Annotated in this window: 61 protein-coding genes and 2 tRNA genes (2 of these 63 cut by a window edge); 25 read left to right on the forward strand and 38 right to left on the reverse strand. The window is 37.1% G+C overall.

Annotated elements, in window-relative coordinates:
- The 3 genes in view from rimM to rplS are tightly spaced (at most 8 nt apart) and all read left to right on the forward strand, a layout consistent with a single transcriptional unit that may run on beyond the window.
- On the forward strand, nucleotides 1-399 hold the 3' portion of the coding sequence (rimM, locus tag G6W45_RS03270; protein WP_194167502.1) for a ribosome maturation factor RimM. It extends 132 nt beyond the left edge of the window; only the last 399 of its 531 coding nucleotides appear in the window; its start codon lies beyond the left edge, outside the window; it ends in the stop codon at nucleotides 397-399.
- Nucleotides 396-1,088, forward strand: a complete 693-nt coding sequence (trmD, locus tag G6W45_RS03275) for a tRNA (guanosine(37)-N1)-methyltransferase TrmD (RefSeq protein ID WP_194167503.1) — start codon at nucleotides 396-398, stop codon at nucleotides 1,086-1,088. The genes rimM and trmD overlap by 4 nt, the downstream gene beginning before the upstream one ends.
- A gap of 8 nt (nucleotides 1,089-1,096) precedes the next feature.
- Nucleotides 1,097-1,453 (forward strand): 50S ribosomal protein L19, encoded by a 357-nt coding sequence (gene rplS, locus G6W45_RS03280; RefSeq protein WP_021090978.1) that lies wholly within the window; start codon nucleotides 1,097-1,099, stop codon nucleotides 1,451-1,453.
- 162 nt (nucleotides 1,454-1,615) lie between these two features.
- Here rplS and G6W45_RS03285 read toward each other — a convergent pair whose 3' ends face one another.
- Together G6W45_RS03285 and tgt are read right to left on the reverse strand one after the other, a co-directional pair.
- On the reverse strand, nucleotides 1,616-2,314 hold the full coding sequence (locus tag G6W45_RS03285; protein WP_087578773.1) for a CorA family divalent cation transporter: 699 nt from the start codon (nucleotides 2,312-2,314) through the stop codon (nucleotides 1,616-1,618).
- Nucleotides 2,304-3,434 (reverse strand): tRNA guanosine(34) transglycosylase Tgt, encoded by a 1,131-nt coding sequence (gene tgt / locus G6W45_RS03290; RefSeq protein WP_194167504.1) that lies wholly within the window; start codon nucleotides 3,432-3,434, stop codon nucleotides 2,304-2,306. Before tgt ends, G6W45_RS03285 begins: the two co-directional genes overlap by 11 nt.
- A gap of 79 nt (nucleotides 3,435-3,513) precedes the next feature.
- Here tgt and G6W45_RS03295 point away from each other — a divergent pair, with 79 nt between their 5' ends.
- The 11 genes from G6W45_RS03295 (at nucleotide 3,514) to G6W45_RS03345 (ending at nucleotide 14,982) form a co-directional block, all read left to right on the forward strand.
- Nucleotides 3,514-4,620 (forward strand): MlaE family ABC transporter permease, encoded by a 1,107-nt coding sequence (locus G6W45_RS03295; RefSeq protein WP_194167505.1) that lies wholly within the window; start codon nucleotides 3,514-3,516, stop codon nucleotides 4,618-4,620.
- Nucleotides 4,617-5,357: an ABC transporter ATP-binding protein gene (locus G6W45_RS03300; protein WP_194167506.1), complete on the forward strand. Its 741-nt coding sequence runs from the start codon at nucleotides 4,617-4,619 to the stop codon at nucleotides 5,355-5,357. Before G6W45_RS03295 ends, G6W45_RS03300 begins: the two co-directional genes overlap by 4 nt.
- Nucleotides 5,358-6,290, forward strand: a complete 933-nt coding sequence (locus tag G6W45_RS03305) for an MlaD family protein (RefSeq protein ID WP_194167507.1) — start codon at nucleotides 5,358-5,360, stop codon at nucleotides 6,288-6,290.
- Entirely contained in the window at nucleotides 6,287-6,847 is a 561-nt protein-coding gene (locus G6W45_RS03310; RefSeq protein ID WP_021090524.1) for an ABC-type transport auxiliary lipoprotein family protein, read from the forward strand. Before G6W45_RS03305 ends, G6W45_RS03310 begins: the two co-directional genes overlap by 4 nt.
- A gap of 92 nt (nucleotides 6,848-6,939) precedes the next feature.
- The gene (locus G6W45_RS03315; RefSeq protein ID WP_194167508.1) at nucleotides 6,940-8,358 is read left to right on the forward strand and encodes a COG3400 family protein; all 1,419 of its coding nucleotides are present in this window, start codon (nucleotides 6,940-6,942) and stop codon (nucleotides 8,356-8,358) included.
- Nucleotides 8,359-8,360: 2 nt separating this feature from the next.
- Nucleotides 8,361-9,398 carry a 3-dehydroquinate synthase gene (gene aroB / locus G6W45_RS03320; RefSeq protein WP_194167509.1) on the forward strand — a complete coding sequence of 346 codons (1,038 nt, stop codon included), beginning with the start codon at nucleotides 8,361-8,363 and terminating at the stop codon, nucleotides 9,396-9,398.
- A complete protein-coding gene (locus G6W45_RS03325; protein ID WP_194167510.1) occupies nucleotides 9,395-10,984 on the forward strand; it encodes a mechanosensitive ion channel domain-containing protein in 1,590 nt (529 codons plus the stop codon). Before aroB ends, G6W45_RS03325 begins: the two co-directional genes overlap by 4 nt.
- The gene (mtaB, locus tag G6W45_RS03330) at nucleotides 10,981-12,222 is read left to right on the forward strand and encodes a tRNA (N(6)-L-threonylcarbamoyladenosine(37)-C(2))-methylthiotransferase MtaB (protein WP_242039031.1); all 1,242 of its coding nucleotides are present in this window, start codon (nucleotides 10,981-10,983) and stop codon (nucleotides 12,220-12,222) included. Before G6W45_RS03325 ends, mtaB begins: the two co-directional genes overlap by 4 nt.
- Complete coding sequence (locus G6W45_RS03335; RefSeq protein WP_194167649.1) at nucleotides 12,209-13,861, forward strand: ATP-dependent metallopeptidase FtsH/Yme1/Tma family protein; 1,653 nt, start codon at nucleotides 12,209-12,211, stop codon at nucleotides 13,859-13,861. Before mtaB ends, G6W45_RS03335 begins: the two co-directional genes overlap by 14 nt.
- An 11-nt stretch (nucleotides 13,862-13,872) precedes the next feature.
- The gene (gene mog, locus G6W45_RS03340) at nucleotides 13,873-14,412 is read left to right on the forward strand and encodes a molybdopterin adenylyltransferase (protein WP_107695190.1); all 540 of its coding nucleotides are present in this window, start codon (nucleotides 13,873-13,875) and stop codon (nucleotides 14,410-14,412) included.
- Nucleotides 14,413-14,982, forward strand: coding sequence for a hypothetical protein (locus tag G6W45_RS03345; protein ID WP_194167512.1), 570 nt, complete (start codon nucleotides 14,413-14,415; stop codon nucleotides 14,980-14,982).
- Between the two features lie 36 nt (nucleotides 14,983-15,018).
- Here the strand turns inward: G6W45_RS03345 and G6W45_RS03350 are convergent, their stop codons facing one another.
- From G6W45_RS03350 to murA, 15 genes are all read right to left on the reverse strand, one after another.
- A complete protein-coding gene (locus G6W45_RS03350; protein WP_242039032.1) occupies nucleotides 15,019-15,633 on the reverse strand; it encodes a thiamine phosphate synthase in 615 nt (204 codons plus the stop codon).
- Nucleotides 15,620-16,774: a 2-iminoacetate synthase ThiH gene (gene thiH, locus G6W45_RS03355; RefSeq protein WP_194167513.1), complete on the reverse strand. Its 1,155-nt coding sequence runs from the start codon at nucleotides 16,772-16,774 to the stop codon at nucleotides 15,620-15,622. Before thiH ends, G6W45_RS03350 begins: the two co-directional genes overlap by 14 nt.
- On the reverse strand, nucleotides 16,774-17,538 hold the full coding sequence (locus G6W45_RS03360; RefSeq protein WP_194167514.1) for a thiazole synthase: 765 nt from the start codon (nucleotides 17,536-17,538) through the stop codon (nucleotides 16,774-16,776). Before G6W45_RS03360 ends, thiH begins: the two co-directional genes overlap by 1 nt.
- The gene (thiF, locus tag G6W45_RS03365) at nucleotides 17,539-18,390 is read right to left on the reverse strand and encodes a sulfur carrier protein ThiS adenylyltransferase ThiF (RefSeq protein ID WP_194167515.1); all 852 of its coding nucleotides are present in this window, start codon (nucleotides 18,388-18,390) and stop codon (nucleotides 17,539-17,541) included. It lies immediately after the preceding gene.
- Between the two features lie 7 nt (nucleotides 18,391-18,397).
- On the reverse strand, nucleotides 18,398-18,601 hold the full coding sequence (gene thiS, locus G6W45_RS03370; protein ID WP_021092363.1) for a sulfur carrier protein ThiS: 204 nt from the start codon (nucleotides 18,599-18,601) through the stop codon (nucleotides 18,398-18,400).
- On the reverse strand, nucleotides 18,601-19,779 hold the full coding sequence (locus G6W45_RS03375) for a pyridoxal phosphate-dependent aminotransferase (RefSeq protein ID WP_194167516.1): 1,179 nt from the start codon (nucleotides 19,777-19,779) through the stop codon (nucleotides 18,601-18,603). Before G6W45_RS03375 ends, thiS begins: the two co-directional genes overlap by 1 nt.
- A gap of 11 nt (nucleotides 19,780-19,790) precedes the next feature.
- Nucleotides 19,791-21,626, reverse strand: coding sequence for a biosynthetic arginine decarboxylase (speA, locus tag G6W45_RS03380; RefSeq protein ID WP_194167517.1), 1,836 nt, complete (start codon nucleotides 21,624-21,626; stop codon nucleotides 19,791-19,793).
- Entirely contained in the window at nucleotides 21,623-22,849 is a 1,227-nt protein-coding gene (gene hisS, locus G6W45_RS03385; RefSeq protein ID WP_194167518.1) for a histidine--tRNA ligase, read from the reverse strand. Before hisS ends, speA begins: the two co-directional genes overlap by 4 nt.
- A 29-nt stretch (nucleotides 22,850-22,878) precedes the next feature.
- Nucleotides 22,879-23,466, reverse strand: a complete 588-nt coding sequence (gene tmk / locus G6W45_RS03390; RefSeq protein WP_194167519.1) for a dTMP kinase — start codon at nucleotides 23,464-23,466, stop codon at nucleotides 22,879-22,881.
- A gap of 1 nt (nucleotide 23,467) precedes the next feature.
- A complete protein-coding gene (gene coaD, locus G6W45_RS03395; protein ID WP_012001782.1) occupies nucleotides 23,468-23,938 on the reverse strand; it encodes a pantetheine-phosphate adenylyltransferase in 471 nt (156 codons plus the stop codon).
- On the reverse strand, nucleotides 23,935-24,486 hold the full coding sequence (locus tag G6W45_RS03400) for a UbiX family flavin prenyltransferase (protein ID WP_194167520.1): 552 nt from the start codon (nucleotides 24,484-24,486) through the stop codon (nucleotides 23,935-23,937). Before G6W45_RS03400 ends, coaD begins: the two co-directional genes overlap by 4 nt.
- Nucleotides 24,483-25,289, reverse strand: coding sequence for a flagellar basal body P-ring formation chaperone FlgA (gene flgA, locus G6W45_RS03405; RefSeq protein WP_194167521.1), 807 nt, complete (start codon nucleotides 25,287-25,289; stop codon nucleotides 24,483-24,485). The genes G6W45_RS03400 and flgA overlap by 4 nt, the downstream gene beginning before the upstream one ends.
- A gap of 65 nt (nucleotides 25,290-25,354) precedes the next feature.
- Nucleotides 25,355-25,429: transfer RNA gene (locus G6W45_RS03410), tRNA-Gly, on the reverse strand.
- Nucleotides 25,430-25,480: 51 nt separating this feature from the next.
- Complete coding sequence (locus G6W45_RS03415) at nucleotides 25,481-26,641, reverse strand: molybdopterin molybdotransferase MoeA (protein WP_194167522.1); 1,161 nt, start codon at nucleotides 26,639-26,641, stop codon at nucleotides 25,481-25,483.
- A 2-nt stretch (nucleotides 26,642-26,643) separates the two neighbouring features.
- Nucleotides 26,644-27,912 carry a UDP-N-acetylglucosamine 1-carboxyvinyltransferase gene (murA, locus tag G6W45_RS03420; protein WP_194167523.1) on the reverse strand — a complete coding sequence of 423 codons (1,269 nt, stop codon included), beginning with the start codon at nucleotides 27,910-27,912 and terminating at the stop codon, nucleotides 26,644-26,646.
- A 140-nt stretch (nucleotides 27,913-28,052) separates the two neighbouring features.
- On the opposite strand from murA, the gene G6W45_RS03425 reads away from it, so the two are divergent.
- From G6W45_RS03425 to G6W45_RS03435, 3 genes are all read left to right on the forward strand, one after another.
- On the forward strand, nucleotides 28,053-28,733 hold the full coding sequence (locus G6W45_RS03425) for an NlpC/P60 family protein (protein ID WP_194167524.1): 681 nt from the start codon (nucleotides 28,053-28,055) through the stop codon (nucleotides 28,731-28,733).
- A 108-nt stretch (nucleotides 28,734-28,841) separates the two neighbouring features.
- On the forward strand, nucleotides 28,842-29,651 hold the full coding sequence (locus tag G6W45_RS03430) for a ferritin-like domain-containing protein (protein ID WP_194167525.1): 810 nt from the start codon (nucleotides 28,842-28,844) through the stop codon (nucleotides 29,649-29,651).
- A complete protein-coding gene (locus tag G6W45_RS03435) occupies nucleotides 29,651-30,145 on the forward strand; it encodes a histidine phosphatase family protein (protein WP_194167526.1) in 495 nt (164 codons plus the stop codon). Before G6W45_RS03430 ends, G6W45_RS03435 begins: the two co-directional genes overlap by 1 nt.
- Nucleotides 30,146-30,154: 9 nt before the next feature.
- Here G6W45_RS03435 and G6W45_RS03440 read toward each other — a convergent pair whose 3' ends face one another.
- Genes G6W45_RS03440 through G6W45_RS03515 form a run of 16 tightly spaced genes read right to left on the reverse strand, consistent with a single transcriptional unit; the run spans nucleotide 30,155 to nucleotide 45,721 of the window.
- Entirely contained in the window at nucleotides 30,155-31,414 is a 1,260-nt protein-coding gene (locus G6W45_RS03440; protein ID WP_194167527.1) for a methyl-accepting chemotaxis protein, read from the reverse strand.
- A gap of 2 nt (nucleotides 31,415-31,416) precedes the next feature.
- Nucleotides 31,417-31,917: a PAS domain-containing protein gene (locus G6W45_RS03445; RefSeq protein WP_087580059.1), complete on the reverse strand. Its 501-nt coding sequence runs from the start codon at nucleotides 31,915-31,917 to the stop codon at nucleotides 31,417-31,419.
- Nucleotides 31,918-31,938: 21 nt separating this feature from the next.
- Nucleotides 31,939-33,177 (reverse strand): type II secretion system F family protein, encoded by a 1,239-nt coding sequence (locus G6W45_RS03450; protein ID WP_149725268.1) that lies wholly within the window; start codon nucleotides 33,175-33,177, stop codon nucleotides 31,939-31,941.
- Nucleotides 33,174-34,925, reverse strand: a complete 1,752-nt coding sequence (locus G6W45_RS03455; RefSeq protein WP_194167528.1) for a GspE/PulE family protein — start codon at nucleotides 34,923-34,925, stop codon at nucleotides 33,174-33,176. The genes G6W45_RS03450 and G6W45_RS03455 overlap by 4 nt, the downstream gene beginning before the upstream one ends.
- 9 nt (nucleotides 34,926-34,934) lie before the next feature.
- Nucleotides 34,935-35,474, reverse strand: coding sequence for a hypothetical protein (locus tag G6W45_RS03460; protein ID WP_107788516.1), 540 nt, complete (start codon nucleotides 35,472-35,474; stop codon nucleotides 34,935-34,937).
- Nucleotides 35,471-36,349 carry a transformation system protein gene (locus tag G6W45_RS03465; RefSeq protein ID WP_107788517.1) on the reverse strand — a complete coding sequence of 293 codons (879 nt, stop codon included), beginning with the start codon at nucleotides 36,347-36,349 and terminating at the stop codon, nucleotides 35,471-35,473. The genes G6W45_RS03460 and G6W45_RS03465 overlap by 4 nt, the downstream gene beginning before the upstream one ends.
- Nucleotides 36,342-37,169, reverse strand: coding sequence for an ATP-binding protein (locus G6W45_RS03470; RefSeq protein ID WP_107788518.1), 828 nt, complete (start codon nucleotides 37,167-37,169; stop codon nucleotides 36,342-36,344). Before G6W45_RS03470 ends, G6W45_RS03465 begins: the two co-directional genes overlap by 8 nt.
- Nucleotides 37,162-38,682, reverse strand: coding sequence for a pilus (MSHA type) biogenesis protein MshL (gene mshL, locus G6W45_RS03475; RefSeq protein WP_194167529.1), 1,521 nt, complete (start codon nucleotides 38,680-38,682; stop codon nucleotides 37,162-37,164). Before mshL ends, G6W45_RS03470 begins: the two co-directional genes overlap by 8 nt.
- Nucleotides 38,660-39,073 carry a hypothetical protein gene (locus tag G6W45_RS03480; protein ID WP_194167530.1) on the reverse strand — a complete coding sequence of 138 codons (414 nt, stop codon included), beginning with the start codon at nucleotides 39,071-39,073 and terminating at the stop codon, nucleotides 38,660-38,662. Before G6W45_RS03480 ends, mshL begins: the two co-directional genes overlap by 23 nt.
- A complete protein-coding gene (locus G6W45_RS03485; RefSeq protein ID WP_194167531.1) occupies nucleotides 39,073-39,720 on the reverse strand; it encodes a hypothetical protein in 648 nt (215 codons plus the stop codon). The genes G6W45_RS03480 and G6W45_RS03485 overlap by 1 nt, the downstream gene beginning before the upstream one ends.
- Nucleotides 39,717-41,237 carry a C4-dicarboxylate ABC transporter gene (locus tag G6W45_RS03490; RefSeq protein ID WP_194167532.1) on the reverse strand — a complete coding sequence of 507 codons (1,521 nt, stop codon included), beginning with the start codon at nucleotides 41,235-41,237 and terminating at the stop codon, nucleotides 39,717-39,719. The genes G6W45_RS03485 and G6W45_RS03490 overlap by 4 nt, the downstream gene beginning before the upstream one ends.
- 59 nt (nucleotides 41,238-41,296) lie before the next feature.
- Nucleotides 41,297-42,166 (reverse strand): GTPase Era, encoded by an 870-nt coding sequence (gene era, locus G6W45_RS03495; RefSeq protein WP_194167533.1) that lies wholly within the window; start codon nucleotides 42,164-42,166, stop codon nucleotides 41,297-41,299.
- Entirely contained in the window at nucleotides 42,163-43,485 is a 1,323-nt protein-coding gene (gene hslU, locus G6W45_RS03500) for an ATP-dependent protease ATPase subunit HslU (protein ID WP_103588234.1), read from the reverse strand. Before hslU ends, era begins: the two co-directional genes overlap by 4 nt.
- Nucleotides 43,486-43,493: 8 nt before the next feature.
- Nucleotides 43,494-44,027: an ATP-dependent protease subunit HslV gene (gene hslV, locus G6W45_RS03505; RefSeq protein WP_194167534.1), complete on the reverse strand. Its 534-nt coding sequence runs from the start codon at nucleotides 44,025-44,027 to the stop codon at nucleotides 43,494-43,496.
- Nucleotides 44,028-44,474 carry a 50S ribosomal protein L9 gene (rplI, locus tag G6W45_RS03510; RefSeq protein WP_103582786.1) on the reverse strand — a complete coding sequence of 149 codons (447 nt, stop codon included), beginning with the start codon at nucleotides 44,472-44,474 and terminating at the stop codon, nucleotides 44,028-44,030.
- Between the two features lie 23 nt (nucleotides 44,475-44,497).
- Complete coding sequence (locus G6W45_RS03515; RefSeq protein ID WP_194167535.1) at nucleotides 44,498-45,721, reverse strand: argininosuccinate synthase; 1,224 nt, start codon at nucleotides 45,719-45,721, stop codon at nucleotides 44,498-44,500.
- A 196-nt stretch (nucleotides 45,722-45,917) separates the two neighbouring features.
- On the opposite strand from G6W45_RS03515, the gene G6W45_RS03520 reads away from it, so the two are divergent.
- The 6 genes from G6W45_RS03520 to G6W45_RS03545 are packed head-to-tail and all read left to right on the forward strand — an operon-like array spanning nucleotide 45,918 to nucleotide 51,499.
- Nucleotides 45,918-48,026: a TonB-dependent receptor domain-containing protein gene (locus G6W45_RS03520; RefSeq protein ID WP_194167536.1), complete on the forward strand. Its 2,109-nt coding sequence runs from the start codon at nucleotides 45,918-45,920 to the stop codon at nucleotides 48,024-48,026.
- Nucleotides 48,020-48,847 carry an alpha/beta hydrolase gene (locus tag G6W45_RS03525; protein WP_194167537.1) on the forward strand — a complete coding sequence of 276 codons (828 nt, stop codon included), beginning with the start codon at nucleotides 48,020-48,022 and terminating at the stop codon, nucleotides 48,845-48,847. The genes G6W45_RS03520 and G6W45_RS03525 overlap by 7 nt, the downstream gene beginning before the upstream one ends.
- Nucleotides 48,848-48,880: 33 nt before the next feature.
- The gene (locus G6W45_RS03530; protein ID WP_072594226.1) at nucleotides 48,881-49,126 is read left to right on the forward strand and encodes an RNA-binding S4 domain-containing protein; all 246 of its coding nucleotides are present in this window, start codon (nucleotides 48,881-48,883) and stop codon (nucleotides 49,124-49,126) included.
- A complete protein-coding gene (gene tsaE, locus G6W45_RS03535; RefSeq protein WP_194167538.1) occupies nucleotides 49,126-49,524 on the forward strand; it encodes a tRNA (adenosine(37)-N6)-threonylcarbamoyltransferase complex ATPase subunit type 1 TsaE in 399 nt (132 codons plus the stop codon). Before G6W45_RS03530 ends, tsaE begins: the two co-directional genes overlap by 1 nt.
- Nucleotides 49,517-50,245 carry an LPS export ABC transporter ATP-binding protein gene (gene lptB, locus G6W45_RS03540; RefSeq protein WP_103559271.1) on the forward strand — a complete coding sequence of 243 codons (729 nt, stop codon included), beginning with the start codon at nucleotides 49,517-49,519 and terminating at the stop codon, nucleotides 50,243-50,245. The genes tsaE and lptB overlap by 8 nt, the downstream gene beginning before the upstream one ends.
- A gap of 3 nt (nucleotides 50,246-50,248) precedes the next feature.
- Nucleotides 50,249-51,499, forward strand: a complete 1,251-nt coding sequence (locus G6W45_RS03545) for an RNA polymerase factor sigma-54 (RefSeq protein ID WP_242039057.1) — start codon at nucleotides 50,249-50,251, stop codon at nucleotides 51,497-51,499.
- Here the strand turns inward: G6W45_RS03545 and G6W45_RS03550 are convergent, their stop codons facing one another.
- Genes G6W45_RS03550 through G6W45_RS03560 form a run of 3 tightly spaced genes read right to left on the reverse strand, consistent with a single transcriptional unit; the run spans nucleotide 51,500 to nucleotide 53,347 of the window.
- Nucleotides 51,500-52,243, reverse strand: a complete 744-nt coding sequence (locus G6W45_RS03550; protein ID WP_194167540.1) for an RNA polymerase subunit sigma — start codon at nucleotides 52,241-52,243, stop codon at nucleotides 51,500-51,502. It abuts the gene before it with no gap.
- A 37-nt stretch (nucleotides 52,244-52,280) separates the two neighbouring features.
- Nucleotides 52,281-53,111 (reverse strand): adenylosuccinate lyase, encoded by an 831-nt coding sequence (locus G6W45_RS03555; protein WP_194167541.1) that lies wholly within the window; start codon nucleotides 53,109-53,111, stop codon nucleotides 52,281-52,283.
- A 50-nt stretch (nucleotides 53,112-53,161) separates the two neighbouring features.
- Nucleotides 53,162-53,347, reverse strand: coding sequence for a hypothetical protein (locus G6W45_RS03560; RefSeq protein ID WP_054196631.1), 186 nt, complete (start codon nucleotides 53,345-53,347; stop codon nucleotides 53,162-53,164).
- Nucleotides 53,348-53,457: 110 nt separating this feature from the next.
- Between G6W45_RS03560 and G6W45_RS03565 the strand changes: the two genes are divergently transcribed.
- Together G6W45_RS03565 and G6W45_RS03570 are read left to right on the forward strand one after the other, a co-directional pair.
- Nucleotides 53,458-53,534 (forward strand) — tRNA-Arg (locus G6W45_RS03565).
- A 72-nt stretch (nucleotides 53,535-53,606) separates the two neighbouring features.
- Entirely contained in the window at nucleotides 53,607-54,341 is a 735-nt protein-coding gene (locus G6W45_RS03570; protein ID WP_021091403.1) for a hypothetical protein, read from the forward strand.
- Here G6W45_RS03570 and murG read toward each other — a convergent pair.
- Both murG and G6W45_RS03580 read right to left on the reverse strand, forming a co-directional pair.
- Nucleotides 54,333-55,355, reverse strand: coding sequence for an undecaprenyldiphospho-muramoylpentapeptide beta-N-acetylglucosaminyltransferase (murG, locus tag G6W45_RS03575; protein ID WP_194167542.1), 1,023 nt, complete (start codon nucleotides 55,353-55,355; stop codon nucleotides 54,333-54,335). The genes G6W45_RS03570 and murG overlap by 9 nt on opposite strands.
- Nucleotides 55,352-55,996, reverse strand: the 3' portion of a protein-coding gene (locus tag G6W45_RS03580; RefSeq protein ID WP_103619258.1) for an FtsW/RodA/SpoVE family cell cycle protein. Its footprint extends 516 nt past the window's final position; only the last 645 of its 1,161 coding nucleotides appear in the window; the start codon falls outside the window, past its right edge; its stop codon occupies nucleotides 55,352-55,354. Before G6W45_RS03580 ends, murG begins: the two co-directional genes overlap by 4 nt.

The raw sequence follows: 55,996 nt of genomic DNA on the forward strand, positions 1-55,996 counted from the left end.
GATCAGCTGACCATAAAAGACTATAATAGACAAAAAGAGCTGGTTTTATTTGAAAATTTTGATGACTTAGATCTTGCTAAAACGCTTGTAAATAGAACTATATATACCACAAAAGAGCTCACTAGAAAAAACTGCAAATTAAAAAAAAATGAATTTTTTCAGTTTGATATTATTGGCTTAAAAATTATAGAAAATGGTGAAATTTTGGGTATTGTAGAAGATATCCAAGATAATTTTGCAAATTCACTTTTATACATAAAAACTGATGAAGAGCTTACCTTAGGTGGTAAACCAAAGAATTTTTACATTCCATATTTAGAGCATTTTATTATAAGTGTAAATTTAGATAATGAAGAGATTTTGGTAAAGGGTGCTAGAGACATTTTAGAAAATTCATGAAATTTACATTTATTACACTTTTTGAAAATTTAGTTAAACCTTATTTTTGTGATTCTATTTTAAAACGTGCAATTGGTAATAAATTTATTGAAATTGATTTTATAAATCCAAGAAATTTTACTAAAGATAAGTATAATAAAGTTGATGATTATATGATCGGAGGCGGAGCAGGGCTTTTAATGTTCCCACAGCCTTTGGATGAGTCAATCAAATTTCTAAAAGCAAAAGATAAAAATACTCACGTGATATTTTTGACACCAGTTGGTAAAAAATTTAATCAAAATGATGCAAAGAGGCTTTCTAAAAAAGATCACATTTGTTTTGTTTGCAGTAGATATGAAGGCCTTGATGAACGAGTTGTTGAGCTTTGGGCAGATGAAGTTTTTTGCATAGGCGATTTTGTTTTAACTGGCGGAGAGCTTCCTGCGCTTTGTATGAGTGATGCAATATCAAGAAATATACCTGGAGTTTTAGGAAACGATATGAGTCTTGAAGTTGAGAGTTTTGAGGATAATTTGCTTGAAGCCCCATCTTTTACAAAGCCTGATAATTTTAGATCAATCTTTGTGGTTTCAGAGTTTTTAAAGGGTAACCATGCTAAAATCCACAATTTAAAAAATAAGATGGCTCACTGCAAAACAAGGTTCTTTCGCCCTGATTTATATCAAAAGCTTAAGCCACATAAATAAGGAAAAACATGAGAAATAAATACATTGAAGCATTTGAAAATGCTCAAATTGCTAGTAAAAATATTCCTGACTTCCGTGCAGGAGATACATTGCGTGTTGCTACTCGTATTCACGAAGGCGATAAAACTAGAATTCAAAATTTTGAAGGTATTTGTATAGCTAGACGTGGTAGTGGCACAGGCGAAACATTTATCATTAGAAAAATTGGCGCTAATAGTGTTGGCGTTGAGAGAATTTTCCCAATTTTTAGTGACTCAATAGAAGAGATAAAAGTTCTTAGAAAAGGTCGTGTTAGAAGAGCTAAATTATTCTATCTACGTGACCTTCGTGGTAAAGCTGCTAAAATCCGCGAACTTAGAAAATAATTCTACTATCTGTCCTGAAGTCTATTCAGGACTTTTAATCTTCTTTTTAAATTTAATTTTTTAAATATTTTTTTGTTTTTTAATATTAAAAATTTATTTATTTTTATTGTTTTTACCGCTTGGCTATAAAAATTTAAAATATATACTAAATTTATTTATTTTCTACTTCTTCTTATTTGTATACCAAAATAAAAAAATAACACAACAAAGAATTACTCCAAGCATTATTGATACAACTATCATAGTAGCATTTTTAGTTTCATTAAATGGCAAGCCTTGTGTATTCATACCAAAAAACCCAGTTATCAGATTTAATGGCAGCATTACAGCTGATATCATTGTCAAAATATAAATATTTTGATTGATTTTGTCGTTTTTTATACTTTGTATAAATGTATAAATATCATCGATTCTGCATGCATATTCATTGGCCATTGTTCTAAAAACATTTGCCTCATGAGTACTATTTTTAAGCTCTTTTTTTAAATTTTGTTGCTCGCTTTGACAAATCGAAAGGGTTTCATAAAAGTGAGATATCTTGTTTTGAAATTTTCTAATCTCGTATTTTAAAAAGTGGTGTCTTTTGATAAATTGATTAAAGTTTTTTCGACTAGCATAAATTTTTTCATACTCATTTAGCTCATCTTGATGCTCTAAAATTTTATTTGCATATTCATTACATAGTTTTTTAAGGGCCGCTTCAAACTCGTTTTTATCGCATTCGTGATCAAAATCTTCTTTGTAAATTTTGCTATTTTTAAATAAAAATTTATAGCTTTGTTTTTGTGTGAAAGAAACAAGTAAAATATAGTCGTATTCATCGCCATAAAAATATCCACAAACTGAACTTTTATAGCTCATTTTTTACCCTTTTAGCATAAAAATTTTTCTTAAATTTGGTAAATTCGCTAGCCTCGATCGCCTCTCTCATCTCTTTCATCAAATTTAGATAGTAGTGCAGGTTGTGAAGGCTTGCTAGTCTAAAAAACGTTAGCTCCCTAGCCTTAAAAAGGTGGTTTAGGTAGCCTCTGGAGTAGCGTTTGCAGGTATAGCACTGACACTGTGGGTCGATTGGCGCGTGGTCGTTTATAAATTTGGCTGATTTTATATTTATCTTGCCAAAGCTAGTAAATAGCGTGCCGTTTCTTGCGTTTCTAGTTGGCATGACGCAGTCAAACATATCAACGCCTCTCTCCACGTTTTCTACAAGATCTTCTGGTGTGCCAACGCCCATTAGATAGCGAGGTCTAAGCTCATCCATAAATGGCATAACTGCCTCAACCGTGTCATACATCGCCTCATTGCTCTCGCCAACGCTTAGCCCACCTATCGCAAGGCCGTCAAATGGCATCTCGTTTAGCGCCTGCGCGCAAAATTTACGTGCCTCATAGTCGGTGCCGCCTTGGACGATGCCAAAGATATTTTGCTGCAAGCCAACGCCCTTGCTTTGCATAAATTTGTGATAATCAATCGCCTCTTTTGCCCATTTTATCGTTCGTTTTATGCTTAGATCGATTCTTTTTGGCTCAGCAGGCAAGGCGACCAGATCATCAAGTATCATCATAATGTCGCTACCTAGATCGTACTGCGTATCAAGGACGGATCTTGGCGTAAAATAGTGCGTGCTGCCGTCGATATGGCTTTTAAATTTTATCCCACCATCATCATTTTTGGTGTTTGATCTAAGCGAGAATGCTTGAAAACCACCGCTATCTGTTAAAAATGAGCGATCAAATTTAGAAAATCCATGAAGTCCACCAAACTCGCGCACGACCTTGCTACCAGGGCGTAGATACATGTGGTAGGTGTTTGCTAAGATTATCTTTGCGTCTAAAATTTCACTCATATCAAAGGCATCAAGGCTCTTTACCGCGCCAACCGTACCAACTGGCATGAAAACTGGCGTTTGTATAACGCTATGGGCGGTTGTTAGGATACCACGCCTTGCATTTCCATCTTTTTTTATAACTTCAAATTTCATCTAAATCCTTAAAATTTTTGATTTTTTATTTTAACAAAATTTATAATATAATCCAGAAATTTTAAGGCAAAGGAACTTTTTGCAAAAAAGAAATGATATCGTTTTTACCGAAGCAAACGACACTGCGACCATAAAATTTGCAGGTGAGTTTAGCTACAAAGACGCAAAAAATTTACAAAGCATTTTTAAAAAAATCCAAAAGCTTAACGGCAATGTTAAATTTGACTTTAGCGAGCTAAAGAGCATTGATTATGCTGTTTTGATCCTTTTAAAAAACACGCTAAATGGCAAGAAATTTGAGATCATCACAAATGACGAGAAGATAAAGGCGATGAGCGATCTCTTAAATGATAAAAAGATCGATTTTAATTATATGCCGCCGCACAATAGTCTAAATTTCTTCTCACGACTCGGTGAAAAAATTTGTGAAGGTTTTGTAAATTTAGCTGAGTTTGGCACGTTCTTGGGCGAATTTTTAATAAAAAGCGTAAAAAATTTATTTAATCCAGCCAGTCTTAGATTTAGGGAATTTAGCAACTACATAAAAGATGGCGGCGTAAATGCCGTTTTTATCGTTTCACTCACTGCTTTTTTGATAGGCGTTGTGCTTGCGTATCTTGGCAGTGCGATGCTTGCAAGCTTTGGAGCAAGTATATTTATAGTAGAGATCATGGGCATGCTAACGCTTAGAGAGGTAGCCCCGCTCATCGCTGCTATTGTCATCGCAGGTAGGTCGGCTTCTAGCTTTACTGCTCAAATTGGCGCTATGAAGCTAACCGAAGAGATAGACGCGATGAAGACGATGGGCTTTGAGCCATTTAACTTCTTGGTGCTACCGCGCATCATCGCGATGGTGCTTTGTGTGCCTGTCATTATCTTTATAGCTGATGCTATAAGTATCTTAGGACAGATGATCATTTGCCAAACGATACTTGATATCAGTTTTAGCGACTATCTAAATAGATTTCGCGAGATGGTTGAGCTTAGGCACTTTGCTGTTGGTATGATAAAGGCTCCATTTTTTGGCGCGGTGATAGCAATAATTGGCTGCATGAGGGGATTTGGTGTGAGTCAAAATGCCCAAAGCCTTGGAGCAATGACAACAGTTAGCGTCGTAAATGCGATATTTTGGGTTATCGCGCTTGATGCGTTTTTCGCGATAATTTTTATGTGGCTAAAGATATGAACGAGATAATAGTTGGAAAAAACATAACGACAAGTTATGGCGATAAGATAATGCACGATAATGTGAGCTGGAGCGTCAAAGAGGCTGAAATTTACGGCTTTTTAGGCGGCAGTGGCGCTGGTAAAACGACGCTTATGAAGACGATGATATATCTAAAAAAGCCAAGCGAGGGCGATATATTTTTTGATGGCGTCAATATGTGGAAAAGTAGTCAAGAGAAGCAGCAAGAGATAAAGCTAAAAAGTGGGACGATGTTTCAGTTTGGCGCACTTTATAGCTCAATGACGATCCTTGACAATGTGGGCGTTTTGCTTCATGAGTACTCTAAATTTAACAAACGTCAGATCGATGAGATAGCGATGTTTTGGATACAAAAAGTGGGGCTTAAAAAAGAGGTATCTATGCTTTATCCAAGTGAGCTAAGTGGCGGTATGAAAAAGCGTGCTGCGCTAGCAAGAGCCTTGGTGCTAAGCCCTAGAGTGCTATTTTTAGATGAGCCAAATAGCGGCCTTGATCCTGTTAGCTCACGCCAGATGGACGCGCTCATAAAAGAGCTTCGTGATAGCATCGGCGTGACCGTTGTCATGGTGACTCATGATGCGGATAGTATTTTTGATATTTTGGATAGATTTTTGATAATAGATAACAAAAAAATAGCCTTTGAGGGAGATATAAAAGAGCTTGAATATCTTAAAAACAACCCACTTGATGAGCTATTTAAAATGAGGAAAAAGTAGATGGAAAATAGAAATTCTTATACTATTGTTGGCATGTTTTTTATGGCTTGCCTTACAGCATTTGCCATATTTATCTGGTGGATGACTAGTAAAAATAATACAAAGGTTGATTTTAAAGAGTACTACATCCATACAACCGAGCTACCAAGTGGATTAAAGGTCGATTCTACAGTTAAATTTATCGGTGTGCCAGCAGGAAGTGTTAGCGATATAAATTTTGTTGATGATAAAAATGCTCTTATAAACATCACAATGAAAATTAGAGAAGACCTGCCTATCAAGGCTGATAGCGTGGCAAGTATAGAAGTTCAGGCCATCAGCGGTGTGGCTAGTATAAATATAAGCCGTGGCTCAAAAGACTTTGCATCAGGCCAAAAGCCTATCTTACAGCTTGAAGAGAGCCTCTTTTCAAAGCTTGGAAACAACGCTGAAAACATTACTTTAAAGATAAATCAAACACTTGATAAAGTCGATAACTTTTTCTCACCTGAAAATATCGCTCACGTAGAGTCAGTCCTTAAAAATATCGATAAATTTACACAAGTTTTAACAGACGAAGATGGGCTAAGTGAGGTTGATAGTATCGTTAAAAATGTAAAAAATTTTACAGATACTTTAAACAAAACCGATACAAAAGAATTGGTTAAAAATTTAAATAGACTAATTTCAAATGCGAACCAAGTTTTTGTATCGGCAAATTCGGCTATCACCGGATATAATTCGCTGCAAGAGCTCATCACAAAAAAGGCTAAAGATGGCGAATACGACCTTAGAAATACAGTTGGTCCATTATTAAGAGAAGCGAGTGATTTTTTAAATGGATTTGACAAGACACTTCGCGAATTTAGAGGCGCGCTTCAAAGGCTTGAAGATAATCCTTACGAGTTTTTCTTTACAAATCCAGTGCCAAACGACAAAGGAGATAAAAAATGAGAAATTTAATCTTTCTAACGGCTACGCTTTTATTTCTTGGCTGCTCGCTAAAGACGGATGTGCCAGTTGCAACGATGTATGAAATTCACTATTCAAATAAGGCTTGCTCAGCTGAAAACAAGCAAAAAGAGCTAAAAAATGTCTTCATCGAAAATGTAAGTGCTCTTGATATGGTCGATACTAGAAAAATTTTGATCGTAGCTGAAAATAATAAAATCAGATATCTAAGCGATGCTAAATTTGTCTCTGAGCCAAGCGAAATGGTTTATAAATCGCTTGTAAAAGGGCTTTATTCAAACTGTGCTGCAAAGCCGATATTTTCACCAAATGCAAAAGATCTTAGGCTAAAAGTTAGCATCATCTCACTTCAGATAAGAGGCGACAAGGCCGAAGTCTCGCTAGCTTACGAGCTATTTAATGCAAACACTTCGCTAAAATCTGGCATGATCACAAAAGAAATTTTCTGTCCAGATCCAAGCTCAAGTACTATTTTTGATACGATAAATAAGGCTACAAATTTAGCAATCGATACGCTAATCTCTGAAATAATCTCTTAAATTTTCTTGGCTGTAAATTTTAAATTTATAGCCAAAATAGCTTATTTTAAAGACCTTTTGTTATAATGTGAGCTTTAAAATACGGAGAATTGATGAAGAAAATTTTAATAATTGCAGATGGAACTTTCGCAAGAAATTTTTTAAACAGACTGCTTGAAACAAAATCAAATTTGCATCACTATATCGTTATTTCAAGTGAGGATTACAGTCAAAAATCAAATTATGAAAATTTTACATTTTACCAGTTTGACCCAACTAGTCTTTCAAAGCTAAAAAGCGTAAGCGATGGCTATTTTAGTCAGTTTTGTATAGTTTGCGATGATAAAAATGAGGCAGTTGCTGTTTATGAAAATTTAAGACAGATCAGCACAAAGACCGAGACTGTTTTTATGAGCTCATGGGAGCTTGATGAAAAATGCAAAGAAATATTTGCAAGCGATAAACACTTAAGCGTGGTTGATATCAGAGATATTGCAGCATCAAGGCTTATGGACTATTTACCAGATCTACCAGTTTTGGCTGATAATATCGGGCTTAGTGAGGGCGAGATCATGGAAGTTAAGGTGCCAATAGGTAGCTCTTATATGTATCGTCACATTAGCTCAGTGGCTCAAAAGAAATGGCGAATAGCTCTCATATATCGAGGCAGCGAGATCATCTTGCCAAAGCCAAATGTAATGATACAGCCAAGCGATATACTGCTAATAGTTGGTGATCCAAATGTGCTTCAAAATGTTTACCGCTCGATCAAGCGTGAAAGTGGACAGTTTCCAAGTCCATTTGGTAGCAATATCTATGTGCTGATCGACATGATCTCAATGGACAAAGAACGTGTTAGTAAGCTCATAAAGGATAGCTTGTATTTGCATTCAAAGCTAAATAATAAACGCCTTTTTTTTAGAGTGATAAATCCAACTTTAGGTGAAAATTTAGATACTTTAAAAGCAATAAAAGAGAAAAATATCATCGTTTTGATGGATTATTTTAATAGTGATAACAAATCTATAAAATATGACGTTTTAAAGCACGATATCGGTCTAATCTTAAGCGATGATAAATACTTTTTTAAATTTAAGAAGCTATTTTATGAGCTAAAACTTCCAGTGCTAAAAACGGGTAAAATTTTGCTCTCAAATATAAAAGAGGGTGTTATACTAGGCGATCAAAGTCAAGAGGTGGAGAATCAATCAGCTGTGATAACAGACTGCTGTGCACAGCTTGATTTGGAGATGAAATTTTACTATTTTGACAATAAACACAGCGATGATGAAGCGTTAAGAGAGCATTTTGAGAGTATTAGCGCGCTATTTTCTAAGCGCATAAAGATAGAAAATCACAATCTTAAAAATCCGCTTGTAAAACTAAAAAATACAAAAGATCTGCTTCATTTTGTGATGTTTACTAAAAGCGTGGCAAATGGTGGGGCATTTGCCTTTTTATCGACAAATTTAAATAGGCTTTATAAAAAACTAAGCCAAAATGCACAGCTTTTTGTGCCAGTAAGTGAGTAAAAATGCAGATAAATTTAAATCTTAAAGAAAAAGCATCAAGCTATAAAATTTATATAAATGAGCTTGAAAGACTAGAGCTAAAAGGCAAGGTTGGCATCGTTACAAACGCTAAAGTAGCGGGGCTTCATCTTGAAAAGCTACTTAGCGTTTTGAAGTGTGATGAGAAATTTATCATAAGTGTGCCTGACGGCGAAGAGTATAAAAACTTTGAAACGGTAGAGCAAATTTTGGAGCAGCTTTTTGTGAGCAAATTTGATCGCTCATCTACGTTAATCGCCTTTGGTGGTGGCGTCATAAGCGATATGACTGGCTTTGCGGCAAGCATCTATGAAAGGGGGATAAATTTCATAAATATCCCAACTACGCTTCTAGCACAAGTTGATGCTAGTGTGGGCGGAAAAACTGGAGTGAATAATAAATTTGGTAAAAATTTAATAGGCTCTTTTTATCAGCCAAAGGCAGTTTTTTGCGAGATAAATTTCTTAAAGACATTGCCAAAGAGAGAATTTGCAGCTGGCGTGGCTGAGGCTTTAAAAATGGCGATAACTTTTGATAAAGAGATGTTTGATTGGTTAAAGAGTGTAAATTTAGATGATGAAAATTTAGCCAAGCTAGTCGAAAAGTCGGTAATTTTAAAAGCAAAAGTGGTTGAACAAGATGAGAAAGAAAAAGGGCTAAGAGCTATCCTAAACTACGGCCATACCTTTGCTCATGTTATAGAAAATGAGACAAATTATAAAGAATTTTTACACGGCGAAGCGGTGGCGATAGGTATGAATATGGCAAATCGCTTAAGTGTAAAACTAGGGCTCATGAGTGAGGCGCAGGCAGAGGATATCAAACAGGTTTTGTTAAAATTTGGCCTTCCAGTAAACTACAAAATAGAAAATGAATATGCATTTTACGAGGCATTTTTTATGGATAAAAAGACAAAAGATGATAAGATAAATTTCATCATTGCAGATAAAATCGGCAGTGCGATCATCAAAAATGACGTCAAAAAAGAAGACGTTTTAAAAATTTTAAGAGAATTTAAATGAAAAAGATCCTAGCTTTAATACTTTTTTGCTTTGCCCTTTATGCTGAGGAGAACGTTACGCTCGAGCAAAATAGCTCGCAAAATTTACAAAATAACGAGCTTATAAAAGATATTTCAAATCTAGATAATTCCTTAAAAAACAATATCTGGATCACAAGGTATGCTAACTATAACACTTATCAAAGGCTTATTGATGAGCTTGAAAAAAACGAGAATGAACTAAAGAAACTGGACAAAAGCTCAAGAAGAGGCAGCGATATCATAAAGAGAATCCAAACTCTAAAAGAGCAGATAAATTTACTAAAAGAGTATGAAAAAACGCCATTTTCAAATATGCTAGCAGCTCCTGAAATGGATACTCCACCAAGGATAACAAGTCCCGTTGCACTTATATCTGGCTTTTCGTATATCAAAAAGATAAAGAGTGATAAGATCGAGTATCAAAGGCATATAAAAGAGCTTGATACGCTTTTGGAAAAGCTTGAAACAAAAGAAAATTTACTAAATAGACTAAATTTGATCGAAGAAAATGAGCAAAATAGGGAAAGCCTAAACTTAGTAAAACAAGAAATAGGCGACTTTAAAGCGGCAAAACAGATCGCTGATACTACTTATAATGTCTATGAAAAAAGGGCTGATGAGGCTATAAATTTAACAACCTCTGATATAAAAGCTCAGTTTTTAAGCATGGGCTATACAGCTATCATCATTCTTTTGACGATCGGACTAACATTTATCGCTAAATTTATCGTTAAAAGAACGATTACTGATAATGAGAGATTTTACACGGTCAATAAATTTTTAAACGTTTTAAATATCACCGTTATCATCATAATCTTACTTTTTTCATACATCGAAAATGTCACATATCTAGTAACCGTGCTAGGTTTTGCTTCAGCTGGTATCGCCATTGCGATGAAAGATATGTTTATGAGCATGCTTGGCTGGATGGTGATTATGTTTGGCGGCTCTATACATGTTGGTGATAGGATCAGAGTACTTCATGATGGTAGTGAATTTGTAGGCGATGTGATCGATATCTCTTTGCTTAGGCTGACTGTTTTTGAGGATGTTAGTTACTCGACTTATAAGACAAATCGCCGTGCAGGTAGAATTATCTTTGTGCCAAATAACTATATCTTTACCGACCTCATCGCAAACTATGCTCATTATGGTATGAAGACCGTTTGGGATGGTATAGATATCGTTATAAGCTTTGATAGCAATCATAAAAAAGCTGTGTATCTAGCAAGAAATGTTGTTAAGAAATACTCAAAAGGCTACACTGATATCGCAAAACGCCAGATGAATAAACTAAGAAGTCAATACAGCATCAAAAATCCAAACGTCGAGCCAAGAATTTATACATTTTTTGAGCCTTATGGTATAAATGTCTCATGCTGGTATATGGCAAATTCTTATGCGACTTTGGCTCTTAGAAGTACTATTAGCGCTGAGATTATAGAAGCATTTTTGGCTCAAGATGATATAAAGATCGCTTATCCAACACAAACCATGTTTATAGGCAAAAAAGAAAATCCAAGCGATCATACCGCACACGGTGAGCAAGAGAGCGAAAATATTTGATGCAAAAGATATTTTTTAAAACATTTGGGTGTCGCACAAACATCTATGATACCGAGCTTTTAAAAAGCTACATCAAAGACTACGAGATCACAAATGATGAAGATGCTGCTGATATTGTCGTGATAAACTCTTGTACAGTCACAAATTCTGCCGATAGCGGTGTCAGAAACTATATAAACGGTGTAAAAAGGCGTGGAGCGAAGGTGGTGCTAACTGGGTGTGGTGCGGTTAGCAAGGGTAAGGAGCTATTTAATAGTGGAATTTACGGAGTGCTTGGAGCTAGTAAAAAGAGTGATCTAAATGAGCTTTTAAAGCAGGAAAAACCATTTTTTGAGCTTGGAAATTTAAACTCAGTTGATAAAAATATAGTTACAAATTATGAAAATCACACAAAGGCTTTTATAAAGATTCAAGAAGGCTGCAACTTTAGCTGCAGCTACTGCATCATCCCTTCGGTTCGCGGCAAGGCTAGAAGCATGGATGAGGCTATGATATTAAAAGAGGCAAGAATTTTAGCCCAAAACGGCTATAATGAGCTTGTCTTAACCGGCACAAATATAGGCAGTTACGGCAAAGATACAAATAGCTCTCTTGGTAAGCTTTTGGCAAACTTAGGTAAAATTTCTGGCATAAGGCGCATTCGGCTTGGAAGCATTGAACCAAGCCAGATAGATGAGAGCTTTAGAGAAATTTTAAAAGAAGAGTGGCTGGAGCGCCATCTGCACATCGCACTTCAGCACACGAGTCAGGCTATGCTAAAGATCATGCGAAGACGAAATAACGCATTTAGTGATTTGGAGCTTTTTAATGAGCTTAGCTCTCTTGGCTTTGCCCTTGGCACGGACTACATCGTGGGTCATCCTGGTGAGAGTGAGGAGATATGGATAGAGGCTGTGGAAAATTTTAAAAAATTTCCTATCACGCATCTGCATGCTTTTGTCTATTCGCCAAGGCGTGATACGCACTCAGCTACGCTAAAAAGCGATGTTAGCGGTGATGTGGCAAAAAGTAGGCTAAAAATTTTACAAGGCATTGCTTCGCAAAATAATGAAAATTTTAGAAAAAAGCATAACGGAGCTTTGAAAATTTTAGTCGAGCAAAAAAATGGTGAGTTTTACGAGGGCTTTGATCAGTTTTACAACAAAGCTAAAATTTTAAGCCAAAAAGATATAACAAAAGAGTGGGTGGAGGTAAGCGAATATGAAGTTAAGCCAGATGCCAATTATGCAAAAATTTAAATTTAATAAGAAAAATATCCTAATAATCGCAGCTGTCGCATTAATCAGCGTGCTGTTATTTGCCGTTAGTAAAGAGCCACGAAATATCACATATTCGCAATATATGCAGCTAATGGATGGAAATTTTATAGACCGCGCTGTAATCGATGATAATGAAGTCGTACTTTATGCACAAAACAATCGTTTTTCAATCATAAAAGAGGGTATCGATCTAAAAGAACTTATTAAAAGAGTACCTGTTGAAAAGACTAAGCAATACATCACTCCTGGCATGATCTGGGGATTTATCATCTTTGTCTGCTTCGTGCTTTGGTATGCTTATATCTTTAGAAGTATCAGGAAAAAAGAGGAGAGCTTGCTTAGCAAAAAAGATGGCGCATTTGAGATAGAAAGCGTGCTAAATCAAAACACTATGCCAGTCATCTCAAATGTGAGATTTAGCGATGTGGCAGGCATTAGTGAGGTCAAAAGCGAGCTTAGTGAGATAGTTGATTTTCTAAAAAATCCACAAAAATATAGAAATTTTGGTATCAAAATGCCAAAAGGCGTGCTAATGATCGGCCCTCCAGGCGTTGGTAAAACGCTTGTGGCAAAGGCAGTTGCTGGTGAGGCAAATGTACCATTTTTTTATCAAAATGGTGCAAGCTTTGTTCAAATTTATGTTGGCATGGGTGCAAAAAGAGTGCGAGAGCTTTTTAGCAGGGCCAAGTCCTATGCGCCCTCAATCATCTTTATCGACGAGATAGACGCCGTTGGTAAGAGTAGGGGTGGGACCAGAAACGACGAGCGAGAAGCCACGCTAAATCAGCTACTAACTGAGATGGATGGCTTTGAAGATAACTCAGGCGTCATCGTCATAGCTGCTACAAATAGGATTGAGATGATCGATGAGGCGCTACTTAGATCAGGGCGTTTTGATAGGAGAATTTTTCTTTCTATGCCTGATTTTAACGATAGGGTAGCGATCTTAAACACATATCTAAAAGATAAAAACTGCGAAGTGGTGGCTGAGGATATCGCTAAAATGAGCGTTGGCTTTTCAGGTGCGGCACTTAGCACGCTTGTAAATGAAGCTGCGATAAATGCCCTAAGAAACGGCGAGAGCGTGCTTAAAATGAGAGACTTTGAGGCTGTTTTAAACAAGGTCTTGCTCGGCAAGAAAAAGGTGCTAAGCTATAGCGAAAACGAGAAGAAAATTCAAGCCATTTATCAAGGAGCAAAGGCGCTAAGTGCTTACTGGTTTGATGTGAAATTTGAAAAAATTTCTCTTATAGAAGATAGATTCATGGCCACAGAGCAAGAGATTGAGTCAAAGTCACAGATGATATCTCGTATCAAGGTGCTCATCGCTGGCATGTGCAAGCTTGAGATAGACGAAAATGATATTTTTTCAAACTCGAGCAATGATCTAAATTTAGCCAAAGAGATCGCATCAAAGATGGTTTATGAGTACGGCATGGGAAGCTCATTTGTCCCTAATCCAAATGATGTAGAAGAAATTTTAAAACAAGCAAAAGAAGAGATTATGTCATTTTTAAAGGGGACAAACGAGCAGATCGCAAAGATCAGCTCATATCTGCTGGCCTACGAGAGCGTGGATAAAGAGACGCTAGCAAAAATTTTAAACGAAAACTATTAAAGGAGAAAAAAGTGAAAGCAAAAATAGGTATATTAACCCTTTCTGACCGTGCAAGCGAAGGCACATATGAGGACAAATCGGGCCCAGCGATCAAAGAGGTGCTTGATAGCTGGATAGTGAGCGAGCGTGAGTACTTTTACGAGGTTATACCAGATGAGTTTGAGCTGATAAAAGAGAGGCTTGTGCACATGGTGGACGTACTTGGCTGCGACCTTGTGCTAACTACTGGCGGTACAGGACCAGCGGTGAGAGACGTTACGCCAGAGGCTACTGAGGCAGTTTGCGAGAAGATGATGCCAGGCTTTGGCGAGCTAATGAGAGCTGCGAGCTTAAAATATGTCCCAACAGCGATCCTATCACGCCAAACAGCAGGCATAAGAGGCCATGCGCTCATCATAAATTTACCAGGACAGCCAAAGGCGATAAAAGAGTGCTTAGAGCCGGTATTTCCAGCGGTGCCATACTGCATCGATCTTATAGAGGGTGCATTTATCGAGACTGATGAAAACGTGATGAAAGTTTTCCGCCCAAAACAAAAGAAAATCTCGTAAATGAGTTTGACAGATAGCCTAAATTTAAAAGCCACTGCCTTTGCAAATAGGTGGCGATTTGTTATTAAAATTTGGCTTGTTTTTTCTTTTTTATCCTATGCGCTGGCCTACTATCTTTGGTTAGAGGTTTTTGGCTTTATCTCTGCCATTTCTATCTTTGGCTGTGTTTGCCTGCTAGCCTTTAGCTCACTTCTTTGGTTTATCGCTAGCCTTGTATTTTTGCAACCTTTGGTATTTTTACTACTTGAAAAATTTGATGAAAGCATTACTGTTTATGCTTTAGCCTGCTCAATTTGGCTGCTTGGCTGGATCACTTTGTCGCTTGTGGTTGATGATAAATTTGCAAGACTGGGAAATGACATCTTGATAAAGATCTCTCGCATAGTTCTTGTTGGCGAGTTTGCCTTGCTATATTTTTTTAACTACAACAGCAGCTTTGACATAGAGACTTTAATAAAGTCAAATTTGGCAAAGTCGCTGCTTTTAGTGCTAAACTCCTATATGCTGCCATCGCTTGTGACGCTACTTATATTTGATATAAAAACATATATCGCTAGCAAAAATGAGTAAAATTTTATGTATTATTTTATGTAATTTATACTAAATTTAGCCGTTTTTACTCTCTACTATCTTTTTTATAAGCTCTATGTCGCTGTTCATTGCTAGGCTCATAAAACAAATGCCGTTTGCGCCAGCTTTTATGGCCTCTTTGTAGTTTTTATTGTCTAGTCCGCCAAGTGCGTAAATTTCTTTGTCTAAGCTTATTAGCTCGCTTATAAAATTTAGCCCTTTTGGCTCCAAACCCGCCTTGCAAGAGGTGGCAAATATATGAGAAGCAACGAGCACATCAGCGATAGTGACTGAAATTTTAGCCTGCTCTAGGTCGTGAGCTGGGGCGTAAATTTTAGCTGTTTTTCTAAATTCTTCTAAAAAAATGCCGTGATTTTTAAAAAAATCAAGCTGCGCCGAAGTGAGCCAAAAGTCGCTCTTTAGCTTGCAAGCTACGTCAAAAAATTGATTGATGATAAATTTCTTGCGGTAGTTTTCACAAATTTGAGCCACAACCCTAGCAAGATCGTAAAAATGAGCTTCGCTTAGCCCCTTTGCACGAAGCAAAATTTCATCCACGCCAGCCTTGCAAAGTAGCTGTATCCTCTTTAAAAAGTCATCGCCCTCGTAGCTTTCAAAGTCAGCCACGCAGAGAATTTTAAACATAGACATACTCGCTCATCAAGGGCTCTAGGCCGTTTGCTTTTATCATAGCCTTGATCTCATCCACACTTCTGCTATCACTTATCTCAAACTGCTCGTCGCCCTTTTTCTCTTCGCCGTGAGCACCGATGCTTACTTTTACGCCAGCGCTTATCTTATTTGCAGCTATCTTTACGGCGTTGTCGCGAAATTTCGCCTTTTCTCTAGTTGAGATAGTTATGCTGGCCGTTGGCATGAAAATTCTATAAGCGCAGATCACTTGTAAAAGCTCGCGCTCTCCCACGTCGCGTGGATTGATGCGGTCGTTGTTTATGATAGGGCGAAGCCTTGGGCATGAAAATGCGATCTCGGCGTGTGGATACTTTTTTTGAACTAAGCTTGCGTGAAGTGCCGTAGCAAAGGCGTCAAGCCTAAAGTCATCTATGCCAAGAAGTGCGGCAAAGCCAACCCCTCTCATACCCCCAAGAAGCGCTCGCTCTTGCGCATTTAAGCGGTATGGGAAAATTCTTTTATTGCCACCAAGGTGGATTTTTTCGTATTTTGTGGGATTGTAGGTCTCTTGAAAGACGGTCACGTAGTCTGCGCCACTTTTGTGAAGTAGGGCGTAGTCTTCAGAGTTTAGCGGGTAAATTTCAACCCCAACGACTTTAAAAAATTTCTTTGCCAAAGCGCAGGCATTTGCGATGTAAGCTACACTTGAGTTAGTCTCGCTCTCGCCAGTTAGTATTAAAATTTCTTCTAAGCCGCTCTTTGAAATTTCTCTTAGCTCCCTTGTGATCTCCTCGTCGCTTAGCTTTGCCCTTTTTATGTTATTTTTAGCATTAAAACCGCAATAAACGCAGAGGTTATCGCAGTAGTTTGCTATATAAAGCGGGGTAAAAAGCGTGATATTTGAGCCAAAATTTGCCCTTGTCTTTGCCTGAGCTAGCTGGGCTATTTGCTCTAAAAATGGCGCTGCAGCAGGCGAGAGCAGGGCTTTTAAATTTTCTAGCGAGCAGTGCTTTGCATTAAGAGCTGCTTTTACGTCGGCTTCTGTGTAAATTTCTGGCTTATAGTTCGCTCGCTCTTTTAAAATTTCATCCATGATCTCACTGCCAACATCCTGCATATGAGGTAGTAGCTGCATGTGGTTGGTTCTTGTAAATTTCATCAGTCTAAAAATCCAGTGAGTGGAGATGAGGCGTTTGCGCTTTTGCTCTTTGCGCCAAGGCCTGCTAGATAGGCGTTGCGACCAGCGATGATAGCCTCTTTGAAGGCTCTTGCCATGAGCGGGATATTTTTAGATGAGGCGATGGCTGTGTTTGCCATGATAGCAGCTGCTCCCATCTCCATCGCTTCGCACGCTTGTGAGGGCCTACCGATGCCAGCATCTACGATGATTTGCGTATCAAGCTCGTTTATCAAAATCTCGATGATGTCTTTAAAAACTAGCCCCTGGTTTGAGCCAATGGGCGCAGCTAGAGGCATTATGCAGCTAGCTCCTGCGCTTAGCATCGCTCTTGCGGCGTTTAGATCTGGAAACATATATGGCATTGGCACAAAGCCGTCATTTGCCAAGGCTTCGCAAGCTTTTATCGTTTCAATATTGTCTGGAAAGAGAAATTTAGAGTCAGTGATGATCTCTATTTTAACAAGCTCACCACACCCAAGCTCACGTGCAAGCTGGGCGATGCGAACGGCCTCTTTGGCGTTTCTAGCGCCACTTGTATTTGGCAAAAGCGTCACGCCTTTTGGGATAAAATCAAGTATATTACGCTCTTTGCTCTCGTTTATGCGCCTAAGAGCAAGGGTTAAGATCTGCGCTCCAGCCTCGTTTATGGCTGAGTCGATGAGCTCGTGTGAGTACTTGCCAGAGCCAAGGATAAAGCGGCTTTGAAACTCCTTGTCGCCAAGGATCAAGCTATCATTTTGCACTTACGCCTCCAAACCCATAAGTAGCCTAATGGCCAAATTTGCCTCATGATTTGCGCAGATGGTAACGCGTGGTGCCATGAGCCCTTGACCGATCTTCGCCTCGTTTGTGAGGTCGCCACAAAGATAGACATTTTTGGCAAATTTTATGGTTTTTATGAGATTTGAGCTAAAGTATCCAGCCATGCCAGAGGCACCGATGATCTTTTTATCTTTTAGGCTGGCACCAGCTTCGTTTAGTATCATCGCCTTGCCAGCGACATTGTCAAATGCTTCGCATAAAATTTCGCACTCACCAAAGACGCTAGCTACGTTTTTTTCGTCTAAAAATATATCGTGAGTTTCGACCTCGACAAAGGGATTTACGTCATTTATCAGCTCTTTAAGTGCCTGCGTCTTTTTCAAGCCGATGTGGCGGACGAAATACTGCTGGCGGTTTAAATTACTTGGCTCCACGACGTCAAAATCGGCAAGTACCAGCTTTTTTACGCCAACTCTAGCTAGGCTTAGCGCGATATTTGAGCCAAGGCCGCCAAGTCCAGCTACGCCTATCACCGCTTTACTTAGGGCTAAATTTAGCTCAGGGCTGTTTCGTGAAGCGATCATCGCGCGTAAAACTTCACGCTCAGGCATCACGCCACGCCTTATAAATACGACGTTTGAGCCATCTTTTAGCTCGCTATCTTCTTTTATAGCAAAGCCATCAACGATAAAAATATCTGGCTTTGTCGCGTTAAATTTTTCTAAAAATTTATAAATTTCACTCTCTTTATCGCCAAGTGCAAGCTCTTTTAGCTCGCTAAGGCTTTTTACTGGCACCTTAAATTTTGCGCCGTTTAATACAATCTCTATCATTTTCTCCTCATCCACCGCCAACTAAAGTGACGATCTCATAAGCTTTGCCCTCGCTCATAAAGCGCTCACGCCAAAGCTTTTTTGGCAAAATTTCTCCGTCTCGCTCAAGGGCTATAAATTTAAGCTCATAGCCATTTTGTGCTAAAAAATCATAAACATTTATATCGTTTTCAAGCTCGAAAATTTTGCCATTTACTCTAAATTTGATCATTAAATTTTGTAGCTTTTTACAAAATTTGCGATCCTCTCGATCGCTTTTTTTATGCTCTCGATGTCTGTCGCAAAAGAAATTCTAAAATATCCCTCCATACCAAAGCCCACACCTGGCACGGTTGCTACGTTCGCCTCTTCAAGCATCTTTTTGCAAAATCTAAGCGAGTCACTATCTACATCTTTGCATTTTACAAATAGATAAAACGCACCATCAGGCTTAACTACGCTTAGCCCAGGGATAGCATTTATCATCTCTACTGCCACGTCGCGTCTTCTTTCGTACTCTTTTCTCATGTTTTCGATGTCGTCGTCAGTTTCACCAAGAAGTGACGGGATAGCGCCTATTTGCACGATCGAGCTGATGTTACTTGTGCTTTGGCTTTGAAGCTTTTTGATGCCAGCAATTAGCCAGTCCATCGAGCTTGCTATATAGCCAAATCTCCAGCCAGGCATCGCACCACACTTGCTTAGTCCATTTATCGTGACTGTTCTTTTAAAAAGATCCTCGCTCACTGAGGCTACGGCGTGAAATTTCTTGCCGTAGATCACTTTTTCATAAATTTCATCGCTTGTGATGATGATGTCAGTGCCCTTTAAAACCTCGCCAAATGCCGCGATCTCCTCTTTTGTATATACAGCTCCAGTTGGATTTGTCGGGTGATTTAGCGAAAAGACCTTCGTTTTTGGTGTGATCGCTTTTTTTAGTTGCTCGGCTGTGACTTTGAAATTTGTGCTCTCGTCCGCCTCGATAAAGACAGGCACGCCGCCACAAAATTTAACGATCTCAGGGTAGCTAACCCAGTATGGAGATGGGATGATGACCTCGTCACCTGGGTTGATAAGCGCTTGAAATACATTAAAAAGTGAGTGTTTTGCGCCGATGTTTGTGACGATTTGATTTGCTTTGTAGTCAAGTCCGTTATCTCTTTTTAGCTTTGCTCTAATGGCGTCTATAACCTCAGGCAGGCCCGGCACTGGCGTGTATTTGCCGCTTTTGCTATCATTATCAAGTGCGTTTTTTACAGTTTCTCTTATCTTTTTTGGAGTCATAAAGTCAGGCTCACCAGCTGAAAGCGAGATCACGTCGATGCCAGCAGCCTTCATCTCTTTGGCTTTTGTGCTGATCGCGATGGTTATCGACTCGCTTAATGTTTGCATTCTGTTTGCTAGTTGCATTTTCGTCCTTTTTAGTTGATTGTCTTTAGGTAACTATTGTCATTTAAAAATAGATAAAGTTCGCCCAAAATTTGCTTCTTTTGTGTTTCGTTTATCAGAGTTGATTTTTCTAAGCGCTCATTTAGAGTGTCTTGTATCTCGTAGATATCGTAGTCCATGTCCTCCATGATATCAAGGATCGACTGGCTCTCTAGTAAATTTGTGATCTTGTAGCCATCACTTGTTATCTCCACGGTAGCTTCTGTCGGATGGGTAAAGAGGTTGTGCTTCATGCCGATCACCTCTTGATATGCGCCAACTAGGAAAAATCCCAAGAAATAATCCTCCTTCTCCACATCCACGTCGTGCAAAAGTAGTGGGTTTTTCTCGTCATCATAGCTGATCTCGCCGTCACTATCACAAGTGATATCCCAGATCGAAGCTGGCAGGGTAGGGCGCTCATCTAGCCTGTCAAGCGGCATGATAGGGAAATTTTGCTTTAGACCCCAAAAGTCTGGCAAGCTTTGAAAGATCGAGAAATTTAGTAGGTATCTCTCTTGAACCTCTTTTTGAATTTTAGTTAGATCGCTTGAGTTGCTTTTGTTGCCAAGCATCACGACAGCCTTTTTGCTAATGAGCCTTAAAAGAACCTCTGCGTTTGATCTATCTTGCAGATCGACATAGCCTAGATCAAAGAGCGTGAGGATGCTCTCGGTGTGGTGGATGGCGTCGTGCAGGTACTCTAGGGCGTTTGAAGGCTTGATTGATTTATAAAGATCAACTAGCTCGGTTATTAAATTTGGATTGTTTTTCTTTAAATTTAGCTTCTCTTCGGTGTATTCTTGAGAAAATAGCTCAAGCACAGGAGCAACCAAAAGTGCGTGAGAAGCGGCGATGTAGCGACCTGACTCGATGAAAATATCTGGCTCGATCTCCTTTTTTTGCTCGCTTATGGTTTTAAGCATATAAACAACGTCGTTTGCGTATTCGTTTAGCGTATAGTTTCTGCTGCTCTCTTCTTTAAACTGCGAGTACTCGATAGCAAGGCCTCCACCTAAATTTATAGCTTTTAAATTTGAGGCGCCCATTTTTCTAAGCTCAGCGTAGATGTTGCCAGCCTCGATGAGTGCTTTTTTGAGTGGGTGGATCTCGCTTATTTGAGAGCCGATGTGAAAGTGTATCATCGTGAAGTTTTCAAGTAAATTTGCCTTTTTTAGCATCTTTACAGCTTCTATTAGCTCGGTTGATGTTAGACCAAATTTAGAGTGTATGCCTCCACTTTTTGCCCAAAGTCCTGAGCCTGTCGAGTGCAGTCTTACCCTAAGTCCGATCTTTGGTTTTGGTTTAAAACGCTCTTTTGCGATGGCGATTATCGCTTCAAGCTCGTTTAAGCCCTCGATCGTTAGTGTAATGTTATGCCCCATCTCAGCAGCGATAAAGCCTATGTTTATCATCTCTTTATCTTTAAAGCCATTTACGGTTATTGGAGCTTTTTCGTTATTGTAAGCCATAGTTAAAAGTAGCTCAGCCTTACTACCAGCCTCAAGGCCGTAGTTGTAGGGCCTGCCAAGGCGAACTAGGTTTTTTACAAAGCCTGGATATTGATTGACCTTAAGCGGAAAGACGGCATTAAAGCTGCCTTTGTAGGCAAATTCTTTCTTTGCTTTTGCAAAGCTTGCGTGGATCTGCTCGATCTGTTTTTGGATAAGGTGCGGAAAGCGAAGTAGTAGCGGCCCTCTGTAGCCATCGTCTCTTATCTCTTTTACGATGTCGATGATCGCTGGCTTGCTAGCTTCGTTTATGCAGACTTTGCCATCTTCTATCACAAAATTTGAATTGCCCCAAATGCTAAGTCCAAAATCATTCATCCCAGCTCCTTTTCAAGCTCATCTAAATTTATCGTTTTTTCGTCTTTGGTCTCTAAATTTTTATACCAAATTTTATTCTCTTTCATCTCATTTTCGCCCACGCAAAGGAAAATTTTTGCATTTTTATTGTCGGCATTTTGCAGATGTTTTTGAAGTTTTTTAGCTTCATAAGAAATTTCAACCTGATATTTTTTGCGAAGTTTTGAGCCAAGATTATAGATAAAATCAACATTCGTCGCATCAAGCGCACAAAGATAAACTCCGTTTCGCTCATCCACAGCTTCGCCTAAAATTTCCATTATCCTCTCAACGCCCATCGCAAAGCCAACGCCATAACTTGCTCTACCGCCAAGATATTCAACGAGCCTATCGTATCTGCCTCCGCCAGCGACCGCGCTTTGTGAGCCGATCTCGTTGCTGATAAACTCAAACGCCGTCTTGCAGTAATAATCTAGCCCACGAACGAGCTTAGTGTCTATCTCAAATTTAACGCCATTTGCCGTTAAAATTTCTTGCAATTTTGCAAAATCGGCTTGCGCCTCATCGCTTAAGCTATCGGTGATAACTGGAGCGTTTTTATAAATTTCTTGGCAGCTCTCGACCTTGCAGTCAAGCACGCGGATAGGGTTTAAAAGCTTGCGTCTTTTGCAGTCCTCGCAAATTTTATCGTCATTTTCATCTAAAAATTTGACGAGTTTTTCTTTGTAAGACTTCATCGAGCTCTCGTCGCCAAGCGAGTTTATTTTTAGGGTTGTTTTTATATTTAGCCTATTAAAAATTTCGCTCACCATCAAGATAATGCTCGCATCCTCATAGACGCTACCCTCGCCAAAGCACTCACAGCCAAACTGGTGAAACTCTCTCAAGCGGCCTTTTTGTGGGCGCTCGTAGCGAAACATCGAGCCGTGATAAAAGCAACGTTTTGTTACATTTGCCCTGTCAAGTTTTGCCTCGATAAACGCTCTAACGACGCCAGCCGTGCCTTCAGGACGCAAGCAAACGTCGTTTCCGCCTTTGTCTTCAAACTGATACATCTCTTTGCCCACGATGTCACTGCTCTCGCCGACACTTCTTTTAAAAAGCGCCGTCTCCTCAAGGTGCGGGGTCAAAATTTGCTCATATCCGTAGTTTTTTGCGACTTCCTCGCAGGTTTTGATTATCTGTGCGTAAAGTTTTGCGCGAGCTGGAAGCATATCTTTCATGCCACGAAGTGCCGTTATCATCGCATTATCCTTTTTATTTTTTTGTGATTTTACTTAAAATTTATAAAATTTTCTATCTCTTTTGAAATTAGCTCTATGCTTTTAGATGCGTCTATAAAAAGCGTTTCATAGTCATTTTTGATGAGAATTTGCTTCATCAAACTTTGCACTTTTAAAAGATACTCTAGCCCGCGAGCCTCGATCTTATCGCTTGTGCCTCTATTTTTTAGACGCGAGCTTATAAGCTCATGGCTTGCTTCAAAAAAGATGATCTTATCTGCAAATTTATCATTTAGTGCAAATTTATTAAGCTCTAAAAGCACGTTTTCATCTAAGCTTTCATCATTTGCCAAAGCGTAGGCGACGCCCGAGATAAAGCCTCTGTCGCTTAAAATGAGCCTACTTAAATTTGGAGCGACCAGCTTTTCAAAATGCTCAGCTCTATCAGCTAAAAAGAGTAAAATTTCAGCCCTTTTGCCTATTTTTATGCTTGAGCTTAGTAAAATTTCACGTAAATTTTCACCAAGTTGCGTGCCACCAGGCTCTTTTGTGACGATGGCATCGCTAAATTTAGAAGCTAAAATTTCTATCTGCGTGCTCTTGCCAACGCCGTCAATGCCTTCAAACAAAACATACATTTTACGCCTTTAAATTTTTAAGAATTTTTGCTGGCACTAGGTTGCTCACGTCGCCGTCGTGGCGCAGGACTGAGCGGACGATCGAGCTTGAGATGAAGGCGTTATTTAAGCTTGGCATAAGATAAACCGTCTCAAATTCGTCCCAAAGTGCAGCGTTTGCGTAGCCGATTTGTAGCTCATACTCAAAGTCGCTAACCGCGCGGAGTCCCCTGATAACGGTGTTTATGCCGTGCGATTTAGCAAAATCAACAAGCAAGTTATCAAAGCCAAGAACGCTTACGTTTTTTAGCTCACAAACTGCCTCTTTTGCCATTTCTATACGCTTTTCATGTGCAAACATCGGCTGTTTGCTGTCACTTTTAGCAACTGCTACGATTACCTTGTCAAAAATTTTTGTAGCCCTTATGATGACGTCTAAATGGCCGTTTGTGATCGGATCAAAAGTCCCTGGATAGATGCAAGATTTTTTCAAATTTGCCACCTTTTGTAAAGATTATTTTCGATTTTTAAGGCATCAAGCCACTTGCCAATGATGAAATTCTCCGTATCAAGAAGGCTCTTTATGCCCGCATAGTAGCCTAAAACTGGGGGCGCGATGATGGCCCCAAGAGATGAGAGCAGCTGCATCTGAGAAAGCGCGATAGTGGAAAACGGCATCTCTCTAACCCCCAAAACTAGGGTTTGCCTCTCCTTTAGCGCGACACTTGCGGCCCTTGTGATGAGCGTGTCGCTTATGCCGTTTGCAACTTTTGCTAGCGTGTTGGTAGAGCAGGGTGCTATAATCATGGCATCCGTGCCAAACGAGCCAGAAGCTGGGCCTGCGCCAAGATCCAAATCATCATAAATTTTTACGCCAAGATCATTTAAATTTAGCTTCAAATTTTCTTCAGCCTCCAAAACCTTCATGGCATTTTTACTAACTATGACGTGCGCCTCGCAACTATCTTTGGCAGCCTTGACAAGCTTTAAAAAGAGTCCAGCCCCACTTGCTCCAGTGGCTGCAAATACTATCTTTTTCATCTTATCACTGCCTCATCTTTGCCTGAAACTGTGGCCTGTAAAATTTTATTATCTTTTGTTCTTATCTTTATCATATCACCTAAATTTCCATCCTCAAGTGCCTTTACTTCAGCTATTATCTTAACGCCATCCTCGCTCAAAACTGCATTTAACATTTGACCTTTTTTTACTAAATTTATGGCGTTAAACTGACGCTTGGTTAAAATTTCACCGCTTTTTATCTGCACTTTTGTTATAAGAGCTAAGCTGTTTGAGTTAGAAAGTGCATCTTTTGGCCATTTGCCAAACTCAATCATCGTTGGCTGATAGTCAAGTAGGCTTAAAATATGGTTTGTATTCATTGAATTTATTGCTATGAAGGCTGGCATCTTAGCGTTAAAGCTAAATTTAAAATAGATACTTTTTAGACTCAGATCAATATCCTCAAATGAAGCTCTAAATGTACCTTTTTGACTATTTTGATCACCTAAAAAGATATTTTTTAGGACGAGCTCTTTGAAATTTGCTGGAAGCTTATTTTGTGGACTGATGCTAAGATCGCTTATACTGATACCAGGATATTCATCGCTAATTGATCTTAAAAATTGCATTTGAATCTCATCCATAATAGAGCAGTTTTTCACAAAAGCAACGCTTCCACCGCTTTTATCTTTATATGTTTTAAAATTTGCTGTTAGAATTTCATATAGTCTTTTGCTATCTATCTTGGCAGCCCTTTTGCCCTCTAAGTTTAAAATTTCATTGTCTTCGCCTTCAAAGCCAAAAGTACTAAGTGAAATTTGATCATTTAGAACGCAATACATCGGATAGATGTTGACTTCATTTGCAAAAAGTTTTGTGGAAAATAAAAAAATGAGTATAAAAAAGATGGAGCGGGAAACGAGATTCGAACTCGCGACCCCAACCTTGGCAAGGTTGTGCTCTACCCCTGAGCTATTCCCGCAGTTAAAATGAAGTCCGCATTCTATCAGATTGTTTTTCATTTGTCAAGATTTTATGGAAGTTTTATAAGAGAAATTTCACTATTTTGCAAAATTTCGCTTTGATCTGGGCTAGTTAAAAACATAAAAGTGCTTTTTAAAATATGATCTATCATGCCAGAGCCGTATTTTCCACCATTTGTTGCTATAAATTTATCATTTTCAATATTTCCAAAAATGGCATTGATCCTACCTGATTTTACCTTTAAATTTTGCGCATTTGTAGCATTTTGTATCACAAAGCAATCCTCTTTTAAAAGAGGCAAAACAAGCATCATCATGCAAACATAAGCTGCTATTGGATTTCCAGGAAGGACAAAAATAAGTTTGCCATCTTTTTCATAAGCCTTGCAAGGTTTGCCAGGTCTTATATCAATATGTGAAAAAATTTCATTGTATCCAAGCTCGCTTAGAGCCATTTTCATAAAGTCAGCCTCACCAGCGCTTGCTCCGCCAGAGCAGATAACGATGTCGTAGTTTACGGCATTTAAAAACGCCTGCTTTACAGCATCTAAATTATCTTTTATGATGCCAAGATATGAGCTATCTTGCCCAATAGAACTTAAAAGTGCAGCGATGCCAAAGGCATTTGCATTGTAAATTTCATCCTCGCTCGCTCTTTGCCAAGGCTCGATGATCTCGTTTCCACTTGAATAAATTCCAATGCTAGGCTGTTTTTTTACATTTATAAAACTTATGCCCTGTGCTGCTAGCATCATTATGCCTCTAGTGTTTAAGACCTCGCCACTTTTTAGCAAAATTTCACCAATCTTTACCTCTTCACCTTTAAAGCGATACCCATCACCTTTTTTAAGATTATTTGGTACTTTTATAAAATTTCCATCAACTACACAATCTTCAATCTTTATGATTGTGTCAGCACCCTTTGGCATCTTCGCACCAGTCATTATCTTAACGCACTCATTTTTGCCAATGCTTAGCTGCTCTTTATCGCCTGCAAAGGCACTTGCAACTATTTTATATGACTTATCTTTATCTTCAAATTTCACAGCAAAGCCATCAAGCGCAGAGTTATCAAAACATGGCAAGTCTTTTACTGCCACTACATCATTTGCCAATGTTTTACCAAGAGCCATATTGATAGGCAAAATTTCACTATCTATTTTTAATTTAAATTTAGATTTAAGCGCATCTAATGCATCATTTAGCAGCATTTTTACTCCTCAAGCCTAGTAATATTTGCACCAAGGCCTTGAAATTTCTCTTCTAAATTTTCATATCCTCTATCAAGGTGATAAATTCTATGTACCAAGCTTTCGCCATTTGCTATAAGAGCAGCTAGTATCAGTGCTGAGCTAGCTCTAAGATCTGTCGCCATCACATCGGCTGCATTTAGCTTAGCTGGTGCATAAACGCTTGCGATATGCCCATTTAATTTAATGTCTGCTCCCATTCTAGCCAGCTCACTAACATGCATAAAGCGGTTTTCAAAAAGTCTCTCATCTATCGTGCTAACGCCATTTGCCGCAAGGCAAAGCGCCATAAATTGAGCTTGCATATCTGTTGGAAAGCCCGGATACTCAGTGGTTCTTATCTCTACTGGTTTTATCTCTTTTGCTGGCAATATCGTGATCTTATCACCGTCTACTTTGATACCAAAGCCCATCTCTTCAAATTTATTTAAAATAGCCGTCATATGGGATGCATTTGCCTTTGTGACTGAAATTTTGCTATTTGTTATAGCTCCAGCACAAAGGTATGTGCCAGCTTCTATCCTATCAGGGATGACCTCGATATCGCAAATTTCAAGCAATTTTTGGCCGCTTCCAGTTATCTTTAGTTCACTTGTGCCGATGCCTTCTATTTTAACGCCACTCTTAGCCAAAATTTCACAAATTTGCACCACTTCAGGCTCAAGCGCTACGTTAAAAAGCTCTGTTGTACCGTGCGCTAGAGCTGCAGCCATGATGATATTTTCGCTGCCAGTTACGGTGATCTTATCAAAAACAATCTTTGCGCCTTTTAGGCCATTTGGTGCTGTTGCGACGACGTAGCCTTGCTTTATTTCGATATTTGCTCCCATTTTTTCAAGCGCATTTAGATGCAGATCGATAGGTCTTTGTCCGATCGCACATCCTCCAGGTAGGCTCACTTCACAGTGGCCAAAACGTGCAAGAAGCGGTCCAAGAGTTAAGATTGATGCTCTCATCTTTCTAACGATATCATAATTTGCAGTCGTCGAGCTTACACCACTTGTATCTATGCTTAGTGAATTTTTATCTTTAAATTCACACTTTGCTCCTAGGTTGGTTAGCAGTTGACAAAGCGTTTTTATATCAGCGACATTTGGGATATTTGTTAAATTTACACTTTTTTTTGCAAGTAAGGTTAGGGCGATGATCGGTAGAGCAGCATTTTTGGCACCGCTTATTTTTACTTCGCCACTTAATTTGGCATTTCCTTTTATCTTTAAATAGTGCATCATTGTTTTTTTGCCTTAAGAAAATATGTTTTTTGCCGATATTATATTGCTTTTTAACTTAGAATAAAGAAAGCAAAGCACTATTTCCGGTTCATTTACGTTTAAAAGTTAAAATTGCAAACACTAAAATTTTGGATATAAATATGTCAAATTTAATAAATAAAAAAATCTTTTTTATATTTAGCATTATATTTTTTACAGGTTGTTCTTTTACCTCTAATCAACCGACAACTCCGCAAAATGAAACAAATCAAACCGTAACTTCAAGCGTTGATTTTAGCGAGCAAATGATTGGTGAAATCATAGATGAAGATAATGATAGAGAAGATAAAAAATTTGGTTCTTTTTTTAAAAAATACCTAAATACAAGAGCTGGCGGCGATTGTTCAGGATTTGTTTCTATCGTAAATGCAAAGTATCAAAATATGTATTTTGATGAAAAGACAATAAATCGCTACTACGATAATGGCGGTAGAAAGTCAAAAGCGATCTATAATTTTTATGAAAGTAAGAATTTAATTACTCATAAAAATCCAAAAATAGGTGATCTTGTATTTTTCTCAAATACTCTTGGAAAGGGTGTTCAAAAAAATAAAGATAAGAAAAATATCACTCATGTTGGCATAGTTACGGCTGTGCTTGGCGATGAGACAGTAAAATTTATACATAATTCTGGCGGAAAGATAATTCATAGCTATATGAATCTAAAACAAAAAAATGTGCATCTAAAAGGAAATCAAGAGATAAATAGCTACCTTGTAAGATGTTCAAACTCAAGTTGCTTGGCAGCAAATAGATTTGCTGGATATGGCAAAGCAAAATAAATCAGAAATTTTTACTAAAAACCTTTTAAAACAAATACTAGGCTCAAATTTTAAGCATTATTTATATAAATTTACACTTGTAAATGCAGATTTAAATAAAGAGAAAATATGAATTTTTTTGATGAAATTTGGGGAATTTTAAATGAAGGCGAGATTGGGCTTAAATTTTTAAAATTTGAGCTATTTTATGAGAAATTTAAACGAGATTTTAATATAAATTTTTGTGAAAGCTCTAAACCAAATGAGCTAATAACGCCAAGCTATGCAAAATTTTGTGAAGTAGTTAGCATGAAAGAGCTAAACAAAAGAATAAAGCCAAAGGATAAAAATTTAAATTTTATCCATTCGGTAGCTCATATTGAATTTAGTGCTATTGACATCGCGCTTGATGCTTGTTATAGATTTAGAAATTTGCCAAGAGAATTTTATGAAGACTGGCTAGAAGTGGCTGAAGATGAGATCAGGCACTTTTGCATGATAGAAAATTTACTCTTAAAACAAGGCGGTAGATACGGCGAGCTAAGTGTGCATGATGGGCTTTTTATCGCACTTCAAAAGACTTCAGATAGTCTAACTAGCCGTATGGCGCTACTGCCAAGATATATGGAGGCAAACGGCCTTGATGCAAACGCTCATATTATAAAAAGGCTTGAAGGTGAGGGCGGAAATGAAGAGCTCATTGAGTGTCTAAAAGTCATATTAAAAGAGGAAGTTTCTCACGTTTATAAGGGCGATAAGTGGTTTAAATTTGCCTGTAAAAAAGAGGGCATTGACGAAAATAGCTACTTTGGCATTATCTTAAGTTTATATCCAAATTCATTTAAAAATGTTAGAGAGATCAATGAGCAAGATCGCTTAAAAGCTGGATTTAGCAAAGAAGAGCTTTGCTTGATAAAGAATTTCTCAAAGGAGAGATAGTGAGTAAAATTTATTTCATAAGACATTCAAAAGCGGTTGATGAGAATAAGGACGGAGCTAAAGATGCCTTAAGGGAGCTTAGTCAAAAAGGCAAAGAAGACGCTAAATTTATGGCAAATAGACTAAAAATGTATGATGTGATGCCAGGAGCCATCTTTTCAAGCAGTGCTAAAAGGTGCGAGCAAACGGCAAAGATTATCACTAAAACTTTAAAATTTAAAGAAGAGACCAGTCTTATAGATGAACTTTATGATATAAGCTTTGAAGATCTTTTAAAATTTGTCAAAAATATAGATGAGAGTTTGGATGAAATTTTTATCATCACGCACAATCCAAGCATAACTGAAATTTGCGAGTATTTAAGCGATTCATCAATAGACAATATCCCAACTTCTGGAATATTTTGTGTTGAGTTTGGATGTAATTTTAGTGAGTTAAAAGAGGGTGGTGCAAAAGCGTTATTTTTTGACCACCCCAAAAAACATCAAAGATAATTTAACACTTTAGTTTTTATCTTTAAAAATTTCGTTATATGAAGTAAAAATTTGCTCGCTTAGATCTTCTATTTTCTTAGACTTATCAACAAAATAATTCAAATTTTGTTCGTTGTAGCCAGAGGCTGACTTCTCGAGCAAGAGTTTGATTTCATTATTTAGCGACGATGTAAGCTCTTTTGACTTATCAAAATTTTTATTTTGCTTGTGTTCGCTTATACTCTCGTTCTCATACCAATCTAGCAGACTTTGCGCTAAATCACGTATTTCCTCGCTGTATCCTTGTTCGTTTATAAGATCAGAGTACACTTTGGTTTTGTAAGCGATTTGCGAAATTTTTGCGATTATAGCAAAGGTTTTATTTTCGACATATTTTGATGTTTGAGCAGTATTTTGTGCGTTTGCATTAAACTCGCTCAATACCTTTTTGAAATTTTCTACATTTTGTGTTGTTAGCTTAGAAATTCCATCGATTTTTTTAGAATTTTCATCGATATCATTTACCTCTTGCTGAAGTGTTTTTATATTGACCTCTATATCGCTTGCGGCTTTTTGTGTGTTTTCAGCTAGCTTTCTTACCTCATCAGCGACTACCGCAAAACCACGTCCGTGCTCTCCTGCGCGGGCAGCTTCAATGGCGGCATTAAGGGCAAGCAGATTTGTTTGATCGGCAATATCTTTTATTAAATTTAAAACAGAGCTTATTTCAGAAGCCCTAGTGTTTAGCATACCAGTAGCATTTGAGCAGCTTTGTACTAGACCATCAAGCTCTCCCATGTTTTGACTAAGTTCGACGATGTTTGACATATTTTCTCTTGCTATTTGTGCAGTTTGTCTAGCATCTGTTGCCGTCTGGCTTAAATTTTTGATACTTTCATTTAGATCATCTCTTACATAATTTATACCATTTATGCCGTTTCCAAGTTTGTAAAGCTCGCTTGATAGAAGACCTCTAACCTTGCTTTTTTGGCCGTCTTTTATGCCTGTGACACCCTTGCTCATAGATATGGCATTTCGTTTAAATAAACCCCTAAACCCTTCTACAAATATATTTCTATATGTTTTCGAGTTTTGTGCAGCTTGGACTGAGGTTGAAATTTCACGTTGAAGCGCCTCAACTTGATCTAATAAATCATTTATGCCAAGGGCGACTTCATACATCTCGTCCTTTTCTCCAACATTTACAATGCGAGGCTCTAGTATGCCATTGCTTGCCGATTTGACAACACTTAAAATCTCATTTATTGCATTTGATTTTTTCTTAAACATATCTAGAACCTTTGCAAGTTGTTTATAAATTCATCATAGCTTGTTGATTTTTCTTCCAAAAATTTAAATAAATATTTTTTAGATGCTTCAATACCGCCATCTCGTTCTAGCTCAAGTAATTTTGCATAAAGTGGTTTTATGATCTCTATTGCTTTTGCATTTGGCTTACGTCTAACAGAATAGTATCCAACGATATTATCTTGCTGATCAAGCGAGGCTGTGATATTGCCAAATACCCAGTAAAATCCACCATTGAGAGTTTTATTTTTAATAAAGGCAAAAATTTCCTCTTTATTTTGTATGCGTTCCCAAAGTAGCTTGAAAATAACTCTTGGCATATCAGTGTGTCTTATTATATTGTGCGGTTTTCCCAAGAGATCACCTTGTTTTACTCCTACGATATTTAAAAAAGGCTCGTTGCAATAAGTGATCCTTCCTTTTGTATCCGTTTTTGAAACTAAAAATGCGTTCTCATCAACGCCATATTCTCTTTCTATAGGCATTTTACTCCTTTAAATGTTGATTTAATTTTTAACAGCTTTTGCCATATCCCACATTGGCATAAATATACCAAGGGCGAGCAAAAGCACCATAGCTGCGATAAATATTAGTAGTATCGGCTCAATATAGTTTGAAATATTATCAATAATATCATTAAATTTCACTCTATAATAATCAGTAACTTTTTGTGTCATGTCATCTAAGCTACCACTTTGTTCGCCAGCACCTATCATTTGTATAAGCATGCCCTCATAAAGTCCAGTTTGCCTAAAGGCCTCGGTTAAGCTTATGCCACGGCCAACCAGTACTTTTACAGCAGTTAGCTTATTTCTTATATCTTGATTTGAAACAGTTACAACGGCAGTATCTAGCGCATCAGCGATAGGAAGTCCCGCGCGAACAAGCTCTGTAAAGATTAGATTAAATCTACTCATATTTGCAAAAAATATTATCTTGCCCACAAGATAGACTTTTAGTAGATATTTATCGACCTTATCCCTAAAATTTTCATCATTTGAATATTGCCTTTTTAGCAAAAAAGCAAATGCAACAAGAATAACTATTATATATATGCCGTAATTGCTCATTATGTATTCAATATTTAGTAAAATTTTAGTAGGAAGTGGGAGATCGGCATTAAGCTGGCTAAAAATTTCTCGAAATTGTGGAACAACTGATGTCATAAGAACAATAAAAGCCAAAATTATAGAGCATATTACGGTTATTGGATACCTTATAGCTTTTTTAAATTTTTGTTGGTTATCCCAGACTTCTTGCAAGATAGAAGCTAGCTTTGATAATGCATCAGCCATATTACCAGTGCTCTCTCCAAGCCTTACCATAGCGACAGTGACATCGCCTAGCTCTTCTTGAAAATTTTCTATACTTTGAGTTAAACTTGCACCTTGATTTAGGTCTTCATCTAGCGTTTGAAATATTGTTTTTAGCCTTTTATCCTCAGTAGCATTTGCTGTCTCTTTTATGCCATCATGTATTGATATACCAGCATTAGTCATAACGCTAAGTTGCCTTATGGTAGCGACTAGAGCTGGAATTTTTACTTTTGAAGAAGAGAATATTTTGTTAAATTTTTCTTGCAAGTCCAAAAAATCATTGTTGATACTTGAAACCTGAGTTTCTTTGATCTTTACTATCATGCCTTGAATATTTGCGCGATTTTTAACATCATTTTTGCTATTGGCCTTTAGGCTCATCTTTTGGCGTTTGCCATCTTTTATATATTCTATTTCGTAAAATTTCATATCTTGGCAACTCTATATACTTCTTCGATTGTTGTTACACCATTTGCCGCGCGTATAACGCCATCATGGAACATATCTATAAAGCCTTCGTCATAGGCGGCCTTTTTAAGCTCTTCTTTTGAAGCGTTATTTGCTACGATACTTGCTATATGATCGCTGATAGATAATATTTCGCTTATCATTTCACGCCCTAGATATCCAGTTTGTGAGCAGTGTTGGCAACCTATGCTTTTATAAAATTGATAATCTTCAGGAAGAAATTTCTTAATCTCGTCAAGAGCTTTTTGAGATAGCGTGACTTTTTGTTTGCAATACGGACAAAGCTTTCTTACAAGCCTTTGAGCCTCGATGCAAACTAGTGCGCCACTTACTAGATATGGCTCAATACCCATATCAACCATACGAGGTAAAGCGCTAATAGCGTCGTTTGTATGAAGTGTAGAAAAAACCAAGTGACCAGTTAGTGCCGCTTGAATTGCGATCCTAAGCGTCTCTTGATCTCTGATCTCACCTATCATGATAATATCTGGATCTTGCCTTAAAATAGAGCGAAGAGCTGATATAAAAGTAAGCCCAGCCTTCTCATTTACATGTACTTGTTGGATCATATTTAGCTGATACTCGACCGGATCTTCAACGGTAATAATCTTAGTTTTTACACTTTTTATGTCATTTAATGCACCATAAAGTGTAGTCGTTTTTCCTGATCCTGTCGGACCAGTAACTAGGATGATGCCGTAAGGTGCTTTCATGCTCTTTTTAAATTTAGCAAAGTTATCTGGATGCATACCGAGGTCTTCAATGTTTATGATAACTTTTGATTTGTCCAAAATTCTTAAAACTATGCTTTCGCCGTTTAAAATAGGTAGTGTAGAGATACGGAAATCGTACTCTTTATCTAAAATTTGAGCTGAAAATCTACCATCTTGTGGGCGGCGGCGCTCCGCGATATCCATATTTGAAAGTAGCTTCATTCGGCTTACCATCGGCGGATAGATATCTTTATCAAATATAAATGTCTCACTTAGCATGCCATCTATTCTGCTTCTTACGATACAGTTTGTCTCGGTTGGCTCGATGTGAATATCGCTTGCTCTGCTTTGAATAGATGTTTTTAAAATTATCTCAATTAGCTTTAAAATTCCAGAGCTTTCTGTGCTTTGCCCTTGACTACTAGAGCTTGAAAGCTCTTTTCTGATCTCTGTAATAACGTCTTTAATGCTTTCATTAAGAGCTATTTTGTTTATGTATTTTTCTATCTGGGCTGGATCGGCGCAAGCTACTTTTAATAGCTTTCTGTTAAATAAATTTTGAACTTTATCCTGAATGATCACGTCAAAAGGATTTTTAAAAGCTACATAAACGCTTATCTCGTCTTCTTTTACTGGGATGGAATTATATGATTTTAGCTGCGAGGTGCTCAGCTTTTCACTGATACGGTAGTCGATATCTATATCATCAAGGTCAAAAAATGTGATTTTAAATTTATCACATACATATTGAATGAAGCGCTTTTGATCTATCTGAAGGCTAGTTGAAATTTCATCAATGTCAGTGTGTCCTCTTCTATAAATATCAGATAGAATTTCAAAAAAAATCTCTTCTTCTAGCATATCTTCTTCAAGCAAAATAGCCAAAAGACTTTTTTTATTTATCTTTTTTATCTCTATAATCTTTAAAATTTGCTCATCATTTAGTTTATTAAGTTGCTCTAATGTTTTTAGCGTTAAATTTTCTAAATTATTCATCTCTTCTCTTTATCTATACTCAATCTGCGAAGTAAGATCGTCATTTTTAAAAATTTTTAAAATCATTTTTGCAAAATTTGAGCCAACGATTGCACTAAGCTCATATCTTGTATCTGAATTTGGCTCTTCAAAAATGAATACACCAAGCTCCTCAATGTATTCTTTTTTGACAAATTTATCAAATATAAATGAAAGAATATAATCGCTCTTTGGAAGCCTAATATAGCTTATATCAGCCCCATCCAAGATAGCATGAAGCAATAGCTTTTTTTTAAGCAATATATCAGCAAAATATGCTGCATTCTCTCTTGAACTTTGTGTTTTTGATAGTTTGCTTGCTGGAAGAGCAAGCCTATCTATATCATTTGTTTTTAAACAAGATATGCCAAAGATATTAAGAAATTCTTCATTTTGTGAATCTTTTAAAAGATCTTGTATTTTTTGATTACAAATTTTAGAATATTCAGCTTTTTCAAAATAACTTTTAATATCAGCCGCCCCAAGCGCAAAGGCATTTAATGATAAAAATATAACAAGCAAAAATTTCACAACGTATCACTTTTTATCTTATTTATTAGCTCATTTATTTCTAGCTTATTTTTATTTTTATTATATTCTTCTAATGCACGCAATGCGTCATCTTTTTGTTTTAGCATATATTTTGCCTTAGCAAACATAACCCAAGACTCCTCAATGCTACTATCTAAATTATTTGCCGATAGTGCCCATTTTATAGTGTCACTGTATCTTTTATCTTGATAGCATTTTCTTGCTATTTTAAGGGCGATTTCTGGATTTTTATTTTTATTAAAATCTTCTTTTAGCATAGAAATTTCATTATTTTCACTTGAAATTTGAATATCAATTTTTGGCTTTGTCTTTGGTTCTAATTCTATTATCTCTTCATTTGGTAGAGGCTGCCCATTTTGTATATTTTCATTTTCAGTTGGTAAATTTAGCTTTAGCCAACCGCCACCATTTCTTTGTTTTTTATCTGATGCCTGCTCTTTATTATCTTCATTTAGCTTTATGGATTGTTCTAGCTTTTTAGCTATTTTCTCAGCGAGCTCATCTTGTTTTTTATCTGATTCAAATCTCTCTTTTGCCTGCTCACTTTTTTGTTTGCCATCTTCTAAAATATTTTTACTGACATTAGTTTCAGTAAAGGTTGTGTTCTTTTCTTTTATATCTTTTTGTATCGTCAAATTTTTCTCAACTAAAGTTGGAGTATTGGTTGTCTCTTTTTTGTTTTTAGCATTTGAGAAAAATAAAAAAGCACCAAAAATAAAAGCGATTAGCAAGATCATAATTATTAAAAGGCCTAGCTTTTTATGTGATAACAATTTTAAAAAGCTATTTTTATTCTTTTTTTCGTACTCTTCATAGAGCTTTTCTAACCTTTGAATTTCTTGTAATTCAAGCATGAATTATTCCTGTATCAAGTGCAGACATTGTTAAAATTTTAATATTTGCGTCCTCGCTACTTAATTTTGATGGCTGGTTTTGTTCGTAATATTCACAAATTTCATAAAATTTATACATAATTTTATTTAGTGTGCGTAGATTTCCGCAACAAAGCTCATAGGCTTTGTCATAGTCTTTTTTATGAAAATTTAGGTATTTATCGTAGCCTTTTTGTCCTATTTTTCTTTGCAAATAGACTATGATTTCATTCGTGTTTGCACTTCCAAGCTCTATACTCTCCCAAATTCTAGTTTGAAAATAGTCTTTTGCTAACACATCTTCATTTTCAGTTTTATGAATCGTAAATAGAAATTTAAATAATCTTGTATCGGCCATCAGCCTTATTTTTTCGATCAATTCAGTAGGATAAAGTTGCGCTTCATCCAAGATGACAACTATTTGGTTTTGTAAAATTTCATCTTTATTTTTAAATTCTTTTGAGTAGTGTGCGACAAAACTTTCAAAATTATTTATATTATCAAGTTTATTTCCGTATATATCTTCACAAAGAGCTTCTATAAATGTAGCCTCGCTAAAAAAAGGATGCGGGAAAAAAATTAATTTTTTATCCTTTTGAAGATCAGAGGCTATCTTGTTTAACAAAAAAGTCTTTCCACTGCCAGGCTTGCCATAAAAAAGTATAAGCTTTAATGGCTTTTTTAGAGCCGAGACGATCTTATTGTAACAAGTGATTGAGTTATCTAGATTAACAAAATCAGCTACTTCGTCTTCGTTGATAAAGATATCTTTTATATCTGTATAAATATTCTTATTATTCATAGATCGTTTTAGAAAAACCTAAGTCTTTTAATGATTGATTAAGTGGCTTTTTTTTGTCAAAATCAACTACATGAGGAGTGATGACAAAGATAAGCTCTGTTGTTTTTATATTGTCTCTTGTACTTTTAAAGACGCCACCTATAAGTGGGATGTCAGAAAGAAGAGGCACAGAAGTATTATTTTTACCCTTTGTCTGGCCTATTAATCCACCAAGAATAATAGTATCACCGCTATCAACTTGAACAACGGTTGAAAGCTTCTTTTGCACTGTATCTGGAGCAATCTCTCTTAACGCATTTTGTCTTGTGTCGTCTTCAGCGTATTTAAAGTTACTAAGCGATGGATTGATTCGAAGCATGATTTTATTATTATCAGAGACTTCTGGTAGTAAATTTAATAATATGCCTATAAAAACAGAGTATTGTTTGTAAGTGGTTGTCAACCTATCGCTATTGCTGTTTCCATTGTCAGTCTTTTGTTGAACACGGTAGTTTATGTTATCACCAACTGAGATTAGCGCTTGCTGATTATTAAGTGTTGTTACTTTTGGACTTGATATAACCTTTGTCTTTCCATTTGTTTCAAGAAAATTTATCATTCCATCAAGGCTAAAATTTAAATTAGCTGCGATATTTAATGTACGTCCAAATCCATCGCTTAGGCTATTGCCTTTATTTGTCCAAGTTGCACTTGAGCTCGGATTGTTTCTTGAATTACCAATGTATGTATTAAATCCAAGTTCAAATTTACTCCAATCAACGCCTTGTTTGTATTCATTATTTAACTCAACTGAGATAATAGAAACATCAATAATTACTTGTTTTTTTAGTCTTTTTTGCATTTCATCTATATATTTCTCGACACGCTTAAGTTGAGAAGGAGTGGCCGTAACAGTGATAAGTCCAGCATTTTGATTTATGATAGGATCAGGTGCTGTGATATGTTCGCTACTATTATTTAAAATAGCTTTGAGCTCAGCATCTAGTTTTTCCCAAAAGTCAAACCTTTCAGTAGTTTTTATAAGGTTGCTTGAGCCTTGGGAACTATCATCTTGGGAATTATCGCTACTACTTGAACCACTAGAAATTTCAGATGGAGTGGCATCCACCGAAGCTTGGGTGACAGCAGTTCCTTCTCTAATAGAGGTTATATAATCTAGTTTAAAAATTTGAGTTTTTAAAGATGAAATTTTTAATACATTATTTGAAAACTCGTAGCTTAAATTTTTCTCACTTAAAAGTAGGTCGAAAACTTCGCTAAGACTCATATTTCTGATATTAACACCAAAAACTTTATCTTTTAGCTCTGTTTTACTATAAGTGTCCTTTGCAACAATACTAAAGTTACACATCTCTGAAAGCTGATTTAATACATCTACTAGCGTAACATCATCTGAAATTTTCATATTAAAATTCTTGCTTAAACAACTACTTTCATTGGCACTAGCATAATTCATATTCAAGCAAATGAGTACACCCATTATTAATATTTTACTTAATCTTAATCTCAACATTTTTACTTCCATTTTTTAAAATTAGCTCTTGTTTTTCATCGCCTTTTACTAAAAAAACACTATTTCTAGTAATGTTGGCTATTTTGTAACCATCAACAATATCACCGACAGCATACCACTTGGAATCAATATTTGCTTTGTTTAATAAAATTGCTTTTAAACTAAGCCCTTTTGAAGCTTGAGTGATAATTGATAAATTTTGATCTGTTATCGTCTTGATAGGTTCTTGTTTAAAAGGATTTTTTATACTAGAAAGCTCAATATCGCTAAGACCGCTTCTTTTTTCCTTTATTTTTTCAAAAATTTTATCATAAGAGTTCATTTCCTCTTGAAGCTGATTAGCAAAAGCAATATTTAAAAATAAAAAAGCCAATAAAATTTTTATTTTCATTAGTATTTCATCCCCCAAACAGATATTGATATCTTAGCGCCAAGCTCTTTTTGGGTAGAATTTACATCCATTTTATGAAGATCAACTACTAGCTTCGATTCTTCAAGGCCATTTATATATGAAAGCATATCTTTAAAACCTCCCAAAAATGTCAAGTCAATATTTAAAATTTGCTCAATCTTTTGGAAATTTGGCTCTTTTATATCGCTTTTTAACTCTAAAATTTTTATATTATTTTGCTTTGCTAAAGATACGATGTTGTCTAAAAAATTTGCCCAATTTTGATCGTTAAATAATAAAAATGATAGTTCTTTTAGCTTTGAATCAAAAAGAGCATTAAATTTTAAAACACTAGAGTATTTGCCTTTAAGCGTTTCAAGTATTTTTGACTCTTCATTTATTTTAAAATTTTTATCCCCACTAGGTGAGCTGGTCGATCTTAAATAATCTCTTGTTCTTGAAAGGTCATTGCTAATTTTAGTATGCGAATTAAGTCTTTCATCATAAAAATCTTGCGACGGATCAAAGCAAAGCATATAAACAATATAAATAATAATTAAAGCTGAACCCAAAAAAATTATATTTGTTTCACTTTGTTTTTTTGCGTCAAAATACTTATCTATTTTACTTAAAACATCTTGTCTCATTGTCTAATCTCTATACTTATATTGCTTTCATACTCGTTGTTTTGCCTATCTTCTTTAATTTTTTTTGTATTTACTGAATATTTAGGCATCTTGCTAATATCTTTTATTAGCTGCGTAATCCTTTTTTCATTATCACTAACAACAGTTACTGTTAAATTTTTATCGTTATTTTTAATATTTGTTATAAAAACGCTATTGTTGTTTATCATATCGGTAATTTCAAAAAGATTTAAACCTTTCATTACGTAATGATCTTTTTTGTTTTCAATTTCTTGAAGCAACCATTTTCTAAAATTTAACTTCTCTTCCTCTTTGTCAGTTAATCCTTTTATATCATTTTGCTCTTTTTTTAGTCTTTCAAGAGTACTTCTTATTTGTGCTGCTTGTGCATTAAGCACATCAAGCTCATCGCTCAGCCTTTGCGAATCTGCCTCTAAAATACTACCAGCTATATAATTATAAAGAGGATAGGACATGCTTAGGCAAAAAGCAGCGGCACATGTCAGTATAAATTTACCGCTTTTTCTTCTTGTAAACGGATCAGGCCTAAGCAAATTTGAGAAGTTAAAATCAGCATTAAAGGCCTCTTTTTTATAAAAATTTGCATACAAAGCCATCATGTTATATCGTTCGCTAATGGCTAAATTTTTAGAATTTATTACAGTGCTTGTATTTAATTTCGTAGCATTTGTGCCAAGCTTTGTATTTATGAATTTCTCAAAACGCTCTATTTTATAGTCGCAGTCAATATAGATATTTTTTATATTTATGCTATAGATTCTATTAACAACATTTATCGTGTCATTTACGTAAAATATATAGTCCTCAAAAACAGTATTTAGATCGTAGCTAAAGCCTTCTTCATTGCTATCTAAAAGTCCTCTTGTCTTTAGGATGTCTAAAAAGCTTTCTAGGCTTACTCTTTCGCCGCTTTGCTCTATAAATTTATCTTTTAGATAATTTAGTGTGTATCTTAAACCTCTTGATGTAAGGTATTCCCCATTTACATAAATGCTTATAAATGCTTCATCGGCCCTAAATGTCAAAAAACAATCACTCTGAGTGCTAGGAAGTAAGCCTTTTTTATATATAGCACTATATAAAAGCGGCTCTACAACGACATAATCTATAAAAGGTACTCTTTTAGAAATATTTTTAAAAATTTTATTTATCGTTTCGTTTGTAGCAATAAAAACATTAAAAATTCTGTCTTCTTTTTCAACATTGCTTTCAAAATAAACTATTTTATAGTCAATCGCAGGATCAAGAGAGAGTTCTTCGTAAATTTTGATCGAGATATTGTTTTCAATATCCTCATCATCTATTGTTCTTGATATATTTATGGTAGCTGTTATTATATCTTTGTATTCGATATAAGATATAAAAAAGTCTCGCTTTAGAATATTCTTTGAAAGACTTAGCGTATCGACATTGCTATTAGAAAATCTAAAACCTTCATATTCATAAGGATCTAGAGTAACGATTGGATTATCGTTAATCTTTCTAAGCTTTAACATAAAAATTTACCTCATAATGCTCTAATTGGGCCGTATTTTAATATTTTTAAAATAAAAAATCAATAACCAATTATTTTATTAAGGCTCTTTTCTTCTTTACTCCAGCCTTTTTTAACGATTACATCGAGTTTCAAAAAGACCTTTGATCCGGTTAAATTTTGTATTAACTTTCTTGCAAAAATTCCTATTCGTTTTATCGTTTCACCATTTTTACCGATGATCATACTCTTATGAATATCACGCTCAGTGATGATACTTGCAAAAATTTCAGTTATGCCAGGTTTTTCTTTTACACTTTTTATGATTGCATCGCTAAGATATGGGATCTCATCGCTTAAATTTTCATATATCGCTTCTAGTATAAATTCCCTAAAAATTTCTTTTTCATTTGTTGAAGTAAGAAATTCCGGATCGTAAAAGTACTCATGCTCTGGCAAAAGCTTGCAAATCTCATCAAGAAGCGGCTTTTTATAGGTTGGCTGCTTGGTGCTAAAAGTAAGCAAAGCTGCAAATTTATCTTGAAATTTTTGATATTGGGTGATCTTTTCTAAGACTTTCGCATTTGAGCTCTCATCGACTTTTGTTAGCACTAAGATGTGTGGTTTTTCAGGATTTAGGGCTAAAAATTTCTCGTAGTCACTTGTGTCATCATGGATAGGCGCTAAAAATACGATGAGATCGCAGTCTCCCATCGATTTTATCGCTTGGCTAATTAGCAGTTGATTTATCGCTTTGTTGCTTTCATGAAGTCCTGGCGTGTCGGTGAAGATGATTTGATCTTCGCCGTTCATAACTATGCCATTTATCTTTCTGCGAGTTGCATTTTGTTTATGCGAGACGATGGCGATCTTTTCGTTCAATAAGGCATTTAAAAACGAGCTTTTGCCAGCATTTGTGCGTCCTATGATGCTAACAAAGCCTGATTTCAAAGTATATACCTCGCTAGGTCTTGATCCTCGACCACGTCTTTTAGGCGCTCTTTTACAAGCTCTTTTGTCACATTTATCTTCTCGCCGCTCTTTTCGCTAGCCTCAAAGCTAATATCTTCTATCACGCGCTCGATTACCGTATGAAGGCGTCTAGCACCGATGTCTTCCATCTTTTCATTTGCTGCGTGAGCGATCCTAGCTATCTCTTTTATCGCTTCATCGTCAAATTCTAGCTCGACATTTTCAGTTGAAAGAAGTGCGATGTATTGCTTTAAAAGCGAATTTTTTGGCTGAGTTAAAATTTGATAAAGCGCGTCTTCATCAAGGCTATCAAGCTCAACTCTTAGTGGAAAACGGCCTTGAAGCTCAGGGATGAGATCGCTTGGTTTGCTTATATGAAAGGCACCAGCAGCAATAAACAAAATGTGATCTGTCTTTAAATTTCCAAATTTAGTATTTACATTTGAGCCCTCAACGATCGGTAGTAAATCTCTTTGTACGCCTTCTTTACTAGGATCTTGCCTGTTTGAGCTACCTGAGCCAACGGCCACTTTATCGATCTCGTCTATAAAGATGATACCTTCGTTTTCAGCTCTTCTTAAAGCCTCAGTTTTTATGCTCTCAAGGTCTAAAATTTTATCATTTGCTTCGCTTTGAAGAGCTTTTTTAGCGTCTTTTACCTTCATCTCTTTTTTGATATTTTTGCCACCGATGCCAATTATCTTTATAAAGCTCTCTTGCATCTGCGCCATGTCAGGTGGCACGTTTGAGCCAGCTTCAAGCGGGTTTTGCTGTACCTCGATCTCGATACTTAGCTCGTCAAGCTCGCCGTTTCTTAGCCTATTTAGCATCTTTTCATAGCTCTTAGCGTACTCTGCTTGCTTCTCTTCGCTAGCACCTTTTGGAAGTGGTGGAAGTAGCTTTGAGACAATCTTTTCTTCGATGTAGGCGTTGATTTTGTCTTGGTTTTTCTCGCTTTGCTCGTTTTTTACGAGATTATATGATGCCATAGCAAGGTCTCTTACCATACTCTCAACATCACGGCCAACAAAGCCAACCTCAGTATATTTGCTAGCCTCAACCTTGATAAATGGCAGCCCCATCATCTTTGAAAGACGCCTTGCGATCTCAGTTTTACCAACGCCAGTTGAGCCGATCATCAAAATGTTTTTTGGCATGATGTCATCTTGCAGGCTTTTTTCAAGCTTCATGCGGCGGTAGCGGTTGCGAAGCGCGATCGCTATGATCTTTTTGGCGTCCTTTTGACCGATCACATAGTCATCTAAAAATTTAACAATTTCTCTTGGTGTTAAGTTCATTTTCTCTCTTATTCCAAAACATAAGTTTTGATGTTTGTATTTGTATAGATGCAAATTTCGCCAGCGATCTTGAGGCTCTCTTTGACTAGCTCCTCTTCGTCAATATCGGCAAATTTATCTAAGGCACGTGCCGCTGAAAGGGCGTAGTTGCCGCCGCTTCCGATAGCTGCTATCTTGCCATCTTCTGGCTCTACAACATCCCCAGTACCACTAAGTAAGAAAATTTTATCCCTATCAAGCACAAGCATCATCGCTTCAAGCTTTCTTAGATACTTGTCTTTGCGCCACTCTTTGCTAAATTCTATCACCGCTTTTAGCAAATCGCCCTTTGTATGTTCCAAATTTTTCTCAAACATATCAAATAGGTTAAACGCATCAGCAGTGCTGCCAGCAAAGCCAGCTAGGACTTTGCCGTTATGAATTCTACGAATTTTTACGGCATTGCCTTTTAAGACGGTATTACCAAAGCTCACCTGTCCGTCGCCGCCGATGACTGATTTGCTTTTGCCTTTGTAGGCTAAGATGGTTGTCGCATGAAACATCTACTCTCCTTGCACGTCAACCTTCAAGCTTGCATTTATCGAGTGTCCAAGCTTTACATGAACGTCATAAAGGCCGACTGCTTTTAGGTGAGTGTCCATGTCAATCGCTTTTTTCTCGACAACTAAATGATGCGTTTTTTCAAGCTCTGCTGCGATCTCTTCTTTTGAAACTGAGCCAAAAAGTGAGCCATTTGCACCAAGAGTTTTCTTGATGACAACTGTCACTTTTTCAAGCTCTTCTTTAAGTTTTTCTAAATTTGCGATCTCGTATTTTAGCTCTTCAGCCTTTCTTTTTTGGGCTGCTTCATATTGGCGAAGAACGTCTGGAGTAGCTGCTTTTGCAAAGCCTTTGCCAATTAAGAAGTTGTTGCCATAGCCGTCTTTTACCTCTTTTATCTCGCCAGCTTTGCCAAGTCCTTTTACATCTTTTATTAATAATACTTTCATTTTTTTCCTTTTAAATTTTATTTTTAGTCAAATTTTCGCCCATTTTTGCGTGCGATGATGAAGCGAAGCGCGTTTAGTTTGATAAATCCAGCTGCATCTTTTTGATCATAAACGCTATCTTCTTCAAATGTGCAGTATGCCTCGCTAAATAGATTATCATTTTTACTGCTTCTGCCAAGGATAGTCACATTGCCTTTATAAAGCTCAACTTTAACTGAGCCATTTACGTGCTCTTGACTCTTGTCGATGAGAGCTTGAAGCATATTTCGCTCAGGTGACCACCAGTAGCCATTATAAATTAGCTCGGCGTATTTTGGCATGATTTCATCTTTTAAGTGAGCTGCGCCGCGGTCAAGCGTGATGCTCTCGATCGCTCTATGAGCTTTTAGCATTATCGTGCCACCAGGAGTTTCGTAGCATCCGCGACTCTTCATACCAACAGAGCGGTTCTCTACGATGTCAAGTCTGCCTATACCGTGTTTTGCGCCAAGGCGGTTTAGCTCGGTTAAAATTTCAGCTGGGCTCATTTTTTTACCATTTATGCTCACTGGATCACCTTTTTCATAGCCGATCTCGATGATCTCGCTCTTATCTGGAGCATCTTTTGGGCTAACACTCCATCTCCACATATCATCTTCTGGTGCGTGGCTTGGGTCTTCAAGCACTAGACCTTCGTAGCTTATGTGAAGTAAATTTGCGTCCATTGAGTATGGGCTTTTGCCTGGTTTTTTAGTGATATCTATGCCGTTTTTCTCAGCGTATGCCAAAAGTTTTTCACGACTATTTAGATCCCACTCGCGCCATGGAGCTATAATAGTTAGGTTGTCGCCAAGCGCGTAGTATCCAAGCTCAAAGCGAACTTGGTCGTTGCCTTTGCCTGTTGCTCCGTGGCTCACACCATCAGCACCAACAAGTCTTGCGATCTCACTTTGGCGTTTTGCTATTAGTGGGCGCGCTATCGAAGTGCCAAGCAGATACTCGCCCTCGTAGACTGCATTTGCTCTAAACATTGGAAATACATAATCACGTACAAATTCTTCTCTTAAATCTTCTATAAAAATATTTTCAGGCTTTACACCAAGTGCTAAGGCTTTTTTGCGTGCAGGCTCTAGCTCCTCGCCTTGTCCGATGTCAGCTGTAAATGTGACTACTTCGCAGTTATATTCATCTTGAAGCCATTTTAAAATGATACTTGTGTCAAGTCCGCCAGAGTATGCTAAAACCACTTTTTTTACGTCTTTTTTCATAGCTCTTCCTTTTGTTAAAATGGTCGTATTTTAGCCTAAATTGATTAATTTTTAATAAACTAATTTAATAAATAATGTAAGTTTTTTCTTAGAAAATTTTATAAAAAAGATTACTATTTAAAATTATGATAATTAATATTGTTTTAAAAGATACTTTGTTAAATTTCAAACTTTTTTAAATTAAATTTTTAAAAGGATGGTCGTGAGAAAAACAAAATTTATTGCCATCTGCCTTAGCGCTTGCGTGGCAAATTCGCTCTTTGGAGCAGAGCATAAAGACAATAACGAAACAAGACTTGATGGTGTTGTAGTAAGTGCGAGTGGCTTTTCGCAGCAGATCAAAGAGGCTCCTGCGAGCATAAGTGTGATAAGTGGCGATGAGCTTACAAAAGATAGCTTTACTTCGCTTCACTCAATCGCTCAAAAGGTGCCAGGTGTAAATGTCGTTGGTGGCGAAGACGGAGCAGCTAGTGGCATCTCGATACGTGGCATGGAGAAGTCTCAAACGCTAGTTTTAATTGATGGTAAAAGAGTAAATTCAAGCAGCGCAAATCCAAAGGGCGGAGCAGGGGATATGAACTCAAATTTCATCCCGCCAGCTGAGGCGATCGAGCGTATAGAGGTCATCCGTGGTCCTATGAGCTCGCTTTATGGTAGCGACGCAGTTGGAGGTGTGATAAATATCATTACCAAAAAGGATTTTTCAAAATTTAGTGGCAATGTCGGCATCTCAACCACGATAAACACTCACAAAGGCATAGGAGATGGCAGGCAAGGCGACTTTTATCTAAATTTACCTCTTTATAAAGACCTTTTTGCGCTTCAGCTTTGGGGCTATAAAAAGCTAAGAGATGAAGATGGCTACATTGGTGGTTATCAAAAGAGCGATAAGAGAAATTTAAGTGCAAAACTTTGGATCACGCCAGATGAACATAATAAATTTTACATCCTTGGCTCAAACGAAAGGCATGATTACTCACGTACCATTGGTAAGTCAGCCGATCCAGACATAAGAAAAAAAGCTTTAAACGCCTATGACTATGAGAAAAAGAGCTATGGTGTGGGCTATCTTGGCGAATTTGATAATCTAAATGCCGATCTTAGCTACATTTATGATGAGACACAAAGAACGAGCCTTTTTGACAGCCTCATACCCGCAAAAGCTAAAAATCACAACTTCAACTCTAAATTTACAACCTTTTTTGGCGCTCACACTCTAACTTTTGGCTATGACTTTAGCAAGCAAAATGTCGGCACGACCTTCATTGTCTCAAACATCTCAAGGAATGGTCTTAGAAATCCAAAAAGCTACTCAATGAGCGAGCATGCAGGATTTATCGAGGATGAGTGGCAAATTTTAGACGAGAAGCTATTTTTGACGCTTGGTTCAAGACTCACGCACAACGAATTCTTTGGCAACCACCTATCGCCAAGAGCCTATCTAGTCTATAACGCTACAGATACGCTAAGCTTAAAAGGCGGCGTAGCAACTGGCTATAAAACGCCAAATGTCAATCAAATCTCCCCAGAAGTAGGCACTATTCAAAATGCTTGGAGAATAGTTGATTTTGGAAACAAAGATCTAAAGCCAGAAAAAAGTATAACTTACGAAGTTGGTGCATATTATGACAATCAGGCTGATTTTAGAAGCTCGGTAACGCTTTTTAGAAATGAATTTAAAGATAAGATCCTAGACACTGATGGCAGTAAAAGAGTAAATGGAATTCCAGCCTTTGGCACTTGCACAGGTGCGCCAAGTATGGGTTGCCCTGGTTGGGGAACTTACTTTAACATTGAGGGTGCGACCGTTTGGGGCGTGGAGCTAAGTGGCGATTATGACATCCTTTCTAATTTAAATTTAAGCTCAAACTACACCTATAATAAGTCAAAGATAAAAACTGGCAACCCAACGATAAACACGCCAAATGGCCCTATGAAATTTAGCCAAACTGGGCTTAACAGACTTGATGGCAAAAGCCTAACAGCAACGCCAGAGCACACACTTCACGCTACGCTTACATATAAGCCTATAAAAAGCGTTAAGACATTTTTTGGCGCAAACTACGAGAGCAAGCTAACAAGCGTAAATTTTGGTGCTGGCAATAGCGTAAGGGAGAACACAAAAGACCTACTCACCTTCGATACAGGCATAAGCTGGGACGCAAACAAGCATCTGACTCTTAGCCTAAATGCCTACAACATCTTTGATAAGGTAAGATACGATGAGGCGCTTGTTGGAGATACATACTACTTTTATCCGCAAGAGGGTAGGAGATTTTGGTTTAAGGTCGCTGCAAAATGGTAAGAGCGTTTAAATTTTTACTTTTTACGCTTGGCGTGGTACAGACTTTGCACGCAGGGCCTAGCCAAACGCCTGAGCCACTAAGTCAAAAAGCTGCTAGTAAATTTGAAATTTCAACCTTTAAAATGAGCGCAAATGATGAAATTTATAAAATTTTCACAGCCAAGCTAAAGGGACAAAGTGAGTTTAAAAATGTGCTTTTCTTGCTTGATGCAAATGCCCAGTTTAACATGCTCTTAAATGAATTTGAGGGCTCTTCCGCACCGCTAATAATAGGCATAGGATATGATAGCAACAAAAGCTATGAGGTAGAAAAACGCACAAGAGATCTCACGCCAATGGCAGAGGGTGAGGAATTTAGCAAGGGTGGTGGCGCTGATGCGTTTTACCACTTTTTAACTAAAAATTTAGTCCCGCTAATAGATGAGAAATTTAACGTGCAAGGTAGCCAAAAGAGCCTTTATGGACACTCTTTTGGCGGGCTTTTTACACTTTATGCCTTGCTTAAAAATGAGGGTGTATTTTCAAATTTCTTTATCGCTTCGCCATCTCTTTGGTGGGGCGAGTCTGAAATTTTAAAGCAAAATGTGAGTGAGGGTAAATTTAAAGAGAAACTAAAGGCTAAATTTGTCTTTCTTAGCGTTGGCGAGCTTGAAAAGAGAAAGGGCAAAACGGACAAAGCTGGCACTTTAAAGGCGAGCGATCTAGCCCAAATTTTAAAGCAAAGTGGCATAAATTCTCACTTTGAGTTTTATAAAAACGAAACCCATGGTAGCGTCATACCTCTAAATTTAAAAGAGCTTTTAAAATATCTAAAGGATTAAAAATTTAAGGCTATTTTTGTTAAAATCTGCCGCATGAGAGTAGATAAATTTTTAAACGTAGTAAATATCACAAAAAGGCGTGCCGTTAGCGAAGATATGTGCAAAAGCGGCGTTGTGAGCATCAACGGCGTGCAGGCAAAAGCGGCAAAAGATGTTAAGGTTGGCGATGTGGTTAGCATCAAATTTCTAACGCGCGAGGCGAGATACGAGGTGCTAGCGATCCCAACTACAAAAAGCATACCAAAAAGCGCTCAAAGCGAATATGTAAAAGAGCTTTGATGGTTTTTGAGTTTTTAGAAAATGAGCTTGGTGAACTTGTGCGGGTGCTGCCAAAAAGTGGCGTGGTGCTACTAAGCGGCGATCTAGCAAGTGGCAAAACGACGCTTGTAAAGGCGATCATCAAGGCTCACGGGATAGACGAGAGCGTGACGTCGCCGACATTTTCTTTGATGCAAATTTATGGTAAAGATATCTACCACTACGACATTTATCAGATCGGATTTGACGGGATGGCAAAAAACGGCCTTTTTGAAAATTTATTTGAAGAGGGGCTTCATCTAGTAGAGTGGGGCGATGAAAATTTAGAAAAAGCTCTAAAGAAAAACGGCGAGAGCTATACATTAGTAAAAATTTCTCCTAGCAAAAATGGCAGAAAATACGAGGTTATAAGTGCATAAACTAGAAGTAAAAGATCTAAAAAAGACGATTAAAAAAAGTGAGATCATAAAAGGTATATCTTTAGAGGTAAATAGTGGCGAAGTTGTGGGGCTTCTTGGGCCAAATGGTGCTGGAAAGACGACCACTTTTTATATGATTTGCGGACTCATCTCGCCAACTAGCGGAGATGTTTTTTTAAATGACGAAAAGATTACAAACGTCCCGCTTCACAAAAGAGCACACCTTGGTATTGGCTATTTGCCGCAAGAATCAAGTATATTTAAAGAACTAAGCGTAGAAGAAAATTTACTTCTTGGGGCTGAAATTTTAAATCAAAGCGAAGAAGAGATAGCAAAAAGAGTAAATGAGATGCTAAATATGCTAAATATCGAGCCTATCCGTCTAAGAAAGGGCGTTAGTCTAAGTGGTGGCGAGCGTAGACGTTGTGAGATCGCTAGAAGTCTCATCATAAAGCCAAAATTTTTACTTCTTGATGAGCCATTTGCAGGCGTCGATCCTATCGCGGTTAGCGACATCCAAAGTATCGTTAGAGACCTTAAAAAGCTAGGCATCGGCGTTTTGATAACTGACCACAACGTTCGTGAGACGCTAGCTATTTGTGACAGAGCCTACGTCATCAAAGATGGCTCGCTACTAGCAAGTGGCAGTGCGAGCGAAGTGGCAAACAATAAGCTCGTTAGAACGCACTATCTTGGCGAAGAATTTAAGCTGCTTGAGTAGATGATGCTAAGGCAAAAGCAAACTTTAGCGCCAAAGATTAAGCTAAACCAAACGCTACGAAGTTGGCTTCCTATACTTCAAAGCGGGCTTGATGAGCTAAAAGAGACGCTTGAGCCTTTTATAAAAGACAATCCATTTGCCACAATTGAGCATAAAAATTTAGAAAAAAGCGAGAAAAAGCGAAATTTTTTCGAGCAGGTTAGCAAAAACTCGGTTAGCGAGAGCATCGAGGCTTTAAGCATCTATAAAGAAAGCCTCTATGAAAAGCTCGTTAGCCAGATAAATCCGCCACTTTTCCCCACGCAAAAGTCTCAAGATATCGCATATAAGATCATCGAGTGTTTGGACGATGAGGGTTATTTTTCTTATGATGATGAAATTTTTGCTGGCTTTAATGAGGGCGAGGTGGAGCGGGTTAGGGCGAGATTTGCCTACCTTGAGCCCTGTGGCGTGGGTGCAAAAGATGTCAAAGAGAGTTTTTTATTTCAGCTTGGCGAGGCAGAAGCAAGCGATGAGATCATAGAGTGCGCAAAAAAGATCATCTTAAATTTTGAAAATATAGAAAAACTTAGAAAGCTTAAATTTTACGACGACGCGCTAAAGATCATAAAGAAATTTAAAAATCCACCGGCTATTGAGTACCTTGAGGACGAAAAAGAAGCAGTACCTGACATCTTCGTGCTAAGCACAAGTAGTGGCATAAGCGTGCAGATAAATGACGAGTACTATCCAGAAATTTTAGTCGATACCGAGGGGCTAGACGAGAAAGAGGCCTTTGTAAGCTCGCGCATAAAAGAGGCAAGCGAGCTAATTGACGCCCTTGAGATGAGAAAAGCGACGCTTTATAAAATAGGGCTCATGATAGTTGAGTATCAGTATGACTACTTCTTGGGCGGCGACATAAAGCCTATGAAGCTAAAAGACCTAGCAGACGAGCTTGGGCGTAACCCTTCAACCATCTCAAGGGCGATCGCGAATAAATATTTAAGCTGCTCAAGAGGTACGGTCGCACTTAAAAATTTCTTTTCAACTGGCTTTGACGAGGAGACCTCAAACGCTGCAATAAAAGAATTTTTACTAGAGCTCATCAAAGGCGAAGACCACAAAAAGCCACTTTCTGATCTAAAAATTCAAGAGCTAATCCAAACTAAATTTAACATCCAAATCGTTCGCCGAACTATCACAAAATACCGCAAAATTCTAAACATCGGCAGCTCAAGCCAGCGAAAAAGAGTCTATCAGATAAACGGCTAACTACCACTCATTTACAGCAAAAAGTATGGCCTTACGCATCTGCGTAAAAAGCTCATTACTAAGCTCTTCGTACTCTTTGCCACGTTTTTTATATTGCGCCATGCCCGCTGCATCGTCGTTCCAAGAGCTCATACCACCAAAGACATCAGCCAAGCTTGCCGCAGCAAAAAGGGCTAAATTTTTCTTTGGCATAAGCGGTGCATTAAATATCTTTTGATTATCATTGCTTGAAGATCTAAGTGATTTTAATGCCCTGCAAAAACACTCACCAAAATTCTCACACTCTATCTCATCTGCAAAGGCCGCTATCTTAGTAAGTATGGCCATAAAAGCCTCTGTGTTGTCGCTAAAATTTTCTAAATTTACATCTTTTTCAAGACTAAATTCTTTATATATTATGTCCCAGCCTCTTTGATCTTTGTTGTATTTCCAGTAGGGCACGAAGCAGCTCATGTGCTCTTTAAAAATGCAGATGATCGATTTTGCGGTAGAGTTTGAAAAGCTAAGCAATAAACGTTCATCTGATGAGCCAGTTAAATTTGCAGTAAGTCTTACATCGCTTAATCCAAGTTTTAATGCGTGCTCAAACCACTCATTTACGCCATTTGCTCTATGGCCTGAGAGAAAGTGAAAATTTATACTATTTTCGTAGTTAGTGCCATTATATAGGATAGGAGAATTTGACTTTATGCCCTGCTTTGCAGCAACAATAATGGCGCATATATTAAACATTTCACCATTCATTTTTGCTCCCTTAATAGCCCTTGTGGCAAGCCGTGCTCTAGCCAACCATCACAAAATTTTCTTGATTTTTAAAGTATGGTTTTAGGCTCTCATAAGCAGATTGAATATTTTTAAATTTCTTTGCGTATTCTTCTTGTATGAGAGGATTTTTGTTGGCGTGCCTATCTGGGTGATAGATATTTACGAGTGAAAGATAGCTTTGTCTGATAGTTTCAAAGTCATCATTTTTTTTGCAACCCAAAATCTCAAAATTTTTCTCAAGCAAATTTGCAAGCACAGAAAATCTGCTTACAAATTTAGATGAGCTTTTTATTTTTATGCCTTGTTTAAAGGCTTTGTAGTCTTTTTCATCATAGATAAAATTTACGCTAAATTTTGGATAGCTTCTTTTGTAGAGTAGTTTATTTAATGTGTTTATGTCGTTGTCATTTGAGATGGTGATGTTTAAAAAATCATCATTTTTGCTAAAGGCAATATTACTTTTTACTAGACTCTCGCTGATATAGCTAGCAAAATCTCTGCAAAGTGCATCTTTTAGCTCAAATTTGACTTCATTTTTTACAAAATTTACATTTAGGCTAATGACAGGGGTTAGGGTATTTTTTTGAACAAAGCCAAGCTTTATGGTTTTATAGTTTGCAAAACGAATATCGAGTTTATCATCGCTTTGCTTTTCATAAAGTTTTTTTATAAATTTTAAAAAGCACTTGCGTTGCGGGATTTCGCTCTCTTCATAAAACGAAATAACCTTATTTTTATTAGATAAAATTTTTGTAAAATTTCTGCTTATCATATCTCTAAGCTCACGAAACAAAGTGTCATTATCAGTTAAAATGCTTAGAGATTCTAATGTTTGCGTAACTTTCATTGCCTACTCCACATAAAATATTACATGTTTTAGCAATAAGCATTCCAAATTTATATTTTTCTTATATCTTGGCCTTTAATGTACTCTGCAAATTCGTTTTTTAGTTTATTTTCTTTATACGAGATCGCCTCTTCTTTTGTATGAGAAACGGCTTCTTTTTGAGTTTTTTTGATCTCACCTTGCTCTTTAGTAAGTTCTTTTTTTATCTCTTTTAAACTATCGAAAAAATCATTCATTTTTGCTCCTTTTGTTTTTATCGGATTTTACTAAAACAGTTATAAAATTAAAATGAATACAATTTTTCTTTAAGGAAAGTTTGGCTAATATCTCGACTTAACTTTCTTGTGCGCTCGTAGCTCAGCTGGATAGAGCATTTGATTGCGGTTCAAAAGGTCAGAGATTCGAATTCTCTCGGGCGCACCATCTTTTTAATTCTTAACGACAAAACTTCATGATTTTTATAGTAAAATAAGCAAAAAAATTAAAAGAGAAAAAATGGATTTTCAAAATATTCAAAAACAAATTTCGGTACTAAAAGAAAGTTTGACAGCATTAGAACAAAATAGTGAACACGAGATCGGCTTGGCAGTTGGGGTTGTTGAGTTTAATAAAAATGCTGATGAACTTAAAAAAAAGCTTACAAATTTAAAAGGTGAAAGCGATTTCTTTAAAAGTGTCTTCAATACAGAGGACTATTATGAAAACATTAGTACTTATTTGGAGCAGATAAAGAGAAGCTTAAATTATAAAATTGAGAAAAATGGCGTGAGCTTTAAGGCAAATGAAAATTTACAAGAAAGCTATGTCGCCATTTTAAATATAATAGAAATTTTAGTGGCAGAGTATCAAATACAAAACAAAAATAAAGCAAAAAATCTCTTTTCTAGGACAACAGATACTACTCAAATAAAATCACTACTTGCGGAGCTAAATACTCTACAAGAGCGTATACATAATGTTTTGCATATTCATTCTAGGATAGTTTCAAATGTTATTTTGCAAAATTTTAAGATAATTTATACGTTCTTTTATAATTGTATTAAGGCTGCGAAGCAACGCAAAGATGAGCTTTTGCTGGTGGAGATCGCGGGTATAACTGATAAGATAATAACTATGATAAAACCAGTCTTTAGTGCAAAAATTTTAAATACAAATGAGCTTATTTATCATTACTTGATCTTTGAGCTAAAAGAACTAAAAGCTTGTGCGATAGGCGAGGAGCTAGTTTAAAATTTTATCAATTATCTCTTTTGCTCCATTTGGCAAAAGGATCTCTTTTAGAGCTTTACTGCTTTTGTTTAGATCAAAATTTTCTATCATTCTTATAACTTCGTCTTTGTCTAAAATTTCTCCATTTTGCAAGCAAATTTCAGCAATGCCTTTATCTTTTAAAAATTTAGCGTTATAAAACTGATGATTACCAGCGGCATAAGGAAATGGCACAAAGATAGATGGAAGAGCGTTTGCACAAAGCTCCCAAAGCGAGCTAGCTCCTGCTCTTGATATGGCAAGGTCAGCCTTGCTCATCTTATTTTCTATCTCTTTACTAAATTCAAAAATTTCTAAATTCGTTTCATTAAAGCCAAATTCATCATATCTTTTTTTAAGTTCATCAAAGCCGTTTTTACCACATTGATGAATTATATTTATGCCTTTTTCTTTAAGATATGGAGCTAAATTTATAGCTAGCTCGTTTATCGCTTTTGCACCTTGCGAGCCTCCTAAAAACAAAATAGTCTTTAGCTCCTCTCTCATTCTTGCACTATCGAAAAATTTCTTTGCTACGGGATAAGGGTAGGGCGAAGCTTCATCATAAGAGCTAAAAAAGCCTTTTGCATAAGGCTTTAAAATTTTATTTAATTTGCCCATTATAGCATTTTGTTCGTGGATAAAAAGTGGTACTTTTGAGATAATGGCTGCAATAGCTGCTGGAGCTGCTGAATAGCCACCAACGCTAATGACTACCTTAACGTCATTTTGCTTAAAAATTTTTCTACATTTTAAAGCAAGATTTACGATATTTGTTAGTGATTTTAGTTTAGCAAAGCCTCTCTTATTTACTACGCCACTACTTGGTAAGAAAAATTTTTGTAAAAAATTCTCGTCATTTTCAAACCAAAATTTATCTTGCCCACTAGTTGAGCCGATAAATATAGGCTTAATATCTCGTCTATTTAGCTCCTCGCAAAAGCTTCTTGCAATAGCTAAATGCCCACCAGTACCTCCACCGCAAATAACAATCATAATTTTGCCCTTTTACTAACCATCAAAACCATACCGATACCGATACAAATCGCAAGCACAGAGCTACCGCCGTAACTAAGAAATGGCACAGCAATACCTTTAATAGGCGTGATCGATGTGATACCATAGCTATTCATTAAAAATGAAAACGATAAGATAAGCCCGACACCAAGCGTAAATAGATGATAGACCTTATTTTCGCTTCTAGCTGAAATTCTAAAAATTCTATAAAGTAGCGTTATAAATATAGCTACTATACACAAAATACCAAATACACCGACCTCTTCAGCGATACCAGCTAATACAAAGTCAGTATGAACCTCGCTTAAGAAGCCGAGCTTAAAGATACCAGCGCCAAGCCCTTCGCCGAAAAATTCGCCATGCTTTATAGCATTTAATGAGTGAGAAATTTGATATGGCTCTGGCGCATCAGCCACTCTTAATACATCTGCAACGCTGTCAGGCAAGAAAGAAAGCACCATATTTTGTATCGTGCCCCACCATGATTTTATACGTAAAATTCTATGCTCAGAGCTGATTATCGCTACTGTCATAACAAAAGCAGCTCCTAAGATACCGATGCTAAAAAGTCTCGCGCTTGCTCCTGCAAAAAGTGCCATCGTCACAAATGTAAGTGCTAG

It is taken from the genome of Campylobacter concisus (assembly GCF_015229955.1).
Lineage (GTDB): Bacteria > Campylobacterota > Campylobacteria > Campylobacterales > Campylobacteraceae > Campylobacter_A > Campylobacter_A concisus_AT.

What these genes read in the sequence shown, in the direction of transcription:
- G6W45_RS03570 (WP_021091403.1), top strand. Translation starts at nt 53,607, where the DNA reads ATGGATTTTCAAAATATTCAAAAACAAATTTCGGTACTAAAAGAAAGT.
- G6W45_RS03325 (WP_194167510.1), top strand. Translation starts at nt 9,395, where the DNA reads ATGAAAAAGATCCTAGCTTTAATACTTTTTTGCTTTGCCCTTTATGCT.
- tgt (WP_194167504.1), bottom strand. Translation starts at nt 3,434, where the DNA reads ATGAAATTTGAAGTTATAAAAAAAGATGGAAATGCAAGGCGTGGTATC.
- thiS (WP_021092363.1), bottom strand. Translation starts at nt 18,601, where the DNA reads ATGATCAAATTTAGAGTAAATGGCAAAATTTTCGAGCTTGAAAACGAT.
- G6W45_RS03300 (WP_194167506.1), top strand. Translation starts at nt 4,617, where the DNA reads ATGAACGAGATAATAGTTGGAAAAAACATAACGACAAGTTATGGCGAT.
- tsaE (WP_194167538.1), top strand. Translation starts at nt 49,126, where the DNA reads ATGGTTTTTGAGTTTTTAGAAAATGAGCTTGGTGAACTTGTGCGGGTG.
- aroB (WP_194167509.1), top strand. Translation starts at nt 8,361, where the DNA reads ATGCAGATAAATTTAAATCTTAAAGAAAAAGCATCAAGCTATAAAATT.
- G6W45_RS03425 (WP_194167524.1), top strand. Translation starts at nt 28,053, where the DNA reads ATGTCAAATTTAATAAATAAAAAAATCTTTTTTATATTTAGCATTATA.
- G6W45_RS03470 (WP_107788518.1), bottom strand. Translation starts at nt 37,169, where the DNA reads ATGAATAATAAGAATATTTATACAGATATAAAAGATATCTTTATCAAC.
- G6W45_RS03450 (WP_149725268.1), bottom strand. Translation starts at nt 33,177, where the DNA reads ATGAAATTTTACGAAATAGAATATATAAAAGATGGCAAACGCCAAAAG.
- G6W45_RS03315 (WP_194167508.1), top strand. Translation starts at nt 6,940, where the DNA reads ATGAAGAAAATTTTAATAATTGCAGATGGAACTTTCGCAAGAAATTTT.
- mshL (WP_194167529.1), bottom strand. Translation starts at nt 38,682, where the DNA reads ATGTTGAGATTAAGATTAAGTAAAATATTAATAATGGGTGTACTCATT.
- trmD (WP_194167503.1), top strand. Translation starts at nt 396, where the DNA reads ATGAAATTTACATTTATTACACTTTTTGAAAATTTAGTTAAACCTTAT.
- G6W45_RS03430 (WP_194167525.1), top strand. Translation starts at nt 28,842, where the DNA reads ATGAATTTTTTTGATGAAATTTGGGGAATTTTAAATGAAGGCGAGATT.
- thiH (WP_194167513.1), bottom strand. Translation starts at nt 16,774, where the DNA reads ATGAAATTTACAAGAACCAACCACATGCAGCTACTACCTCATATGCAG.
- tmk (WP_194167519.1), bottom strand. Translation starts at nt 23,466, where the DNA reads ATGTATGTTTTGTTTGAAGGCATTGACGGCGTTGGCAAGAGCACGCAG.
- rplS (WP_021090978.1), top strand. Translation starts at nt 1,097, where the DNA reads ATGAGAAATAAATACATTGAAGCATTTGAAAATGCTCAAATTGCTAGT.
- thiF (WP_194167515.1), bottom strand. Translation starts at nt 18,390, where the DNA reads ATGATAGAGATTGTATTAAACGGCGCAAAATTTAAGGTGCCAGTAAAA.
- G6W45_RS03440 (WP_194167527.1), bottom strand. Translation starts at nt 31,414, where the DNA reads ATGTTTAAGAAAAAATCAAATGCAATAAATGAGATTTTAAGTGTTGTC.
- G6W45_RS03550 (WP_194167540.1), bottom strand. Translation starts at nt 52,243, where the DNA reads ATGAATGGTGAAATGTTTAATATATGCGCCATTATTGTTGCTGCAAAG.
- G6W45_RS03520 (WP_194167536.1), top strand. Translation starts at nt 45,918, where the DNA reads ATGGTCGTGAGAAAAACAAAATTTATTGCCATCTGCCTTAGCGCTTGC.
- G6W45_RS03555 (WP_194167541.1), bottom strand. Translation starts at nt 53,111, where the DNA reads ATGAAAGTTACGCAAACATTAGAATCTCTAAGCATTTTAACTGATAAT.
- G6W45_RS03485 (WP_194167531.1), bottom strand. Translation starts at nt 39,720, where the DNA reads ATGAGACAAGATGTTTTAAGTAAAATAGATAAGTATTTTGACGCAAAA.
- G6W45_RS03305 (WP_194167507.1), top strand. Translation starts at nt 5,358, where the DNA reads ATGGAAAATAGAAATTCTTATACTATTGTTGGCATGTTTTTTATGGCT.
- murA (WP_194167523.1), bottom strand. Translation starts at nt 27,912, where the DNA reads ATGATGCACTATTTAAAGATAAAAGGAAATGCCAAATTAAGTGGCGAA.
- G6W45_RS03285 (WP_087578773.1), bottom strand. Translation starts at nt 2,314, where the DNA reads ATGAGCTATAAAAGTTCAGTTTGTGGATATTTTTATGGCGATGAATAC.
- hslU (WP_103588234.1), bottom strand. Translation starts at nt 43,485, where the DNA reads ATGAACTTAACACCAAGAGAAATTGTTAAATTTTTAGATGACTATGTG.
- G6W45_RS03525 (WP_194167537.1), top strand. Translation starts at nt 48,020, where the DNA reads ATGGTAAGAGCGTTTAAATTTTTACTTTTTACGCTTGGCGTGGTACAG.
- G6W45_RS03445 (WP_087580059.1), bottom strand. Translation starts at nt 31,917, where the DNA reads ATGCCTATAGAAAGAGAATATGGCGTTGATGAGAACGCATTTTTAGTT.
- hslV (WP_194167534.1), bottom strand. Translation starts at nt 44,027, where the DNA reads ATGTTTCATGCGACAACCATCTTAGCCTACAAAGGCAAAAGCAAATCA.
- flgA (WP_194167521.1), bottom strand. Translation starts at nt 25,289, where the DNA reads ATGTATTGCGTTCTAAATGATCAAATTTCACTTAGTACTTTTGGCTTT.
- G6W45_RS03415 (WP_194167522.1), bottom strand. Translation starts at nt 26,641, where the DNA reads ATGCTGCTAAATGATGCATTAGATGCGCTTAAATCTAAATTTAAATTA.
- G6W45_RS03560 (WP_054196631.1), bottom strand. Translation starts at nt 53,347, where the DNA reads ATGAATGATTTTTTCGATAGTTTAAAAGAGATAAAAAAAGAACTTACT.
- G6W45_RS03345 (WP_194167512.1), top strand. Translation starts at nt 14,413, where the DNA reads ATGAGTTTGACAGATAGCCTAAATTTAAAAGCCACTGCCTTTGCAAAT.
- G6W45_RS03350 (WP_242039032.1), bottom strand. Translation starts at nt 15,633, where the DNA reads ATGTCTATGTTTAAAATTCTCTGCGTGGCTGACTTTGAAAGCTACGAG.
- G6W45_RS03400 (WP_194167520.1), bottom strand. Translation starts at nt 24,486, where the DNA reads ATGAAAAAGATAGTATTTGCAGCCACTGGAGCAAGTGGGGCTGGACTC.
- G6W45_RS03545 (WP_242039057.1), top strand. Translation starts at nt 50,249, where the DNA reads ATGCTAAGGCAAAAGCAAACTTTAGCGCCAAAGATTAAGCTAAACCAA.
- G6W45_RS03490 (WP_194167532.1), bottom strand. Translation starts at nt 41,237, where the DNA reads ATGTTAAAGCTTAGAAAGATTAACGATAATCCAATCGTTACTCTAGAT.
- G6W45_RS03480 (WP_194167530.1), bottom strand. Translation starts at nt 39,073, where the DNA reads ATGAAAATAAAAATTTTATTGGCTTTTTTATTTTTAAATATTGCTTTT.
- G6W45_RS03465 (WP_107788517.1), bottom strand. Translation starts at nt 36,349, where the DNA reads ATGCTTGAATTACAAGAAATTCAAAGGTTAGAAAAGCTCTATGAAGAG.
- G6W45_RS03375 (WP_194167516.1), bottom strand. Translation starts at nt 19,779, where the DNA reads ATGCAACTAGCAAACAGAATGCAAACATTAAGCGAGTCGATAACCATC.
- G6W45_RS03310 (WP_021090524.1), top strand. Translation starts at nt 6,287, where the DNA reads ATGAGAAATTTAATCTTTCTAACGGCTACGCTTTTATTTCTTGGCTGC.
- G6W45_RS03455 (WP_194167528.1), bottom strand. Translation starts at nt 34,925, where the DNA reads ATGAATAATTTAGAAAATTTAACGCTAAAAACATTAGAGCAACTTAAT.
- hisS (WP_194167518.1), bottom strand. Translation starts at nt 22,849, where the DNA reads ATGATAACGGCACTTCGTGGCATGAAAGATATGCTTCCAGCTCGCGCA.
- G6W45_RS03530 (WP_072594226.1), top strand. Translation starts at nt 48,881, where the DNA reads ATGAGAGTAGATAAATTTTTAAACGTAGTAAATATCACAAAAAGGCGT.
- murG (WP_194167542.1), bottom strand. Translation starts at nt 55,355, where the DNA reads ATGATTGTTATTTGCGGTGGAGGTACTGGTGGGCATTTAGCTATTGCA.
- rplI (WP_103582786.1), bottom strand. Translation starts at nt 44,474, where the DNA reads ATGAAAGTATTATTAATAAAAGATGTAAAAGGACTTGGCAAAGCTGGC.
- speA (WP_194167517.1), bottom strand. Translation starts at nt 21,626, where the DNA reads ATGAATGATTTTGGACTTAGCATTTGGGGCAATTCAAATTTTGTGATA.
- G6W45_RS03335 (WP_194167649.1), top strand. Translation starts at nt 12,209, where the DNA reads ATGCAAAAATTTAAATTTAATAAGAAAAATATCCTAATAATCGCAGCT.
- G6W45_RS03515 (WP_194167535.1), bottom strand. Translation starts at nt 45,721, where the DNA reads ATGAAAAAAGACGTAAAAAAAGTGGTTTTAGCATACTCTGGCGGACTT.